General features: G+C 55.5%; 41 protein-coding genes, 2 tRNA genes, 1 other RNA gene and 4 pseudogenes. 19 read left to right on the top strand and 29 right to left on the bottom strand.

Annotation, left to right across the window (positions count from 1 at the left end):
* Positions 1–482: 482 nt before the first annotated feature.
* The 8 genes from APY94_RS13240 to ffs form a co-directional block, all read right to left on the bottom strand.
* A complete protein-coding gene (locus APY94_RS13240) occupies positions 483–629 on the bottom strand; it encodes a hypothetical protein (RefSeq protein ID WP_157065514.1) in 147 nt (48 codons plus the stop codon).
* 265 nt (positions 630–894) lie between these two features.
* Positions 895–972 (bottom strand) — tRNA-Gly (locus tag APY94_RS08950).
* 10 nt (positions 973–982) lie between these two features.
* Positions 983–1,059: transfer RNA gene (locus tag APY94_RS08955), tRNA-Phe, on the bottom strand.
* A gap of 89 nt (positions 1,060–1,148) precedes the next feature.
* Positions 1,149–1,868 carry a 7-cyano-7-deazaguanine synthase QueC gene (gene queC / locus APY94_RS08960; protein WP_058939307.1) on the bottom strand — a complete coding sequence of 240 codons (720 nt, stop codon included), beginning with the start codon at positions 1,866–1,868 and terminating at the stop codon, positions 1,149–1,151.
* Entirely contained in the window at positions 1,865–2,275 is a 411-nt protein-coding gene (locus APY94_RS08965; RefSeq protein ID WP_058939308.1) for a PIN domain-containing protein, read from the bottom strand. The genes queC and APY94_RS08965 overlap by 4 nt, the downstream gene beginning before the upstream one ends.
* On the bottom strand, positions 2,263–2,499 hold the full coding sequence (locus APY94_RS08970) for an AbrB/MazE/SpoVT family DNA-binding domain-containing protein (RefSeq protein WP_058939309.1): 237 nt from the start codon (positions 2,497–2,499) through the stop codon (positions 2,263–2,265). The genes APY94_RS08965 and APY94_RS08970 overlap by 13 nt, the downstream gene beginning before the upstream one ends.
* A gap of 49 nt (positions 2,500–2,548) precedes the next feature.
* Positions 2,549–3,451, bottom strand: a complete 903-nt coding sequence (locus tag APY94_RS08975) for a dihydroorotate dehydrogenase (RefSeq protein WP_058939310.1) — start codon at positions 3,449–3,451, stop codon at positions 2,549–2,551.
* 90 nt (positions 3,452–3,541) lie between these two features.
* Positions 3,542–3,855: signal recognition particle sRNA (ffs, locus tag APY94_RS12960), an RNA gene on the bottom strand.
* A 124-nt stretch (positions 3,856–3,979) separates the two neighbouring features.
* Here ffs and APY94_RS08980 point away from each other — a divergent pair.
* The 5 genes and pseudogenes from APY94_RS08980 (at position 3,980) to pyrH (ending at position 8,316) form a co-directional block, all read left to right on the top strand.
* Positions 3,980–5,424, top strand: a pseudogene (locus APY94_RS08980) (FAD-dependent oxidoreductase).
* The gene (locus APY94_RS08985) at positions 5,417–5,923 is read left to right on the top strand and encodes a 4Fe-4S dicluster domain-containing protein (RefSeq protein WP_058939311.1); all 507 of its coding nucleotides are present in this window, start codon (positions 5,417–5,419) and stop codon (positions 5,921–5,923) included. The pseudogene APY94_RS08980 and the gene APY94_RS08985 overlap by 8 nt, the downstream one beginning before the upstream one ends.
* A gap of 210 nt (positions 5,924–6,133) precedes the next feature.
* Positions 6,134–6,406, top strand: a complete 273-nt coding sequence (locus APY94_RS08995) for a (2Fe-2S)-binding protein (RefSeq protein ID WP_058939313.1) — start codon at positions 6,134–6,136, stop codon at positions 6,404–6,406.
* Positions 6,399–7,565, top strand: coding sequence for an NAD(P)/FAD-dependent oxidoreductase (locus APY94_RS09000; protein ID WP_058939314.1), 1,167 nt, complete (start codon positions 6,399–6,401; stop codon positions 7,563–7,565). The genes APY94_RS08995 and APY94_RS09000 overlap by 8 nt, the downstream gene beginning before the upstream one ends.
* A gap of 73 nt (positions 7,566–7,638) precedes the next feature.
* Complete coding sequence (gene pyrH, locus APY94_RS09005) at positions 7,639–8,316, top strand: UMP kinase (protein ID WP_058939315.1); 678 nt, start codon at positions 7,639–7,641, stop codon at positions 8,314–8,316.
* Between the two features lie 26 nt (positions 8,317–8,342).
* On the opposite strand, the gene APY94_RS09010 is transcribed toward pyrH, so the two are convergent.
* Positions 8,343–9,374, bottom strand: a complete 1,032-nt coding sequence (locus tag APY94_RS09010; protein WP_058939316.1) for a HEPN domain-containing protein — start codon at positions 9,372–9,374, stop codon at positions 8,343–8,345.
* 255 nt (positions 9,375–9,629) lie between these two features.
* On the opposite strand from APY94_RS09010, the gene APY94_RS09015 reads away from it, so the two are divergent.
* From APY94_RS09015 to APY94_RS09035, 5 genes and pseudogenes are all read left to right on the top strand, one after another.
* Entirely contained in the window at positions 9,630–10,949 is a 1,320-nt protein-coding gene (locus APY94_RS09015; protein ID WP_058939317.1) for an NAD(P)/FAD-dependent oxidoreductase, read from the top strand.
* 358 nt (positions 10,950–11,307) lie between these two features.
* Positions 11,308–13,053, top strand: a complete 1,746-nt coding sequence (locus APY94_RS09020) for an endonuclease/exonuclease/phosphatase family protein (protein WP_058939318.1) — start codon at positions 11,308–11,310, stop codon at positions 13,051–13,053.
* Positions 13,054–13,089: 36 nt separating this feature from the next.
* Positions 13,090–13,356: pseudogene (locus APY94_RS09025) on the top strand (RNA 2'-phosphotransferase); the annotation flags it as partial.
* Positions 13,357–13,358: 2 nt separating this feature from the next.
* The gene (locus tag APY94_RS09030) at positions 13,359–14,681 is read left to right on the top strand and encodes a C69 family dipeptidase (protein WP_245610450.1); all 1,323 of its coding nucleotides are present in this window, start codon (positions 13,359–13,361) and stop codon (positions 14,679–14,681) included.
* Positions 14,682–14,683: 2 nt separating this feature from the next.
* The gene (locus APY94_RS09035; protein ID WP_058939319.1) at positions 14,684–15,946 is read left to right on the top strand and encodes a glycoside hydrolase family 1 protein; all 1,263 of its coding nucleotides are present in this window, start codon (positions 14,684–14,686) and stop codon (positions 15,944–15,946) included.
* A gap of 48 nt (positions 15,947–15,994) precedes the next feature.
* Here the strand turns inward: APY94_RS09035 and APY94_RS09040 are convergent, their stop codons facing one another.
* The 11 genes and pseudogenes from APY94_RS09040 to APY94_RS09090 all read right to left on the bottom strand — a co-directional run bounded on the left by APY94_RS09040 (position 15,995) and on the right by APY94_RS09090 (position 28,480).
* Complete coding sequence (locus APY94_RS09040) at positions 15,995–17,386, bottom strand: hypothetical protein (RefSeq protein ID WP_058939320.1); 1,392 nt, start codon at positions 17,384–17,386, stop codon at positions 15,995–15,997.
* Positions 17,387–17,484: 98 nt separating this feature from the next.
* Positions 17,485–18,792, bottom strand: a complete 1,308-nt coding sequence (locus APY94_RS09045; RefSeq protein WP_058939321.1) for a family 4 glycosyl hydrolase — start codon at positions 18,790–18,792, stop codon at positions 17,485–17,487.
* Positions 18,793–19,590 carry a PIG-L deacetylase family protein gene (locus tag APY94_RS09050; protein ID WP_342667083.1) on the bottom strand — a complete coding sequence of 266 codons (798 nt, stop codon included), beginning with the start codon at positions 19,588–19,590 and terminating at the stop codon, positions 18,793–18,795.
* Positions 19,587–20,921: an MFS transporter gene (locus APY94_RS09055; protein ID WP_058939322.1), complete on the bottom strand. Its 1,335-nt coding sequence runs from the start codon at positions 20,919–20,921 to the stop codon at positions 19,587–19,589. Before APY94_RS09055 ends, APY94_RS09050 begins: the two co-directional genes overlap by 4 nt.
* Positions 20,918–22,003: a polysaccharide deacetylase family protein gene (locus APY94_RS09060; RefSeq protein WP_058939323.1), complete on the bottom strand. Its 1,086-nt coding sequence runs from the start codon at positions 22,001–22,003 to the stop codon at positions 20,918–20,920. Before APY94_RS09060 ends, APY94_RS09055 begins: the two co-directional genes overlap by 4 nt.
* Before the next feature lies 1 nt (position 22,004).
* Complete coding sequence (locus APY94_RS09065; RefSeq protein WP_058939324.1) at positions 22,005–23,066, bottom strand: galactokinase; 1,062 nt, start codon at positions 23,064–23,066, stop codon at positions 22,005–22,007.
* Between the two features lie 78 nt (positions 23,067–23,144).
* Positions 23,145–23,744: pseudogene (locus tag APY94_RS09070) on the bottom strand (RNA-guided endonuclease InsQ/TnpB family protein); the annotation flags it as partial.
* A gap of 138 nt (positions 23,745–23,882) precedes the next feature.
* Complete coding sequence (locus APY94_RS09075) at positions 23,883–25,043, bottom strand: NAD(P)/FAD-dependent oxidoreductase (RefSeq protein WP_058939325.1); 1,161 nt, start codon at positions 25,041–25,043, stop codon at positions 23,883–23,885.
* Between the two features lies 1 nt (position 25,044).
* Positions 25,045–26,535: an FAD-dependent oxidoreductase gene (locus tag APY94_RS09080; protein WP_058939326.1), complete on the bottom strand. Its 1,491-nt coding sequence runs from the start codon at positions 26,533–26,535 to the stop codon at positions 25,045–25,047.
* Positions 26,536–26,684: 149 nt separating this feature from the next.
* Positions 26,685–28,304, bottom strand: coding sequence for a sodium/proline symporter (locus APY94_RS09085; RefSeq protein ID WP_058939327.1), 1,620 nt, complete (start codon positions 28,302–28,304; stop codon positions 26,685–26,687).
* Positions 28,301–28,480, bottom strand: a complete 180-nt coding sequence (locus tag APY94_RS09090) for a hypothetical protein (RefSeq protein WP_058939328.1) — start codon at positions 28,478–28,480, stop codon at positions 28,301–28,303. The genes APY94_RS09085 and APY94_RS09090 overlap by 4 nt, the downstream gene beginning before the upstream one ends.
* Positions 28,481–28,660: 180 nt before the next feature.
* Between APY94_RS09090 and APY94_RS09095 the strand changes: the two genes are divergently transcribed.
* Positions 28,661–29,146 carry a hypothetical protein gene (locus APY94_RS09095; RefSeq protein ID WP_058939329.1) on the top strand — a complete coding sequence of 162 codons (486 nt, stop codon included), beginning with the start codon at positions 28,661–28,663 and terminating at the stop codon, positions 29,144–29,146.
* Here the strand turns inward: APY94_RS09095 and APY94_RS09100 are convergent.
* Complete coding sequence (locus APY94_RS09100; RefSeq protein WP_058939330.1) at positions 29,143–30,309, bottom strand: OBG GTPase family GTP-binding protein; 1,167 nt, start codon at positions 30,307–30,309, stop codon at positions 29,143–29,145. The two genes, APY94_RS09095 and APY94_RS09100, sit on opposite strands and share 4 nt — an antisense overlap.
* Before the next feature lie 119 nt (positions 30,310–30,428).
* Between APY94_RS09100 and APY94_RS09105 the strand changes: the two genes are divergently transcribed.
* The 6 genes from APY94_RS09105 to APY94_RS09130 all read left to right on the top strand — a co-directional run bounded on the left by APY94_RS09105 (position 30,429) and on the right by APY94_RS09130 (position 33,881).
* Positions 30,429–30,881: an Lrp/AsnC family transcriptional regulator gene (locus APY94_RS09105; RefSeq protein WP_058939331.1), complete on the top strand. Its 453-nt coding sequence runs from the start codon at positions 30,429–30,431 to the stop codon at positions 30,879–30,881.
* 74 nt (positions 30,882–30,955) lie between these two features.
* Positions 30,956–31,456 carry a deglycase PfpI gene (gene pfpI, locus APY94_RS09110; protein WP_058939332.1) on the top strand — a complete coding sequence of 167 codons (501 nt, stop codon included), beginning with the start codon at positions 30,956–30,958 and terminating at the stop codon, positions 31,454–31,456.
* A 77-nt stretch (positions 31,457–31,533) separates the two neighbouring features.
* Positions 31,534–32,253 carry a DUF4097 family beta strand repeat-containing protein gene (locus tag APY94_RS09115; RefSeq protein WP_058939333.1) on the top strand — a complete coding sequence of 240 codons (720 nt, stop codon included), beginning with the start codon at positions 31,534–31,536 and terminating at the stop codon, positions 32,251–32,253.
* Between the two features lie 34 nt (positions 32,254–32,287).
* Entirely contained in the window at positions 32,288–32,725 is a 438-nt protein-coding gene (locus APY94_RS09120; protein ID WP_342667084.1) for a PspC domain-containing protein, read from the top strand.
* 1 nt (position 32,726) lies between these two features.
* A complete protein-coding gene (locus tag APY94_RS09125) occupies positions 32,727–32,954 on the top strand; it encodes a hypothetical protein (protein ID WP_058939335.1) in 228 nt (75 codons plus the stop codon).
* Positions 32,955–33,881, top strand: coding sequence for a triphosphoribosyl-dephospho-CoA synthase (locus APY94_RS09130; RefSeq protein WP_058939336.1), 927 nt, complete (start codon positions 32,955–32,957; stop codon positions 33,879–33,881).
* Here APY94_RS09130 and APY94_RS09135 read toward each other — a convergent pair.
* From APY94_RS09135 to APY94_RS09150, 4 genes are all read right to left on the bottom strand, one after another.
* Positions 33,865–34,146: a family 4A encapsulin nanocompartment shell protein gene (locus APY94_RS09135; RefSeq protein ID WP_058939337.1), complete on the bottom strand. Its 282-nt coding sequence runs from the start codon at positions 34,144–34,146 to the stop codon at positions 33,865–33,867. The two genes, APY94_RS09130 and APY94_RS09135, sit on opposite strands and share 17 nt — an antisense overlap.
* Before the next feature lie 48 nt (positions 34,147–34,194).
* On the bottom strand, positions 34,195–35,049 hold the full coding sequence (locus tag APY94_RS09140) for a hypothetical protein (RefSeq protein ID WP_157065516.1): 855 nt from the start codon (positions 35,047–35,049) through the stop codon (positions 34,195–34,197).
* A gap of 172 nt (positions 35,050–35,221) precedes the next feature.
* Positions 35,222–35,863, bottom strand: coding sequence for a neutral amino acid NAAT transporter SnatA (gene snatA / locus APY94_RS09145; protein ID WP_058939339.1), 642 nt, complete (start codon positions 35,861–35,863; stop codon positions 35,222–35,224).
* Between the two features lie 40 nt (positions 35,864–35,903).
* Positions 35,904–36,320 carry an OsmC family protein gene (locus tag APY94_RS09150; RefSeq protein ID WP_058939340.1) on the bottom strand — a complete coding sequence of 139 codons (417 nt, stop codon included), beginning with the start codon at positions 36,318–36,320 and terminating at the stop codon, positions 35,904–35,906.
* 59 nt (positions 36,321–36,379) lie between these two features.
* Here APY94_RS09150 and APY94_RS09155 point away from each other — a divergent pair, with 59 nt between their 5' ends.
* A complete protein-coding gene (locus APY94_RS09155) occupies positions 36,380–37,222 on the top strand; it encodes an SPL family radical SAM protein (protein ID WP_058939341.1) in 843 nt (280 codons plus the stop codon).
* Here APY94_RS09155 and APY94_RS09160 read toward each other — a convergent pair.
* Complete coding sequence (locus APY94_RS09160) at positions 37,149–38,036, bottom strand: gamma-glutamyl-gamma-aminobutyrate hydrolase family protein (RefSeq protein WP_058939342.1); 888 nt, start codon at positions 38,034–38,036, stop codon at positions 37,149–37,151. The two genes, APY94_RS09155 and APY94_RS09160, sit on opposite strands and share 74 nt — an antisense overlap.
* 66 nt (positions 38,037–38,102) lie before the next feature.
* Positions 38,103–39,359 carry an aminotransferase-like domain-containing protein gene (locus tag APY94_RS09165; RefSeq protein WP_058939347.1) on the bottom strand — a complete coding sequence of 419 codons (1,257 nt, stop codon included), beginning with the start codon at positions 39,357–39,359 and terminating at the stop codon, positions 38,103–38,105.
* Positions 39,360–39,597: 238 nt separating this feature from the next.
* Between APY94_RS09165 and APY94_RS09170 the strand changes: the two genes are divergently transcribed.
* Positions 39,598–40,566: a ribose 1,5-bisphosphate isomerase gene (locus APY94_RS09170; RefSeq protein WP_058939343.1), complete on the top strand. Its 969-nt coding sequence runs from the start codon at positions 39,598–39,600 to the stop codon at positions 40,564–40,566.
* Positions 40,567–40,625: 59 nt separating this feature from the next.
* On the opposite strand, the gene APY94_RS09175 is transcribed toward APY94_RS09170, so the two are convergent.
* Together APY94_RS09175 and APY94_RS13390 are read right to left on the bottom strand one after the other, a co-directional pair.
* Complete coding sequence (locus APY94_RS09175; RefSeq protein WP_058939344.1) at positions 40,626–41,468, bottom strand: hypothetical protein; 843 nt, start codon at positions 41,466–41,468, stop codon at positions 40,626–40,628.
* A pseudogene (locus APY94_RS13390) lies at positions 41,468–42,160 on the bottom strand (hypothetical protein); the annotation flags it as partial. The gene APY94_RS09175 and the pseudogene APY94_RS13390, both read right to left, overlap by 1 nt.

Below are 42,160 nucleotides of genomic sequence, written 5' to 3' on the forward strand. Positions count from 1 at the left end.
CCGTGGTCTAGCCTGGTTATGACGCCGCCCTCACACGGCGGAGGTCCGGGGTTCGAACCCCCGCGGGCCCACCATAAGAAACTTTGCCTGCGCAAAGTTTCATCAAAGTTGGTAGCTCTTCTTGAAGTGCAAGTTCTCTAGAGGTGTTCTACTTGAAATCAATTGTTTTGAGTGAGAACTCCTTTAGGGACTCCTTGTAAAGGGGTTTACCCCTAAAAATACGCCCGTAGGGCGTCAAAAGAAAGCAAACCCATTCCAAGGGACTCCTTGCAATTTGTTCTCGCTCAAAAAGGAAGGCCTTAATTTGAAAAACTGGCTTGTAATGACGCCTTTAGCGATGAGCTACGAACTTTTGGTGAAGCTTTTTCCAACTTTTTCCAAAAGCTTGTTTGCCTGCGCGGGGTTTGACCAAGTTCGCGTGTTTCTTTGGCAGTACTTCACAAAAATGAAATGGGTTGGGGCGTTATGGTGGGAGCACTGCCCTAACTGAGCATTGACCATCCCATTACCCCAATCAGAACCAGCGTCAATATCAGTACCAGGAGATAAAATATCAGCGCGGCCGTAAAAAATCCAAGTCCGAACTTGAATCCGTCTCCAAACGACAGCCCCTTCTTCTCTTCTCCCATGGTGCACCTCCCCATTTCTCTGTGTGGCTACCCAGACACACATGCGTTTATTTCTTTTGAAGGATTACTTTAATGGCTAATAAATCTTCCGCTTCAGGTTTAACGCGGAGAACGGTACCAATGGAAGTTAGATTGGATATCTTTGGGCTGACCCCAGAAGAGGCTGTAGAGCCAAACCTGAAACTTCATGATGTGCTCCAGAGTCCGATCGCCCGAAAAGGATATTCTGGGTGAGGAAGTTCCAGAAATCATCGTAAACCCGGAATGGTGCGGTGGCCGGGATTTGAACCCGGGTCACCGGCTTGGAAGGCCGGTGTCCTAGACCAGGCTAGACTACCACCGCACGCGAGAAGTGGTGGGGCGAGGGGGATTTGAACCCCCGACACCCGGATCTTCAGTCCGGCGCTCTCCCAGGCTGAGCTACCGCCCCACGCCCAAAGATAAGGGGCAGGCAGAGATTTATAAATCTTGCGGTGGGCCGGGGCGACACTGCACTGCTGTGGGGATTTTGAGCGGACGTCATATCTTGGGCTTAACCGCGTAAACAGTCCTGTCCTCGCCGATGGCCTCAATCAGACCACGATGGCGCCGCACACAGCTCTCACACTCGCCGCAGTGTATCGGCTTTCCGTCCTCGGTGAAGCCCTTCGGCATGTAGCAGGAGTTGGAGTACTCGTACTTCGCGTCTAGCTCCTTCAAAAGCCTCGCTATTCCCTTCTTGTCGAGGTCTATGAGCGGTGCAACGACCCTCACATCGGCCATTGTGCCGTACTTCAGCATCTCGTTCATCCTCTCCACGAACTCAGGGGTGTTGTCCGGGAAGGTGGCTCCCTCCTCGGCGTTGAATCCGACTATTATGTCCCCGCCGCCGAGCGCATCTAGGAGCGAGGCGGCAGCGCTTATGAGGACAACGTTTCTCGCCGGAACCCAGACGCTCTTGGCCGTCTCCTGCGCAACGCTCATGTCCTCAAGCTCCTCGGCGGTAACCTTCGGCGTTTCCCCTCCAACGAGGGTTGTTCCCCTCAGCTTCGAAAACTCCTCAAGGAAGTTGAGCCGTACCACCTTCAGCGGAACGTCCAGTTCCTTCGAGAAGAACTCTGCCACCCTGTTCGTGACCCTCTCCTCGTTGCTTCCGTAGTTCACGGTGAGCATTATGACCTCATCGTAGTTCCTCTTCGCCCAGTACAGGCAGGCGGTGCTATCAAGTCCGCCGCTGAAAAGAACTACCGCGCGCTTCATTCTATCACCTCTGGAAGAACTTTAACACCCAGCTTTCTACCCCTCTTTCTAAGCTTTTTGTCGTAGGTCGCAAGGGCCCCAGTTTCTTTTGCTATTGCCAGTATCACGGAGTCATTATAATGTTTCAGGCTAAGGTTTCCGAAGAGGTCAAAAGCCCGGAGGAGGTACTGTCTGTCATCGACAAGGGTGACCCTCTCATTTAAGAGGATTCTCGAGACGGTTTTCTTTGCTTCTTTAGGCGGAACTCCAGTCACTGCTAAGTTCCAGATGAGCTCGTATACGACGATTATTGGCAACACGACTTTGTCGAGGGAGTTTATTAGCCCTCTTGCCTCTTCGTATCTCCTAGAGCTAGGATTAATTGAGTAGAGGACAACGTTCGTGTCGATGACGGCTATTCTTCCCATTTGGAAGCCTCCATGAGCGCTTTTCTAGTGTTCTCCTCTATCTCCTTTGGGGTGAAGTCCCTTCCAAGGTCGAGAGTTGGCCACTCAAGCTGGGCCTTTCTAATCACTATCTCGTCCCCTCTGAGCTCGACGTCGAGGTACTCCCCTTCCTTTATCCCAATGGCCTTTCTTATCTCAGCCGGAATCGTTATCTGGTAGTTACGGGTAACCTTCGTCAAGGGCATAGTAGTTCACCATAGTATAGTAGACTTTTCTACTAGATAACTCTTTCGCTCACTCTAGGGCCATCCCCACTATCTCCTCCACGCTCGAAAACCCTTCTTCCTCTAGGTATCTCTCAATGCCCACACTTATCTCTCTGAAAACCTTCCAGCCGCGGATGGAGACTGTGGTCCCTATCTGAAGGGCTGAAGCCCCAGCTAGGAGGAACTCAACGGCGTCCTGCCATGTAGTTATTCCTCCGATACCAATCACCGGAATGTCAAGCGTCCTTGCGAGGTCGTACACAGCTCTTAACGCCACGGGCTTCACCCCAGGCCCCGAATAGCCGCCGACACGGTTGCTGAGGATGGGCCTCCTCGCGTATACGTCAATCGCCACAGCCTTCAGCGTGTTTATCGCCGAAACCGCATCCGCCTCAGCTTTTTCCGCCGCTGCACCGAGCTTCGTTATGTCGTCTATGTTCGGGGTCAGCTTTGCTATGACTGGTTTGTCCGTTGCGTCTTTCACGGCTTTAACGACTTCATAGACGTTCTCCGGCTTCTGGCCGATCTCCATGCCGTAGCCCTTCGCGTGGGGACAGCTGAGGTTCAGCTCGAAGGCATCAGCAACCTCGCTCAGCTTCTCCGCGAGAAAGGCGAACTCCTCCGGCGTTCCTCCGAAGATGGAAACTATGAGCGGAAAGTCGAAGGTGTAACCCTCGACCATCTCGAGGAAACCCCTCCAGCCTGGGTTCGGTAGGCCCATCGCGTTTACCAGGCCATAGGGAAGCTCTACGATTGTGGGGTTGTCGTAGCCCTTCCTCGGTTCGATTCCGATTGATTTGGTGACCACCCCTCCGGCGCCCTCCTCGTGCGCTCTAATCCATTGTTCGGGGACCTTGTCGTTTATTCCGGATGCGAGAATGAGCGGGTTCTCAAATCTGATTCCGAAAAGCTCGACCTCAAGGCTCGCCATATAAACACCTCAAATGCAAAAAGAGCGATCTGGCTAATAAGGTTTTGCTTTCCAAGCATCAGGCTCTGTCAGAAAAGTTTCCTTTAGTGGCGGCGGGCGCGCCCGGGGGTGGGAACCCTCCACCGCCCGTTTCCACCGGGGCTCGCTCACCCCCGCTACCCCACGAGCGCCGAACGTCCCGCCTACCGCTGCTCCCTTCCGGGCCTGGCGGGGTTCGGCGGGCAAAGGGCGTTAGTCCGGCCCTCCAGCCGGACCCCGCCCACCGCCGGCCCCGTGGGACGAGGGATCACCGTTGTGCCCCGGCTTCCGCGGGCGGCTTTGGGAACCGCCCCCCGGGCTTCGGCCCCGGCATATCGACGGTTTCCGGTTGCAGGGGACGCCGAACCCCCCGGCCTAGCCCGCCGCCAGCTAACTTATCCTCCACCTGATATATAAAGCTTTGGTAATCCCTGAAACCAAAGGTGAAGAACCTTCGGATTGAAAAATTTTCATAAATGCATGAACGAATAGGTGCATGGGTGATACACCATGCGCTTAACTGAGCATCCTGTTCTGCGTTTTGAGCGTGGCAGGGAGGTTACAATATACTTTGAAGGACGGCCGATCAAGGCATACGGGGGGGAAACGATAGCGACGGCCCTTCACGCCGCTGGAATCAGGGTTCTAAACTACTCCGCCAACGAGAGACGCCCAAGGGGTCTCTTCTGCGCCATCGGCAAATGCTCCTCGTGTCTGATGGTCGTGAACGGAATCCCGAACGTCAGAACCTGCATAACCCTCGTCGAGGACGGCATGAGGATCGAACCCCAGCGCGGAAAGGCCAAGTTGCCGAAGGAAGCAAAGCCGCCTGAGTTCAAGGACGCAAAGGTCGTCAGGGCGGACGTCGTTATAGTGGGCGGCGGTCCAGCCGGCCTAATGGCAGCTATCCACGCGGCTGACGCAGGAGCGAGCGTCGTTCTTCTTGATGAGAACCCCATGCTCGGCGGCCAGCTCGTCAAGCAGACCCACAAGTTCTTCGGCAAGCGCGAGCAGTTCGCGGGAGTCAGGGGCGTGGAGATAGCCAAAATTCTTGAGGATGAAGCCAGGAAGAGGGAGAACGTTGAAATCTTCCTTGAAACGTCCGCCGTTGGCATCTTTCAGGAGGGCGACGAGAAGCTCGTCCTGGCCGTCAAGAACAACCGCGAGCTGATAGAGTTCCGCGGAAGGGCGGTTATCGTGGCAACCGGCGCGATGGAGAAGATGATACCATTCGAGAACAACGATTTACCGGGGATCTACGGTGCCGGCGCGATTCAGACGCTCATGAACACTTACGGCGTCAAGCCCGGTGATAAGGTTCTAATCGTTGGAGCCGGAAACGTGGGACTTATTCTGGCGTATCAGCTCATTCAGGCCGGCGTTGAGGTGAAGGCGATAGTCGAGGCCATGCCGAAGGTCGGCGGCTACTTCGTCCACGCGGCCAAGGTTAGGCGCCTGGGCGTTCCGATACTCACGAGACACACCATCTGCGCGCCGAGGGCAGGGAGAAGGTCGAAAGGGCAATCGTTGCCCAGCTCGATGAGAACTGGCGGGTCATCCCCGGAACGGAGAGAACCTTTGAGGTTGACGTCATAGCACTCGCAGTCGGTCTGAGGCCCAGCATCGAGCTCCTCCACCAGGCCGGCTGTCAGATAATGTACGTCCGCGAGCTCAGCGGGCACGTGGCTGTCCGCGACGAGTGGATGGAGACTACCGTTAGGGGAATCTTTGTTGCCGGAGACTCGGCCGGGATAGAGGAGGCAACGACCGCAATGCTCGAGGGCAAGGTGGCCGGAATTGCAGCCGCGCTGCGGCTGGGCATAGCGGACGAGGGCTGGCTCAGGGAGATGGAGAAGGCCCAGAAAGACCTCCTGGAGTTCCGCTCCGGGCCCTTTGGCAGGCATGTGCTCGAGGGCATAAAGAAGGCCCTTATTGGAGGTGTCGCCAGTGAGTGAAATCCCTGCCTACCTCAGAAACGGTTACATCACCCCTGAGGAGCTTGAAAAGTTCATCCCCCTGCCGAGCGAGGAGAGGCTCAGAAAAAGGCCCGTCGCCGTTCCGGAGTGCCCGCAGGAGATACCCTGCGCCCCGTGCAGGGAGATATGTCCTACGGGAGCTATAAGCATGCCCACCCCGAACGATCTGCCGATAGTCGATTACGACAAGTGCATTGGCTGCTCCCTCTGCGTCCAGATCTGCCCCGGTTTGGCCTTCTTCATGGTGCACTACGTCGGCGGCAAGGCGAGGATAACGATGCCCCACGAACTCCTTCCGGTTCCCGAGAAGGGCGAAGAAGTCGTTCTTCTCAACAGGGTCGGCGAGCCTGTTGGAAAGGGGAAGGTGCTCACGATCGTGCCGAGGGAGAAGAGCAAGGGAGACACGCCGATAATCATCGTAGAGGTGCCGATAGAGCTGGCCTGGGACGTCAGGGCGGTTAGGGTGGTGAGAGAATGAAAATCCAGCGTATTTGGACCGGAGAGCCATTGGAAAGCGGAGATTTCAGAGAGGTTCGCAGTCTTACCGCGCCCGAAGGGCGCATTCCAAGTGCGAACACTCAAAGAAAGGCATTGAGTCACGCTCTCACACCTACCGGAGCGAGTTGTAGAGTAAAAACTTTTCCGCCAGCGCTTGCGCAAGCAAGGGCTGTGGTGAGAGGTGATTGAAATGGGGGAAAAGAAAATCGTCTGTCGCTGTAACGACGTCACCGTTGAGGAAATTGAGGCGCTCATCGATTCCGGCGTCACTGACATCGAGGAGCTCAAGAGGCTTCTCCGCATAGGAATGGGCCCCTGTCAGGGAAGGACTTGTATTCCTATAGTGCTGTCGATCCTCGCGAGGAAAACTGGAAAGAGGCAGGAGGAGATACCGCTTCCAAAGGCGAGGGTCCCCACGAGGCCCGTTCGCGTAGAGGTCATAGTGGGTGGTGCCGATGAGTAAAATAGCCATCATAGGCGGCGGAATAATAGGGGTCGCCACCGCCTACGAGCTGGCGAAGCTGGGGGAGGAGGTAATCCTCTTCGAGAAGAACTACTTCGGCTCGGGCTCCACCTTCCGCTGTGCAACGGGAATCCGCGCCCAGTTCACGGACGAAGCGAACATCAGGCTGATGAAGCACTCCGTGGAGAGATGGGAGAAGCTTGAGGAGGAGCTGGAGAGTGACATCGTCTTCAGGCAGACCGGCTACCTGTTCCTCGCCGCGAGCGAGGAGGAGGTTGAGGCGTTTAAGGCGAACATAAAGCTCCAGAACAAATTCGGTGTCCCAACGAGGCTCATCGATATGGACGAGGCCAAGGATATAGTGCCGATCCTCAACACCGAGCCTTTCTTAGCTGGAGCGTGGAACCCGAAGGACGGCAAGGCGAACCCCTTCAAGACGCTCTTTGCATACCTCTTCCGGGCTAGGGAGCTCGGCGTTGATGCGAGGGAGCATACGGAAGTGGTTGGCTTCGAGCGCGAGGGAGATGCCATAACCGCCGTGAAGTTCAGGAGCAACGGGAGGATCGAGAGCGTTAAGGTCGATGCCGTTTTGAACGCGGCCAACGCCTGGGCGCCGCTCATCAACGAGATGGCTGGCTTAAAGCGGGACCTCGTTCCCATCACCGCCTACAAGCACCAGCTCGTCAAAACCGAACCGCTGGAGCCCGGACAGGCCGAACCGCTGGTCTGCCCGCCGAGCTGGAACGACGCCTACATAATCCAGGACGGCGAGGACGGCGGAATAATCTGCGGTGCCGGGATAGAGCACAAAGCTAAGAGCCTCGACGACTACGAGCCGACCTACGACTTCCTGCGCGGCGTTTTGGAGTATGCCGTCAGAATCGCCCCGCCGCTGCGCTACGCTCACATAGTCCGCCAGTGGGCCGGTTTCTACGCAAAGACACCCGACAGCAACCCAGCCATTGGAAAGCTCCTTGACAACTTCTACATAGCGGCAGGCTTCAGCGGGCACGGCTTTATGATGGCACCGGCCGTTGGGGAGGCCATGGCCGAGTTGATGAGCAAGGGAAGGAGCAGCGTGCCGCTCGACTGGGAGTGGTACGACCCCTACCGCTTCGAGAGGGGAGAGCTGAGGAGTTCGGCCTTCCAGATAGGCTGACCCCTTTTCTTTATCATCTTCCCGGCAAGAAAAAGGTTATAAAGGGGCCCCGATTAGCATCGTGAGGGTCATCATGAGGATAGTCTTCGATATAGGCGGTTCGGTTCTCGTTCCTGACGACCCGGACGTTGATTTTATCGGGAAGGTGGCTTACGAGCTCATCAAGATAAGCGAGGATCACGAGGTTGCCGTGGTAGTCGGCGGCGGAAAGGTGGCGCGCAAGTACATCAAGGCCGCGAAGACCTTCACTCCCAACGAGACCTTCAAGGACTACATCGGCATACACATCACCCGTGCCAATGCCATGCTCCTGATAGCGGCGCTCGGCGAGAAGGCCTATCCCTTCGTAATCCAGGACTTCCGTAAGGCCTGGGAGGTCATCCAGCTCAAGAAGATACCAATAATGGGCGGAACTCACCCCGGCCACACGACCGATGCGGTTTCGGCTCTCCTCGCGGAGTACCTTCAGGCCGACCTTCTCGTCGTGGTGACAAACGTTGACGGCGTCTACGACAGTGACCCGAGGAAGAACCCGAACGCGAAGAAGCTCGACGGGATAACCTTCGACCAGCTCGTCGAGATAGCGATGCAGGCCGAGAGCAAAGCGGGAGGAAGCGGAGTTGTGGATGCCCTCGCCGCCAAGTTCATCCAGCGCGGCAAGATAAGGACATACATCGTGGGCAAGAAGGACGCCTACAGCCTCTTCGATGTGATAAAGGGTAAGCACAGCGGGACGGTTGTGGAGCCGTGAGGTTTCTTTTTATCATCCCCTTCTCATTAGGCGTCCTCTTCAGAAGATAGGGGCAATAATCGTGATGTCGATTTTAACAAATCTTCCACCGCGTTTACTGCGGTATTTAAATTACCCAGTTCCAAATCTTCTTCGGGTATACCCCATTCATCAGGGTATCTACTGCTAGCTTCATATTTGGACAAACATATATGCAAAGGAATCGCTAGTATTGGTTTGACAGAATCTATTACTGCCTGAAAAACTATATCAACATCCAGCTTAGAGAAGCTCTCAGGAAACACTACCCCTGCCAAATTCTCGATATTTTCTGGGGTTAGATTAACGTCAGTCTTTAGTCTCTCAAACTCCCCCTCTAATTGTTTTGACAACCCAAGATACTCTTTTGATGTTGCTTTCAAACAGGGATACTTAGGGCTCCTTAAGTGTCTATTCTTCTCCTTTTTATCCTTCGTTATGTGGACTTGTTGCACATTACTTTCCGTTTCTGGAAGGTCAGAGGAGGGGTTATCTGATACGTCCTCGAATAATGAGATTATGATTTTAAAAGAGTCTTGGACAAATGCTTTCTCATTGTCGCTTAAATGTACATTTCCATTTTCAATGGCATAATTAATATCCTCAGCCATTCGTTTAAACAAAAGTATCATGTATTCCTTCATTCGTCCATATGTATATTCTCTTGAGAGTTCTGCTATGTAATTAAAAAATCCCCCAAAGCCATGTCCAAATGCCTTGGGGCGGGTATAATTCCTAGAGCGCTTTAAAAGGGAAACACATTTTCCATATCCTGCCTTTCTGTCTTCTTGTTCCCTAATAAATGATGACAATCCGATCATTCCACTTATGAATGTTGAAAGGAAATAAGCTTTTAGTGTCTTCTCGCATGCCTGTTGCAGAGAGTAAATTACTCTAGCTCTCATCTCACTTTCCAATTCGGACGGCACATGTTCTAGGGTATTTAAGATAATCTTAGCCAGCTCTAGATCCGCATTCGCCTTATCAAGTAGCTTACTGGAGATTTCAATAGTGCTATATACAGATGGATTCTTACTCATAGTGGGGTAATATGTTGCAAATTATATATTTAAATGTTCTGTTGCACTATCAGTAGTTTCATTAGATGAGGATTTCTTGTACATAGTTGTATATACCCACCGGCTGGCTCAAAGCCCTCAGTGCAATCGAAGCCCTAACCGGAGCCGTCTTCATGGCGCTCATCGTCGCGGTGATTGCCCGTAAATGGATGCGCTGAACCTAAGGTTAAAGCCAACTTTTTATACCTCCTCGCCCTTCTCCCTCCGGTGGTGCTCATGAAAATCGTGGTCGTCGGTTCTGGAACTGCCGGAAGCAACTTCGCGCTGTTCATGCGCAAGCTCGACAGGAAGGCCGAGATAACCGTCATCGGAAAGGAGGAAACCATGCAGTACTCCCCCTGCGCCCTGCCGCACGTCATCAGCGGCACAATAGAGAAGCCGGAGGACGTAATCGTCTTCCCAAACGAGTTCTACGAGAAGCAGAAAATCCAGCTCATGCTCGGAACGGAGGTCAAATCCATAGACCGCGAGAGGAAGGTCGTGATCACCGACAAGGGTGAGGTTCCCTACGACAAGCTCGTTCTGGCTGTGGGCTCAAAGGCCTTCGTCCCGCCGGTAAAGGGCGTTGAGAACGAGGGAGTCTTCACCCTCAAGAGTCTCGACGACTTGAGGAGGATAAAGGCCTACATCGCCGAGAGGAAGCCGAAGAAGGCCGTCGTCATCGGTGCCGGTTTAATCGGCCTCGAAGGGGCTGAAGCCTTCGCGAAGCTCGGCATGGAGGTTCTTGTGGTAGAGCTCATGGACAGGCTTATGCCGACCATGCTCGACAAAGACACCGCCAAGCTCGTACAGGCCGAGATGGAGAAGCACGGCGTTTCCTTCCGCTTCGGAGTTGGGGTCAGCGAGATAATCGGCAGTCCGGTTGAGGCCGTCAAAATCGGCGACGAGGAAGTTCCGGCCGAGCTGGTTCTCGTCGCTACTGGAGTTAGGGCAAACGTCGACCTCGCAAAGGCGGCAGGCCTCGACGTGCACTGGGGCATCGTTGTAAACGAGCACCTCCAGACGAGCGACCCGGACATCTATGCGATAGGCGACTGCGCCGAGGTGATCGACGCCGTTACTGGTCAGAGAACCCTTAGCCAGCTCGGAACGAGCGCGGTGAGGATGGCAAAGATAGCAGCGGAGCACATAGCCGGAAAGGACATCTCCTTCAGGCCGGTCTTCAACACCGCAATAACCGAACTCTTCGGCCTTGAGATAGGCACCTTCGGAATAACCGAGGAGAGGGCAAAGAAGGAGGGCATTGAGATAGCCGTCGGCAAGTTCAAGGGAAGCACAAAACCCGAATACTACCCCGGTGGAAAGCCGATAACGGTTAAGGTAATCTTCAGGAAGTCCGACAGAAAGCTCATCGGCGCCCAGATAGTCGGCGGCGAGCGCGTCTGGGGCAGGATAATGACGCTCTCCGCCCTGGCTCAGAAGGATGCAACGGTTGATGACGTCGTTTACCTCGAAACGGCTTACGCCCCGCCGATAAGCCCGACGATAGACCCGATAAGCGTTGCCGCCGAGATGGCCCTCAGGAGATTCCGCTGAGTGGAGCCCCGGGCTCTTTTCTCCCTTCTTCGCCCCAAGTTTGCCCTCCCTTCAATCTTTCCCGGGTTAGTGGCCTTGCGATGCTCGTGGTGTTTCTCGTTCTCCTCCCCGCCGGCCACATGCTCCTGGCCATTCCCACGATAGAGAAGACCTTTCGCTCGGTGCAAGGACTTCGGCGGCTTTACTTGGGCGGGAGATGGGGATAAAGACCGGAATGCTTCTCTTCGCGGTTCATGAAGATGGAAATTGCCCTTCTCCTTGGCGCGCTGGCGTTCCTGCTACCCTTCTTCCTTTGAGCCGTTGGAACATCAACAAAGTTTAAGTGCTCTCCCAACAACTTGGGTTTTAGGTGATTGATATGAAGGTGGACGAGAGGGATAAAATACTGCTCGGTCTTGGAACGGGGGTGCTGTTGGCATCGTCCCTCAGGGTCTTTGTGGCCGGAGCGTACTCGAGTCTGGAGAAGACCTTCTTTTATGGAATGAACTTTCCATCCGGGCTGGGAATTCTCCTGCTCCTCCTGGCGGCCTTCCTCGTGGGGAGAATTGGTCGGAAGGTCGGGGCGGCAATAATGGTCGCCTACGCCCTCGCACTCCTCGCCACCGATGCCACAGAGTACGTCCACCTCGTAGCGGCCTTTGCCCTGCCGGTGGCCCTTGCGCTCGTCAAGGAGCTTGACGTCAAGTACCTTGCCATGGGACTCGTTGCCGACCTTTCACTCCGTGTCCTGGCCGTTGGCGGCGAGCCTGCTGACTTCCCCCACACGAGGGTTGTCCTGGCGCTCTTCCTGCTCCTGGGGGCCTATGCTCTCTGGAAGGAACCGGGAACGCTCAAAAAGCCTGGTTTTGGCCTCTACGCCTTCGCGGCCCTGCTCGAGCTGGGGCTGATTTACCCCAACGTGGTGATGCGCTACTCCGGAATGACGGTCTATTATCTTCCGGAGTTTATCGGCTTCTCCCTGCTCCTTGCCCTTGCCCTGCTCCTTGGCCCGCACCTGGCGAGGAAGCCAACGGTCGCGATGGCGCTCCTGATAGTCGGCTCGGCGACGCTCTTCCTCAAGCCCCTCTCGCTGGTTGGTCTTCCCCTCGCCCTGGCATCGACCATTGCCCTCGTTGAAAGCGCGAAGGGCAGCAGAGGGGGAGTCATCGGGGCTGTTTACCTGTTCATTGTAGCCACGCTCGCCCTCGGGGCCTACGTCGGCAGGGATATAGGCCTGCCCTTCATGGAGGATCGGCTTGAGGCCCTTATCCTGGCCGCCTCGGTGGTCTACGCCCTCAGCGCCTACGGGAAGAGCGCCGAGGTAAGCCTTCCAAGCGCGAAGGAGATCGCCGGCCCGCTCATCGGTCTCGTCCTGGCCTCGGTCATCGTCCTGGCCATCTTCAACGCGGGTCCCACCTACGACGAGGCCAAGAGAGACGTCCTAATCTGGACATACAACGTCCACCAGGGGTTCGGGCCGTACGACGGAACGTTCAACGGCTACGAGCTTGTGAACCTTCTCGCCGAGCAGAAGCCCGACGTGTGGCTCGCCCAGGAAGTTGTTGGCGGAATGATAGGCAACGGCTACCAGGACGTCCCCCTCTTCATCTCCGCCCACCTCGGCTATGCCTACGAGTACAAGCCGGCCGTTGAGGGGACCTACGGAATAGCGGTCTTCTCCCACTGGCACATGAAGACCGAGGCCGAGCTGAACCTCGAGAGCGTGGGCCAGGCGAGACCGGCTCAGAAGGTCTCCATCGAGGAGCTGGGCATAACGGTGGTGAACGTCCACATGGGCCTCAGCGAGGAGGAGAGAGCCATGCAGGCGGAGGAGCTCTTGAAGTTTGCCGAGAACTCGCCGGTGGCCCAGATAATAGCGGGCGACACCAACGCCGAGCCGGATGAGAGGGCGATAGGGATACTCACGCGCGACTACCGCGACGCCTTCCCCGAGAGGCCGCCCTACACGTTCCTCTGGGAGCGCAACGGTGTCAGGGACGAGGAGAACATCGACTACATCCTGCTCAAGAAGGACTGGCCGGCCGAGGTTAAGGACCACGGCTGCCTCTGCGACGTGGAGGTTTCGGACCACAGGCCGGTGTGGGCGGTCATCGAGCTGCCGTGAGGTTTGGTTTTTAACTCCTTTCCCCAACTTTTCTCCATGCCGTCGAGGGTGAGGGTCAGCAAGCTGATGGCATACATCCTGCGCCACTCGCCCGAGGAGTTCGGACTCAGGCCGAACGTTGAGGGCTTCGTCCCGCTCAACGAGCTTGTGAATGCACTCCGAACGGTTTATCCGGACGTGACTGAGGGGCTCGTGAGGGAGATAGTCGAGAGGGACGCGAAGGGGTGCTACGAAATACTGGGAGACAAAATCCGCGCCCGCTACGGCCACAGCTTCCCCGTCTCCTTAAACCACGAGGAGGATTAGTGGGAAGGCTCATATACTTCCCACCCCTATTCTGGAAGGGTGGAACCATGTGTGATATTCTCGTGGCCACTCCCGAGGCCACCAAGGAAGGAATAACTCTCTTCGCCAAGAACAGCGACCGCGAGCCGAACGAAGCTCAGATCCTTGAGTTGATACCGAGAACCAAGCACGAGGAAGGGAAGGTCAGGCTGACCTACGTGGACTTTCCCCAGGTCAAGGAAACCTACGCGGTAATCCTCTCCCGCCCCTGGTGGATGTGGGGGGCGGAGATGGGCGTGAACGAGTTCGAGCTGGCGATAGGCAACACCGCCGTCTTCACGAAGGTCAAGGTGCCAGAGAAGGGAATAACCGGAATGGACATGATACGCCTCGCCCTTGAGAGGACCAAGAGTGCGAAAGAGGCTTTGGAGTTCATAACCGGCATCGTTGAGCAGGGTTTGCAGGGTGGAAACGGGAGCAAAAGCCACAAGCTCTACTACTTCAGCTCCTTCATGATATCCGACCCCAAGGAGGCGTGGGTTCTTGAGACGGTTGGGAAGGAGTGGGTTGCCAAGAGAATCGAGGGTGTTTATTCCATCTCCAATGCGCTGACGATTGAGAATGACTGGGACATGGCATCGGAGGGCGTCGAGAGGCTCGCGAGAAAGGGTTCTTTCAGCTTTGCGGGGCACTTCTCGGACCGCTTTTACACCCACTTCGCCCGCGGCAGGGAGAGGAGGGCCTTCACGCTGGCGAAGCTGAAGGAACGTGAGGGCGAGATAACGCTCGAATACATGATGTTCCTTCTGCGCTCCCACTCCTTTGAGCCCTACCGCCAGGAGAAGGGCTCGATGAGGGACATCTGCATGCACTACGGCGGCTTAACGAGACCCTCTCAGACGGCTTCATCTCAAGTTTCCGAGCTTGGAAAGGGCCTCCACTGGTTCACAGGTACATCAAACCCCTGCCTGAGCATCTTCAAGCCGGTGACCTTCGAGGGCGGCCTTCCGGACCTTGGGAGAACTCCAATGGACAAATACGACCCCGAGACCTATTGGTGGCGCTTTGAGGCATTTCACAGGAAGTTTCTGACGAACTACCTGAACTACATCGAGGACTTCGCCCGCGAGAGGGATAGACTGCAGGCCGAGATAATCGAGAAGGCGAGAGAGATTGAGAAGACGCCGGAGGATCTAAAGGCGCTGACGGAGTGGGCCTTCAGGGAAGAAGCCAAGCTCCTCGAAAGGTGGGAAAAGCTGGTGAAGCCCGGAAGGCTTCCCTTCCTCTTCGGGCGGAGCTGGAGAAAGGTCAACGAAGAGGCAGGACTCAAGCTGGAGGGTTGAAGATGCTCAGGTTTCCGGATGGATTTCTCCTCGGAACGGCAACCTCGTCCTACCAGATAGAGGGCGGCAACGTCTGGAGCGACTGGTGGTACTGGGCGGAGAAAGGGAAACTTCCCCCAGCTGGAAAGGCCTGCAACTCCTGGGAGCTGTACGAGAGGGACATCGAGCTTATGGCCGAGTTGGGCTACAGGGCCTACCGCTTCTCCATCGAATGGGGCCGGGTCTTTCCGGAGGAGGGAAGGCCGAACGAAGAGGCCTTAATGCGGTACCAGGGGATAATAGACCTACTCAACGAGAACGGCATTGTCCCGATGCTCACGCTCCACCACTTCACCCTGCCCACGTGGTTCGCCCTCAAGGGGGGCTTCGAAAGGGAGGAGAACCTGGAGCACTGGAGGAGCTACGTTGAGCTGATAGCTGACAACATCGAGGGCGTTGAGCTGGTGGCGACCTTCAACGAGCCGATGGTCTACGTCGTGGCTTCATACGTGGAAGGCATGTGGCCGCCCTTCAGAAGGAACCCGCTGAAGGCTGAGAAAGTCGCGGCAAACCTGATCAAAGCCCATGCCATCGCCTACGAGATCCTCCGCGGGAAGTTCAGGGTCGGAATAGTGAAGAACCGCCCGCACTTCATCCCGGCGAGCGATTCAGAGAGGGACAGAAAGGCGGCGGAGGAGATAGACTACACCTTCAACCGCTCGCTCCTGGACGGAATCCTGACCGGGAAATTCAGAGGTTTTATGAGAACCTTCGACGTCCCCCCGAGCGGCCTCGACTGGCTCGGGATGAACTACTACAACATCATAAAGGTCAAAGCTGTGAGGAACCCGCTCAAACGCTTCGCCGTCGAGGACGCCAACGTGAGCAGGAAAACAGACATGGGCTGGAGCGTCTACCCGAGGGGCATCTACGAGGGGCTGAAGGCGTTCTCGGGGTATAACCTTCCGCTCTACGTCACCGAGAACGGGATAGCGACGCTCGACGACGAGTGGCGCATCGAGTTCATAGTCCAACACCTCCAGTATGTCCACAGAGCTTTGGAAGAGGGCATCGACGTGAGGGGCTACTTCTACTGGTCGCTCATAGACAACTACGAGTGGGCTGAGGGTTTTAGACCGCGCTTTGGACTCATAGAGGTCGACTACGATACGTTCGAGAGGAAGCCGAGGAGGAGCGCCCACGTCTACGGCGAAATCGCAAAGAAGGGAGAGATAAGCGACGAGCTGCTTGGGCGGTACTCTATAAAATTCCTCCGACGTTTTTAGTCTCCCCATATTTATATTTCTTATACAATGCAAAAAGAGAAAAGGAAGTCATCTCTCAGTGTTTGGATCAAGTGAGTTAGGACAGAAGTTTCCAATGCATGGTGGGGATGAATCCTGGCCGTCATCTATTGTGGTAAAGTACATTGCCACTTCTACGTTGTTGTTATCCGCGAGTTCAAGAGTCCTATTTAGTATGGAGGCGTAATAGAGCTGATTAGGGGCTCCCCGTTCTATGTCAACGTTGTAAGTGGTAACGGATTGTGAAGTTGATGAGTAGCTGAACGTTATTGACAATGCCCCAATCACCGGAAGCTTGCTCCAGAGCCAGTTAACGGCGGAACCTCCCAGGGGGGTTGAATAAAACTTATATCCCGAACTTCCCTGGAAATCGAAAATTATATTGTCGTAGATCCCTTCTTCTGAAGTCCTCACAGCCTCAAATTTCGTCCCAATGTTAATTGTGGGAAAGTGAGAACTCGAAAGGTAATCTGTCAGTAAGTGACCCCTGTTCAAATCGCTTTCCCTGACAGTACGATATCCGCTCATCATGATTTCCAGGGGATAAACTCCAGCAATGGGGATACTAGCGTACTCCTTCCTCCACTTATCGTACACTGGAACGTTGTAAATAACGACCACGTACTTCAGCGGGAGATTCAAGTACCTATCAAGGTACCCATCCCCTGTTCTTACGTATGGCTTTGGCGCGTAGCTAACCTTCAGCGTTGAGCCTGAGTACGAAGTTCCAAAGTCTAGGACTGGTATCCCGTCCACACTCAAGCTCCACATTGATTTTGTGCTTGTTGTCAGCTGGATGCCCCATGCAATCCCAAGAATGGTAATTTTCTTAGATCCTCCGGTCCTGACTTTTAATCCCATGAAGGGGATCCATTCCGTGAAGGTTTTTGAGTCCGCATAATATGAGTCCTGGAGGTACTCCCAGTTTTCAATTATGCAGTATCTGGCATTAAGCTCTTCATAGCCCTGAGGACAGGACGACGTTCCAAAAACCGAACGCAGTTTGTACTTCAACCTTGCCGTTACTGGGAGTCTCATCCTTGGTTTGGTGGAGGGTTCAGCAACTTCCGCTATTGAGAACATGCCCTTCAGTTCAAGAGGTTTCCCTGGCTGGATGCTTTTTACGCCAATCTTCCCGTCTTTTGTGAAGTATATTGCCAGTGGAGTGGGTACAGTGTGCAGGTTTTCAGTAGCCCCTGCTTCACGCCACTTTTTGCTCTCTGTTCTCAGAGTCACGAGACCGCTGAGGCGTCCCTGCTTGAGGAGCTTTACCCCTCCCTCTGGGGAAGGCTGGAATATGAAGACTTTAGCACCTCCCTGGAGGTAAGTTCTTTCGACACTCAGAAAGTCCGTCGCTGCCATGCCAATGGCAGAGGTTAACAATATAGTTAGCAACAAAACTCCAACAATCTTAAGTTTCATAATCTCACCTTATAGAGTTCTCAATCATTTTTCTGAATTTATTTCTTATAAACTTTACTGCATAAAGTTGTTCAAATACCTGTCGACATAAGGATAATTCACGAGAATGCCATTAGACGTAGTATCTCTATGTCACCCTCATCGAACTGGGGTAGGGCATCGAGGTGGGCCCTCATGAGCTCGGCCATCGCCCTCAGCCCTGCCTCAGCGTCGTGAACAACCGGGTCGAGGAGCACCGCCTTTATCACCTTCTCAACGTTTCCTTCGACTGCCCCCTCGCTTGAAAGCCTCTGTATCTCTGCCTGGACCCTGAGGGGAACCAGGGCTTCCCTCGGGAGCTCGACGTGGAGCGGTTTTATCCCCTTCGGCGAGACTTCGGCTGGAACCTCGACTATCGTGCCTTTCGGCAGGTCTATGTAGCCTCTGTTGGGAACGTTTATGGCCTCCTGAAGCTTCTCGACCCCCTCAAGCCCTTCCACAACGTTCATAGCAACGTCCGGGAACTTAACGAAGCGGTTGAAGGCGAACTTCGGGACGAGACCCCTGAGGAACAACCTCAGCAGCCTTCTTACTTCTTCTCCCTCCTTCTTCGTCCGCTCTATCCATTTGAGCCCTTTCTTCTCCTCTGGAATTAGCGGCCAAGCAAAGCTCAGGTACTCCCCTATGTGGTTGTCGTCCGGTGAGGGGAAGAGGCCGTATGTTCGGTAGAGTAGCTGACTCAGCGGCTCGAAGTCTGGCCTTTTCTTTAAGGCCTCGTCAAGCCGTGGATAGGCGTCTTCGCCCTTCACGTGAAGCTCTCGTATCCAGGTGAAGTGGTTCAAGCCCCCCGCGATGAGACTTATCTCCCTCTCGTCGGCTTTTAGGATGGGAGCCAGCATCTCCTTCCTCTCAAGGTAGCCGGTGCAGAGGCCGTAGACGTTTTTGAGCCCCGTGTAGTTGAGGACCGCGTAGGTCACCCTCGGCTCGGGGTTGGAGTAGATGAAAACCCCCGCATCTCTGTTGATGTCCTCTATCCTTCTCGCGATTTCAAGAACCAGCGGGACGACGCGTAGGGTGTGCGCCAGGCCGCCTAAGCCCCCGTTCTCCCCGAGAACCTGTCTGATGCCGTGCCGATGGGGAATTTTGAAATCCAGCTTCCAGCGTTCATATCGCTCCTTCTCGACCGAGATAACGGCGTAATCGAGGCCATGGCCTTCGAGCCCCTCGACGCTCTCAAGTGGAGTGACCCCGAACCCCGCCTTGAAGGTTTTCCTCATCTTTTCAGCCAGAGCGGTTATGAACTTCCTCCGCTCGTCGTCTATCTCGACGAGATAAACCTCAGCGTTCCTAAGAACCTCGCTCGTGGCTATCGTGTAGATGCCCAGGGGAGTGAATATGCTTCCGGCTCCAATAAAGGCTATCCTCACTCACAACACCCCCGCGAGCGGGTTGGCGTGGAAGAGAACCGTGGGGAGTATCCTCAGCCCCTCGCCGTATTTGAAGCCCGCCATCTCGCCGTAGAACCTGGCAACGCTCTTCACGAAGACCTCCCACGAGCTCCAATCCCCTCCGAACTGGCTTTCGTGGGCTTTCAGCGCCTTCAGCTTGAGCTTGAGGAAACCAGTAACATCCTCAATGTAGTTCGAGTTGTCCGTGTAGTAGAAGCCGAGGAGCCTTACCTCCCACGGCTCTCCTTCCCCGACGCTCGGAAGGGCGGAGAAGAAAGCCGCCTCTCCGGCCAAGAGCCCCGCGTTCCTGTGGTCTGGATGAACGTCGTAGGGGAGCCAGGGGTCCGGGGCGAGGACGAGGTCAGGCTTTTCGGAGCGGATTATCCTCAGCAGTTCCCCCCGGACCTCTTCGCTGTAGGGGAGCCTTGTGTCCCGGTAGTCAAGCCAGAGGAGTTTTTTGACGCCTATTATCTCCGCCGCCCTCTCCTGCTCCCTCCGCCGGATTTTCTTCAGCTCATCGGGCGGAAGCTCCCTGCTCCCTGCTGAACCGTCCGTCAGTGTGAGGTAGGTTATCTCCTTCCCCTCCCGCGAGAGCTTCGCCAGCATCCCCCCGATGGCGAGCTCGCAATCATCCGGATGGGGCTGGACGCAGAGAATCCTTTCAACGCCCTCGAAGGGCCTCTCCACGTCGAAGCCCAGCGTTTCCTTCAAAAGCGCCCTGAACTCATCGGGGGAAACTCCTCTGAGCTTGGCTTTGGCTAAAAGAATCGGCTTCAAGGCACTTCACCTCCCAGCAGTTCCTGGGCGCGCCTCCTGAGTATCTCCCTGACCTCCTCCCTGTCCCGTGGATACTGATGCCTTATCCAGAACCATACGAGGGCACAGAGCGTCCAGAAGAGCGAGCCTATTATGAGGGTGTACTCGTAGGCCTGGGCGTTGGTGTAGCCGGCAGCTCTAAGGGCCTCGATGAGGAATCCGCCGAAGAGCGGGCCGAGGGCCTTCCCGACGTTGTCTATGATGTTGAACACCCCGAAGACAGTCCCCCTGTCCTCGGGCAGGTTCACCTGGGAGATTATGGCCGTAACGTTCGGCCCCGCGAAGCTGACGAGCTGGAGGAAGAGTATCGAGTAAATCGTCAGTGCGAGCCAGCCCTCGAAGGAGAGCCTGGGCGGGAGCGGGTAAACTATGACCCCAATCGCCGCTATCATTCCGAGAAAGACGGCTATTCCTGTTATCAGCGCCCTGCCGCCGGGGCTTCTCCTCTCGAAGTAGTCTCCGACGTAGCCTCCGACTAAGGTTCCTATGACCGTCGCTATTCCGAGGATCAGCAGAACGAAGGTTGCGGTGTCCTTCTCCATTCCCCTCGTCACTATGAGGAACGAGACCAGCCAGTACATGAGGACGCCCCAGGGAACCGTTCCGGCCAAGCCCTGGAGGAATATTAGAAGGTTCGTCTTGGTTCTGAAGGACTTTCTAACTGCCTCCCAGCTCAGCCTGTAGGTGTACTCCACACCGCGCTCGATGAGCTTTCTGACCTCCTCCTCTCCGGCCCCCCTCTTGGGCTCCTCCGCTATTACGTAGAAGAGGGGCGCGAGGATGAAGTTCGGAACCGAGGCGAGGATGAAGGGAAGCCTCCAGCTCTCTATCAGACCGGCCATTATCATTCCGAAGAGGGTTCCGAAGCCGAAGGCCGTCTGTATGAAAGCGTAGCCCTTTCCGCGCTCCTCGCTCGGGAACATGTCAGCTATCAGGGAGTAGCCTATCGGGATTATCGAACCGACTCCAATCCCTGTGAAGAGCCTCATGAGAAGCAGCTCGTAGTAGCTGTTGACGAAGGCCGTCAGGAAGCAGGGTATCTCACCGAGGAGAACACCGACCACGAGGAGCTTCTTCCTCCCTTTGATATCTGAGAGAAAACCCCAGACTATCGTTATCAGCGCGCTCGTTGCGACGAATATCGTTGAGACGAGCCCCATCTGGGTCTCGCTTATCCCGAACTCGGCCATTATCTGCTGGTAGTTGGGGGGAAGCAGGTTCTGGTCGGCCATCAGGAAGGCCGCCATCAGGACGAGAAGGAGTATGGAGAGCTTATTTCTCAGGTTTCTCATTCACCACCCCTCCAGGCTTCGTAGATGGACCTAAACGCGTCGAGCCTCCTCTCGGGCAGGGGCTCCCAGCCCCTCGCATCGCTGTTCTCGGCAATGAAGGCCTTTTCTCCTCCCAGATCCCGTGAGAGAAAGTTCAGCCTGGCGTTGCCGTCGTCCAGCTTCCAGATGTCGAGGCTCTTATCGGGCGCCCAGCTCGAAGTCCTCAGGTAGAGCCTCCTTCCGGAGTGGGGAAGCTCGCTTGGAGGCCTTACCTCCCTCCCGAGGGCGTTGAAGACTTCGAGGAAAGAATCGACGGTTATCAGGTAGTCCGCCAGGGGACGGTAGCCCAGGAACTCTATGTCCGTGCCGTAGAGGACGATATCCTCGAGGTCTCTCAGCCATTTTGCCCCCTTCTTCGGGTTCATCAGCGGAAACCTCCCCGCTGAAAGCATCACGACGGTGTTCACGTTCACCCATACCGGTATCGCCTCGATTTCCTTAACCGCTTCGAGGGTTACTTTGCCGGAAAAGACCAGCCCCAGCGATTTCCTCAGCTCCCTCAGACCGAGGAGGTAGTTGACGTACCGGTTGCCCTCGCCCCGCTGGGCCTTAATGAGGTGGGGATAGAGTGGCTTCACAGGCTTTATTGCCCTGTTGAGGTGGTCGGAAAGGACGAGGGCTTCACCATCGACGAAAACTGTCTCGTAGCCGTTGTCCCTAAGTATAGCGGGCAGAATCGGGTCGTAGGCCAGCTCCGGTGGGAAGAAGAGCTTTGGAGAGACTTCAAGGAGGCTCTCCTTTACCTCCCTGTCCCTTCGTACCTGGGCCTCAACCCTGTCGAGGCTCAGGAGAGGCAGTATCGCGTGGCTGTAGGCGGTTCCGGTTATCTCTATCAGCCCCGATTCGATTCCCCCACGTATTAACTCTAGGACATCCTCCGGAAGGAGTTCGAGCGTGAAGCCCGTGATGTTGAGGGCGAAGGGGGTTTCCCTTTTGAGGAGCGCCGAGAGAACCGGTACGTAGGCCTTCTCGATGACCTTTTCTATCTCCGCCTTCGGTATCTCCGCGTACTGGAGGTTGCCGTGGAGGAGGAGAGCGATCAACTCAGACCCTCCTCACGCTCACTCCGTCGCTCGGGCTCACGAGGTGGTAGTCAGGCTCCCAGTTGAAGTGCCTGACGTACTCGTCGGTGACCCTCATCGCAACATCCGGGGCCAGCTCCTCGGGCACTATGGCCACCGCTGACCCGCCGAAGCCGGCACCGGTGAGTTTTGCCCCGTAGGCACCGAATTCAACCGCCTTCCTCACGAAGAAGTCTAACTCTTCGCTTGAAACCTCGTAGTTTCTGGCTAAATCCCAGTGCGAGGCAGTCATCAGCTCGCCGAAGGCCCGGACGTCGCCGCTCCGCAGGGCGTCCCTCGCCTCAAGGACGCGCCGGTTCTCCCTCACGATGTAGCCGAAGAAGCGTCTGTACAGGGAGGGAAGATTCCTCAGCTCCTCCTCTTCGACCTCCTTGGAGGTTCTCTTTCCGAGGAACCTGAGGGTCTCCTCGGCGACCGTCCTCCTCTCTGCGTAGGCTGAGCCGGAGAGTTCCCTCTTAACCCCGGTGTAGAACACGAGAACCTGGACATCGTTCGGAAACCTGATGTACTCGTGCTCCAGCGTGTCCGTGTCGAGGAATATGGCGTGGTCTCTCTTTCCGTGAACGACAGCGAACTGGTCGAGTATCCCGCAGGGGACACCCACGAACTCGTTCTCCGCTTTCTGAGCCAGAAGGGCCATCTCTATCGGAAGGAGATTCAGCCTGTAGGCCTCGTTGAGGAAGGCCAAAACTGCCAGCTCAAGGCTTGCTGAAGAGCTTAATCCGGAACCGATCGGCAGATCTCCACCGAGGATTCCCTTCATTCCCCCGACGTCGTAGCCTTCCTCCCTAAGAACCCAGAAGATTCCCCTGACGTAGTCGGCCCAGTCGCTGGCTTTCCTGATTTCATCGAGGCCGAACTCCTTCACCTCCCTGGATATCTGGGAGTAGACCCTCACCCTCTCATCGGTCTGGGCGTGCAGGACCGTGTAGAGGTCTATCGCCATCGGCATGACGTAGCCGAGCGCGTAGTCCGTGTGCTCCCCAATCAGGTTGACCCTTCCCGGAGAATCAACGCGGTACACGATTCCACCCGTGGGAGTTAGGCTCGAAAATATTTAAGGCTGACCCCCTCCCCGCCAATGGCGGGGGGTTAAACCCCATGCGGAGAGGTTTCCCTTTGGAGTTCTCGGGAATTCAATCCACTCCCCGCCTTCGAGTTTTTCCTTCACCGTAACGCTGATGTGAGCGTACCATTTGCGTTTAACCTCGTCATAAGTTATTTCTAAACGCCCTCGCTTGCCTTTCAAATGAATTCTGCCCTTGAACTGGATTTCAAGGCGTTTGAATTTGCCAAGGCCTTTGAGAACCAGCTTGTTCCCCTCAATCCTGTACTGGTCGTTTCTGAGAACGATTAAGGCTTTTCTCCTCCCATCTTCTTTGAGATAGTTTGGTGGTTTTGGTTTGAACCAGTTGGGGAGTTCTCCATTCCGCTTCTTCCGCAGGAGGGAGAAAAACGAACGCCATGCCTCGGCGTTTTTGCGACAGATTTGTTGGACTGTGACTGAACCGATTTCCCGTTTAAACTCCTCATAAACGGTTTTCTGAGTTTTCAGGAAGTCAATGGGGTTTCCCTGAAAGTATTCCTGTCTCCTCAGGTGGTTTGCTCTGTTCCAAGCCTTAGCGCTAATATCTGATAACTCGAAAAGGGCTTTCTCTTGGGTTTTTGAGGGCTGGAGTTTGACTGTTACCGTCCGTTTCATTCTGGTATATAGTATAAATTTTAAGCCTTAAAAAAGTATCGCTTTCCTGCTCAAAGGCTGGTTGAGTGGTTTACTGCATCCTAGCAGTGGACGGCAAGATTTTCAAAAGAGAGATACAACGAGGGAGAAAAGGAAAGCTCAGCCCATCTGAATCGCAGTCGTTCTCAGTTCTCCCCTTTCGAAGCGGTAGGGGTCGTACCACGCTGCCGGGAGGTCGGTTCTTCCCTTCGTCACCAGGTCCGCCACCATCTCGGCAACCGCAGGCGCCATCATGAACCCGTGCCCGCTGAAGCCAGCCGCGATGTAGTAGTCGCTCAGCTCCTCTATCTTTCCTATGGCGGCGTTGCTGTCCGGCGTCTTCGCGTAGTAGCCGGCCCACGTCCTCAGTATGAGGAGCTCCCTTAGTGCCGGGATGATCTTGGTGAAGTAGTAGCTCACCTCGCGGAGGAACTCGTAGGTCGGGCTCAGGTCGTAGGTCGGGCCCAGCTCGTAGCCGACTCCTCCAACGACACCGCCGTGGGCGGTCTGGGTGAGGTAGGCGTGGCCGTACTTGAAGGAGATGACCATCGGGTTTATCGAGCCCTTCTTTATGGGCTGGGTGATGACAGCCTGGTGCTTGTAGGGCTCTATGGGTATCTTGGTCTTTATCCCTGCCATCGCGTTTATGAGCTTGGCCCAAGCGTTGGTGGCGTTGATGACGGTGCCGGTCCTAATGACTCCCCTGTTCGTTTTCAGTCCCTTTATCTCGCCGTTCTCAATGAGGAAGTCCTTGACCTCTGTGTATTCGACGAGTTTGGCCCCAAAGCGTTCGGCGTTGAGGGCGAACTTGGCCGTGGAGTGGAAGGGGTCCGCCTTTCCGTCGGTCGGGTTCCAGGAGGCGGCTATGACCTCGCTGATGTCGAGGAGTGGGACTATATCCTTTGCCTCCTCCGGTGTTATGAGTCTCGTCGGGACGCCGAAGCGGTTCTGAATCGCTATGTTGCGCTTGAACTCCTCGACCTCATCGTCGTCGTAGAGCAGGAAGAGGTAGCCGGTCTGCTCGAAGGAGAAGCCGTATTCCTCGCTGTATTTCTTCCAGAGCTCCACGGAGCGCTTCATGACCTGGACGTTCGATTCATCGTTGAACTGCTGTCTTATGCCCGTTCCACAGCGGAAGGTGGAACCGGAACCTATGAAGCGCTTCTCTATGACGGTGACCTCCTCCCCACGTTTGGCGAGCTCGTGCGCTATGGTGACTCCGATTATTCCCCCACCGATGATGACGATTTCACTCCTCTCGGGAAGCTCTTTGCTCGGCATTTCAATCCCTCCCCGCGGTGACCTTCATCCTGACGTTCTTCAGCGGCGGTCTCGCGACGGGTATGTCGAGCCTGTCCATCGGCGTTCCGGTTCTCTGGGAGACGACCACCGCGCCGTTGAACAGGCAGAAGCGGCCCTGACAGAAGCCCATCGCGAGGTGGGTCAGGCGCTTGATTATCTGCAGGTCGGTTATTCCACTCCTCACGACGTCGTCTACCTTCCTCAGGGAGACGTCGCAGCCGCATATCTGGACGTCCTCAAGGTTGAGGCTTCCGAAGTCTATACTCTGAACCTGCACCGCCTCCGGTTCGTACTCCTTCAGCCTCTCCGCGTGGATGCACGGCTCGGCGTCGAAGCCGAACTCCCGGAGGATGTAGGCCCCGACGAGCCTGCCCTCCAGGTAGTTTGCGTAGTGCGGCTTTATTGAAACGGCGCTACCGGCGACGTAGATTCCGTCGCGGATCCTGTGCTGGGAGTCGAGAACCGGGGTGTAGTAGCCGTGCTTGAAGACCAGCTTTCCACCTGCCTGGGTCGGCGGGTTGATGTCGGGTCTCCTTCCCTCGGCCATGATGACGGCATCAACCTCGTAGACGTTGCCGTTCGTGTCGATGAGCCTCTCGACCTTCTCATCTCCCTCAACGCGCTTGGGATTCGGGACGACGATGTATTCGATGCTCCAGCGGTCGAGCTCCGCCGTTATCTCTTCCGGCTTGCTACCCACGACTGCGACCTTCCTTCCAGGCGCAACTCCCCAGACGTTGAGAACCTCCAGGAGGTCGGAGCGCCTGAACACACCCGGCATGTCGTTGTTCTCGAAGAGATGGATGTTGTCAACGGCTCCAACGGCCAGAACGACGCGCTTGGCCATTATCTCGATGAGCTGGTTTTCCCCGGTAACTATTGGCACGAGGAAGTACTCGCCCTTGTCGAAGACGCCGAGGGCTATCGTGCCCTTGAAAACACTGACGTTCTCGTTGAACTTTCCGGTGAGCTCCCTAACGACTTCCTGGGGGGACTTCTCCCCAAAGCCCTTCTGGGGAAGGCCCTTGAGCCAGAGGTCGCCTCCGAGCCAGCCCTTCTCCTCCACCAGGGCGACAGTCAGGTGATCCTGAACCTTGAGAACGGTTCCGATTCCAGCCGGGCCGCCTCCGATGACGGCCACATCAACTACCAGCCTTTCAACCGGCTTGCCCTCGTCGATCTCCACGGTCTCCTGGAAGTCCCCGTACCCCTGTCTCTCCAGCCTCATACCGTCACGAACCTTGGTCTTCCTGGCGTTGACGTTCCTTGTTCCGTTCACCACCATGGGGACCGGGCCGAAGGTGAAGGCGCCGCGCTTTCTGCCCTCGGTACTGGTTGTGAGCCAGTAAATCCCGTTTGCAAGAAGGGCGACGGTTATTTTTTCACCTTCATAGGCTTCGTAAGCCTTGCCTTCAAAATAAACTGTGACCTTCCTGGAAGGCTCCTTTTCGGTCAGGTCGAGCGGTCTCATGCTCCCACCTCTAGGATTTCACAATTGGCGCCCTTCTTTATACATTGATGCTTATAAACGTTAGGTTGACCAAAAATGGTGTAAAACCACTAGTTAAATACTCCTGCGGACTGGGACGATAAGTACATGCAGAAAAGGAAAAAGGAAACTCAGGCGGTCCCTTTGGTGAGAATGAAATCAACAACGTTCTCGACCTGGCTCTTGGCCCTGGCCTCGGTGATGCTCTTCTTGCCGGTTCTCTCGATGGAAACCTTCTTGAAGATGTCCTCGTGGAGCTTGACCACGTCCTCCGGCGGCCTGGTGAACATGCTGACTATCGCGATCACTATCAGGGTCACGAAGAAGTTGATGAAGAACACCGGTATGCCGTTGAACCAGCCGCCGATGGTGCCGAAGAAGCCCGGAGCGTCCGGGTTGAAGGCCCAGCCGTATATCTTCGCCTCGAAGATGACCTCGCTGATGAGACCGTAGGCCATTCCGACTATCGCTCCCTCCTTGGTCGTCCTCTTCCACCAGAGGCTCAGGACAAGGATCGGGCCGAAGCCGACCGCGAGACCGCCCCATGCGGTGGCGACCATCTGGTAGATGACCTTCGGGCCGCTTATGGCGAACCAGAGGCCGACGAGGGCAACCGCAGCGACGACGAGCCTCGATATGTTGACCATCTGCTTCTTGCCGAGCTCCCTTCCGAGGACCTTGTGGTAGAAGTCCCTGGCTATGGCCGAGGACGCGACGAGGAGCTGGGAGTCCGCGGTGCTCATGACTGCTGAGATTATACCCGCGATGACGAAGCCCGCGAGCCAGCTGGGCATGAGTTCAACCGCCATGGCGGGGATGACCTTCTCGGGGTCGCTGACTTGGAGCATTCCGGCGTGGTACATCGCGAAGCCCAGGAATCCTGCAAAGAACGCGCCCCAGAGGACGAGTATGGTCCAGGTACCGCTGATGAAGATACCCGGTCTCCTGAGCTTCCTCGGGTCCTCAACGCTCATGTAGCGGGTAACGATGTGGGGCTGGCCGAGGTAGCCGACTATCCAGGAGGCGTAGCCTATTGCGAAAACTATTGCCGCCATTCCGGTGGCGCCGCCGAATGGGTGCAGCAGATTGGGATCCGCGCTGGCTATTATCGCCGTGGCCTTATCGAAGCCGCCTATCTCCGAGAGCGCAAGGAACGGCACTATAATGAGCGTCAGCAGCATGAACATTGCCTGAACGACGTCAGTCCAGACGACCGCGAAGAATCCACCGGTGATAACGTATGCCGTCAGGATGATGACGGTTATGATGATTCCGGTGTTGTCGCTTATGCCGAAGCCCTCAGCGAAGGTCTTTCCTCCGGCCGTGAACTGAGCGGCAACGTAGGCGGTCATGAAGATGACGATTATCAGTGCGCTCAGAATTCTTATCAGCTTGGTGTCGTCCTTGAGCCTTGCCTCGAGGTAGTCGGGGACGGTTATTGCCCTAAATTTACCTGCGTATATCCTCAATCTGGGCCCGATAAGGACGTAATCGGCGAGGGTACCAAAGAGACAGCCGATTCCGGCCCAGAAAGCACCGAGACCGCTGGAAAAGGCAGCACCCGGATAACCGAGCATCAGCCAGCCGGAGAAGTCGCTGGCCTTGTCCGAGAGGGTTGCGGCGAGGACGTGCACCTTCCTCCCGCCAACGAAGTACTGGTCCTCCGTTTTGGTGTAGCGGTTGGCCCACCAGCCTATGTAGGCTAGGAGGGCGAGGTACACCAGGAATCCGAGGAGAATTCCGCTGTTCATGCCTTACCCTCCTCCTTGAGCTGTTCTATAAGGTCCTCGTCGTAGGCCAGAATATCGTCGTCCACGTAGTACTCCTTGCCGGTTATTCTGTCCCAGTAGCCGTAGAGCAGCATTGTCAAAATTCCAAGAAACGTTGGCACAAGCAGCGTTGCCCAGGCTTCACCACTCAATCCCATTCTAACCCACCTCAATACACCGATGTCGATTAAAGGACATCAGCTCACTAATATGTGATTGACGAATATAAATTTATTGGTTTAATTATTCCGAATCATAGATGTGGCGTTCTGAAATTGTGACAAAAACCGGCGCAACTGTTAATAATATATCCAATGTATATTGAACGGTGCTGGAATATGAGGGTCAGCATAATGAGACCTATATTCAGGCCGGAGGATGTCTTGAATCCCGGCTTTGTGCTGTATCCGTACCACATCTTCCACCTAAAGCTCTTCTACAAGCGTCTGGGCAGAAGCGACCGCGTTCTCGATTACTTTGCCTACGTGGACCTCTACCGTCTCGGGGCGGAGAGGGGGGACGGATTCATAGACCTCTACGAGTGGGACGTGGAGGAGAGGAGCGTCATGGAGCCGCTCGTTGATTACGGGGAGGCGAGGATGAAAGCCTTTGAAAGCGCGATAGCCTGGGGGAACTCGAGGATCGTCTCCTGGTGGCTTCCCAGAATAGAGATAGTGCGGGAGGCGCGGGCCTACAAGGTGTTCTGGCTCTACGAAAAGGAGGGGGAAAAGCTCATCATGGACAGCCTCGACGGAAAGGAGTTCAGCCTCGACGCGGTAACCGGAAAGGGCGGGAGGAAGTGCAGGGGGCCATTCTGCCGCTAACGGGCGTGAATCTCCACTATGTCCCCGTCCTCGAGCACGTGGTCGGCCCCAACGCGCTGGCCAGGGAACTTCACGCTCTTGCCCCAGACGCGGGCGTAGCGGAAGTTCTTGGCGAAGTCCTTGTGAATCCTCTCTGCCAGATCCATAACCGTTGAGCCCTTCTTCAGCGGCACCGGTGGATAGGCAGGCTCCTCGCCGGGACTCTTGGTGAAGACGCGAATAATCCCGGCCAGCTCGTAGAGTTCGTCCTTGAGTTTGTCCAGCTGTATCTTCCTCTTCGCCGAGACGGGGATTATTTTGAACCTGTCCCCGTAGGCTTCAACGAGTTTCTCGTAGTTCTCCTTACTCCCCGGGGCGTCGCCCTTGTTGGCGATGATTATAGCCCTCCTCCAGACGAGGCTCTCGTCGAGTGCGTCTGCGAAGTCCTCGAGCGTCACGGGTTCTTTCACCGTTATCTCCGCGGAGTGAATCCTCTCCTCGCGGAGCATCTTCATGACTTCGCTTATATCGCCCTTGATGTTCTCCTGGCCGTTGATGACGATTCCGCCCATTGCGGTCCTCTTTATCTCAACCCTCGGGCGGCGTTTGTTGAGCTTTATTCCCGCCCTCTCAAACTCCTTGAGGAGGGTTTCCAGCTGCTTTACCGGATCCTGGGATAGGTCAACGACTATGGCCACGGCGTCGGCGTTTCGGATAACGCTGAGAAGCTGCGGCCCCATTCCCTTTCCGAGGGCGGCGCCCTCAACAAGGCCCGGGACCTCGACGAGCTGTATCTGAACGTCTTTGTGGTGCATCATTCCAGGGATGGGCTCGACGGTGGTGAAGGCGTAGTCTGCGACGTCGGCGTCGACGTTTGTGAGTGCCTTCATAAGGGAGCTCTTTCCAACGTTCGGGAGGCCAGCGAGGACTATCTGTGCCGCGCCCTCCTTCCTGACGCTCAGCGACGGGCCGCCACCGCCCTTCTTCATCTGACGCTGCTTCTCCAGCTCCTTCCTCAGCTCGGCGAGCTTTCGCTTTATCTGGAGTCTGAGCTTTTCCGTTCCCTTGTGCTTGGGGACGGTGGCGTACATCTTCTCAAGGGCGCGTATCTTTTCGGGAATCGTCCTGGCGTTCCTGTACTCCTCCTCCGCCGCCAGATACTCCGCTGTGACGTTCGTTGGCATCGCTGACCCTCCCAGAACTTCTAGAGGTAAAAGGTGAGCGGCGTTTTATAAAAGTATGGTTCTCCAGAATCGGCAAGTTTATATAACCTTTCGAAAATTTTTTACCGGCGGTGATGCTCATGCGAATGGGTTTGGACGATACTGACAAGAAAATCCTCTCCATCCTCCAGAAGAACAGCAGAACGCCCCTGAGGGAGATTTCCAAGGAGGTCGGGCTGGCGGAGTCAACGGTCTATGAGAGGATCAAGAAACTGAAGGATCGGGGCATAATAAAGAAGTTCACGGTCATGCTTGACCCCGACTCCCTCGGTTTCCAGATCCTGGCGTTCATCCTCATAAAATCCAAGGCCGGCATGTACGCTCACGTCGCCAACGAGCTCAAGCAACACCCCCAGATCGTCGAGATATATGAGACCACCGGCGACTACGACATGCTGGTCAAAATCAGAACCGGAGGGAGCGACGAGCTCAACGAGTTCCTTGACACCATAGGGGAAATAAACGGCGTTGAGGCCACCCACACCATGGTCGTCCTTAAGATACACAAGGAGACCACGGAGCTTCCTCTCTGACTATTTCTGTCCAGAAAGGATTATAAATATCCCCTTTCTATTTCCCTCTAAGCGTTTGGATGGAGGTGTTCTGAATGAGGGTACTGTTTCTGAGCGCCGACGGCTTCGAGGATCTTGAGCTTATATACCCCCTTCACAGGCTCAAGGAGGAGGGGCACGAGGTCTATGTGGCGAGCTTCGAGAGGGGCAAGATAACGGGTAAGCACGGCTATTCCGTCGAGGTTCAGCTGGCATTTGAGGAGGTCGATCCGGACGAGTTCGACGCTCTCGTCCTGCCCGGGGGAAAGGCGCCTGAGATAGTCCGGCTCAACGAGAAGGCAGTTGAGATAACCAGGAAGATGTTCGAGGCTGGTAAACCGGTCGCCAGCATCTGCCACGGCCCGCAGATACTCATCTCAGCCGGCGTACTGAGGGGCAGGAAGGGAACGAGCACGATAACCATCAGGGACGACGTGAGGAACGCCGGAGCCGAGTGGGTGAACGAGGAGGTAGTCGTTGACGGCAACTGGGTTAGCTCAAGGCACCCCGGCGACCTCTACGCCTGGATGAGGGAGTTCGTTAAGCTCCTTCGCTGACCTTCAACTTTTCTTTGTAACTCTTGCCGGGCGTAAGCTTTATACGGAAAATGAGGATATTTTCATTGGTGTGATGCATGAGGCGAAAAGGTGGTGCCCTGGGTGTAGTGCTCGGCGTGGCCCTCGCGGTTCTCCTGATCGGTGCGGTTCTCACCGTCTTGGCCATCAGGGGAGACATCAGCATAGACGGGATAACCCCAAAGAAAGTGGCGGGAAAGGTCGTTGAGTTTGGGGAGTTCAATGCCCCCGCGCTAGAGGTCAGAGAGGTGGTCGGCGACGTCTCGATCGTCGGCGCCAACGTGAGCAAAATCACTGTTAAGAGCAACCTGCCGATAAACGTCAGCCTTGAGAACGGTGTTCTGACTGTTTATTGTCCAACGAAAAAGGTCGGTATCAGCCACAGAAACGTCTGCAACGATTACCGGAACGGTACCGTGGTAGTGGAGGTGCCGGAAAAACTGCTTGGCCTGAGAATTGATAACGTCGTCGGGGACGTTCTCGTGGCTGCGGAGTCCACCGGAGTGGACGTTACGGACGTTGTGGGTGAGGTTAGGGGCACTTCCCGGAACGATTACCACCTCTCGGACATCGTGGGCGATGTGTATCTCAACGTCGCGGAAGGGGCGACGATAAGCGACGTCGTCGGGGACGTTAAGATAGCCGTTCCGGAGGGCTTTGGTGCGGCGCTAACGGCCAAGGACATCGTTGGGGACGTAACGAACACCGCCGCAGGAAAGAACGGCACCGTTGTGGTGATTGTGACGGACGTTGTTGGGGATGTGGAGATAAAGAGGTGACTTTTTAAGCCCCGGATTTTTCATTCCTCTGGTGATGACCATGGCGAAGGAACTTACGCGCTCTAGGGAAGACAGAATCCTTCTAGGTGTCCTCGGTGGAATAGCCGAGCATCTCAACGTTGACCCCACCCTTGTAAGGCTGATATTCGTGGTTCTCCTGGTGTTCAATCCGGCAGCTATGACGCTGCTCTACTTCCTTGCGGCTCTCGTGATACCCGAGGAGGAAACGGACACGGAAGAATCCTTCTCCGAGAGAATCGACGACCTGATAGACGAGACAGGAGAAAGGCTGGGGGAAGTGTTCTCGGGCAACGAAAACTCCAAGGCAATAGCCCTCCTGCTGATATTACTGGGTGCAATACTGCTGGCGGGGCCGTTCATGCCGTTCTTCCTACCGGCTGTTGACTTCAGAACATTGCTGGCGGTTATATTCCTGATAATCGGCATAATCCTCCTCATGAGGGGTGATTGAGATGAGAACCTTTGGCTGGATTCTCGTTTTCCTAGGCCTCCTTTTACTCCTAAGGGAGTTTCAGCCCGCTTTCCTGGACTGGCTCAGGCCGTACGCGCCGTACATAAAGGACGCCTTCTGGGGAATCACGCTTATGGCCTTCGGACTCTACGCTCTGACTAGGAGAACCGCCCGCAAGCTTGTGCTGCTCCTGTACCTACTCTATCTGCTCCTCTACTTGGTGGTCTGAATGGAGAGATGGAGAATAGTCCGCGCCTTCACCCTCGGTTCGCTCCTCGAGGCCGCGGTTCCGAAACCGGGCAACGTGAGCCGCCTCAGGGACTTCGACGACCTTACCTTCTACCACTTCCTCTTCGCCGACACAGCCGTCACAGGGGTTTACTACGAGGCCGTGAAGACGGCGGAGCTTCTGAGGAAGGGCATCCTCGAGCCCCGGGAAGCGGGACTCGGGGAGCTGATAAAGCGGGCGGTTCAGGCATCGCGCGAGGCCCAGGACGCCAACCCCAACTTCGGGGTCGTGGCCCTCTCGCTTCCCCTCATCATGGGGATGACGATGGGGATGAACATGCTCGATGCAAGGAAAAAGGCGAGGCTGCTGATAGAGGAATCAACCGTCAGGGACACGATGGAGTTCTACCGGGCGATAAGGATAGCCAACCCCAAGGGAATTCCCAGCGGCGTCAAGTACGACGTTTATTCCGACGATTCCTTCAGGGAGCTTTTCCAGGACGGGATCAACCTCGCCAGGCTCGCCGAGATAAGCTGCGGGCGCGAGCTGATATTCTGCGAGTGGCTCAAGGAATACGAGCTGAGCTACTCCACCTTCGGAAGGCTCTACGAGCTGATAAAAGAGCTTCCGCTGGATGAGGCTGTGCTCAGGGCTTTTCTTGAGCTTTTGGCTGCCAATATGGACACGCTGATAGCCAGAAAGGCCGGCCTTGAGGAGGCTAAGCTCGTTCGGGAAAACGCCGGGAAAGTTCTCGCCGGGGAACTCAGCGTTGAGGAGTTCGATGCCTTTATGCGCGAGAGGGGCGACCTGAGAAACCCGGGCAGCCTGGCGGACGTCATGGCAGTATCGCTCAGCCTGCTCGTTCTCAGGGGATTGAGGATAGAATTGAGAAACGGAAGGGTCTGGGGAGTTATAGGACGACCTTGAAGCGCTTTGCCCCGCCCAGACCGAGGCCCAGCGCCTTGCTGTCAATGACGACGGCGTCGCCGCCGAGTTCGTCGAGCATGCGTATCTTTAGACCGGAGAGCTCGAAAACCTCCTCCTCGTCGCCGAACTCCTCGTTTATCTGCGCCTTTATGAACTCGTAGGCCTCTTTTCCTAGAAGGACCACGTCTGGCTCGTATCCGTCGAGCTTCAGCTCGTTTGCCTTCTCCTCCGCGGTGCTCAGAACACGGATCAGGTCGCCTCTCATGGCTTACACCGGAAAGAGTTGTCGTGAGGGACTAAAAATGTGCCGGTTCTAACTTTCACCGGGACCGTTCTCCTCGACGGCGGTGAACGCTTTCACGTAGGCCTTCACGATGTCCTCGTCGCCCATTAGCATTAGAATCCTCGCCAGGTTCATTCTCCTTACCTCGGCGAACTCCACGTACAGGTACTCGTCACCCCTGCGGTAGAGCTTAGCAGAGACGCCCAGCAGAATGTCCCCCTTGAGAGGTTTCATCTCTGAAACCTCCCGAAAGCCCGCGTCCCTTATTCTTTCCTCGGTTGCCCTTATCACGTTCTCCAGACTGCAGTTGCACGTTCCGTTGAACCACTTGGGTACAGGCGGGTGGCCGCAGACCTTTTCGAAGTCCGTCTCGTTGCCGCATAACAGGTACTCCCAGAGGTGCCATCTCCCCTCGCCCGTTGGAATGAGGTAGTAGGCTATTCTGACTTCTCCCGCCGGCACGCTGTCCCGGTGGGAGCTTTGGGATATGATTCCACACCTTGGTTCGCTGGAGTTTTCGCACTTCCAATTTAGCATTCCAGTGTGCCAGGTGCTTCCTCTGCCGTTGAGCGTTACCTGGACCTCGCTTTTCTGTATTGCACACGGGGGGAAGATTCCCCTTTCCGTTGCCCAGGGGACTATCCTCATAGTCCCGTTTCCCTCAGCGGGCCATACCCCGGGCATTTCGGAGAATATCAGGATCGAACCGTTTTCTAGGTACCTCTCAACGTGACCTCCCTGTATTCCGGGAACGTACTTTACCGGGCTCGTGAGCGAGCAGTGATAATCTGAATTGGAGCTTTCGTCCTGCGTTAGCTTCCACGCCACCACTGCCAGGGTGAGCATCAAAAACAAGAGGAGGAACGCCCCCCGACTACCTTTCAATCACATCGCCTCCGATTGATAATGGACATGCGTAATCTTGGCATGTCCCAAGTGGGAATTGCATTACAAAATATGCCACTGGATTATTTAACTCTTTCTACCATCAAAAGTGAAAACCTAGCCAAAATCAAGTTATAAAAATTTAGGTCTCAAACAATAAAATCGTGAAACGTTAAAGCCCGAACGCCCCCTTGATGCCGTTGATTATCATCTGAACGGCCATCGAGGTCAGTATCAGACCCATCATTCTCGTCATGACCTTTATTCCCACCCTTCCGAGCTTCTTTTGTATCCCGTTCGAGGAGCAGAGGATCAGCCAGACGGTCAGGCCTATCGCGAGAATGCTCGCTATCACTGTCGCCTTTTCCGGAACGCCGTGGCTCTTCGCCATGTAGAGCATCACGGTTGTTATCGCACCCGGGCCGGAGATTAGGGGTATGGCGAGCGGGATTATGGCAACCTCCTCCAGCGTAACCACTTCCTCGCTGAACTCTTCCGTCTCCTCTTTGCTTATCTTGACCGTCGAGAGCCGGCCCGAGAGCATGTCCATTGCCATCTTGAAGAGGAGTATGCCGCCCGCTATGGCGAAGGCATCGATGCTCGAGCCGAAGAACTTGAATATCCACTCCCCTATGAGTGCGAAGACGACGAGGGTCACGATAACCGTGGTGGCGGTTTTTTGTGCTATCTCCCGTCTCTGGCTCCAGGAAAGGTCGTGGGTGACCCCGAGGAAGACTGGAACCGCTCCGACCGGGTTCGTTATCGCGAACAGTCCGCCGTAGAGTATGACGAAGTACTTCAGGTACTCGAGCAAGCTACCACCCTTCCGGGCCGGAGAAGAGGGGGTTAAAAAGTTAATCCTTCCCCCCGCGGATAATCTCGAAGGAGTACGTGACCTCAGCACCGCTCAGTTTAACGTGTGCGCTGGCCGAGCAGTATTTGTCCTGGCTCAGCTCTATCGCGCGCCTGGCCTTCTCCTCCTTCACGTCGCCGTATATCCTGTAGTGGAGGTGGATTTTCCGGTATATCTTCGGGTGCTCCTCCCTCCTCTCGCCGCTGATCTCGACCTCCAGCCCTTCGATCGGCTCGCGCATCTTCTGGAGAATCATGACGACGTCGTAGGCGGTGCAGCCGGCAACGCTCAGAAGGAGGAGCTTCATGGGGCTTATCCCGCCCTCCCCAAGTATGACGGAGCATTTGTCGCTCTCCACCCTGCCGATGAACTGATAGTCCTTGAACCACTCAACCTTTCCCTTCACAGGTTCGGTCATGAGCATCACCGGTTCCACCTCGGGCAAGGCCTTTAAAGGGGTTTCTGAAACTTGAGGTGATGTACATACGTCCCTTTGACCCCTGGAAGGCGAAGCTCTGCACCTGCCCCTTCAAGTACACGCTGAACGTCTATACCGGCTGCGACCACGCGTGCGTTTACTGCTACATAACGGGCTACATCCCCAACGCCTTCCGCGTACGGACAAAGGATGGGCTTCTTCCAAAACTGGAGCGTGAGCTGAGGCGTTTTGACCGGCGCTGCATCATCGCCCTCTCCTACTCCTCGGACCCGTATCCAACGATTGAGCGTGAGCTGGGCATAACCCGGAGCGTTCTCAAGCTCTTCAAACGCTACGACGTCCGCTGCCTGCTCCTCACGAAGTCGGAGGTCTTTGAGCGCGACCTGGACGTTCTGAGAGAGCTTAAGTGTGCCATCGGGATAACGGTAACCACGGTGGATAAACGGAAGGCGAAGCTGCTGGAGCCGAATGCTCCCTCCCCGAGGGCGAGAATCCGGGCGCTTGAGAGGGCCAAGGATGCTGGTATTCCAGTTTACGCCCGCATTGACCCCATAATACCGTTCTACACGTGGGAGGACTTCGAGGAGACGCTCGATGCCCTGAGCTTCGTGAACCATATAACGGTCTCGACCCTCAAGCTGAGGCCAGATTCAAAGGGGAGGATGTTCGCCAAGTTTCCGGAGCTGATGGAGAGGCTCTGGCCCCTCTACGAGAGGGGGGAGAAGATTGGGGGATACCACTACCTGCCTCGCGAGCTGAGGTTTGAGATCCTAAGGGAAGCGGAGAGAAGGATTCTGGAAAGGGGAATCACGTTTGGGTCGTGTCGGGAGGGCTATCGGTCGTTTCCGAGCTGTGATGGCTCTCACCTTGTTCCTCCGTAATGGATGGGGCTTCTTCGATTTCCGCCTTCCCGAGCTTTTCCTTGAGCTCCGCCTCTATCTCGACCCTCTCAAGCTCGAGCCTCTTCGCCCGGTACTCGGCCGCTGCCCTTACGAAGGCCTCGTACAGTCTCTCCATCTCCGGAAGGTATTCGGGCTGCCACTGGACCCCCATGATGAAGCCCTCTGCATCCTCGGCGCCCTCTATTGCCTCGATCAGCCCATCGACTGCATACGCAACCGGCCGGATTCCTTCGCCCACCCTCTTGACGGCCTGGTGGTGGAAGCTGTTCACCCGGAGATAGACCTCGTTGGTGCCCTCTATGTCCAGCTCGTCCTTGAGTATCCCGTAGAGCTTTGAGCTCATCTTTATCCTGACCCCGTGGACGCGCTGGCTTGGCCCTATGAGTTTGAGCTCCCAGTTGTGCTTTATTGCCTTGGGTATCTCGTTGAGGTCTTGGTAGAGGGTTCCGCCCAGGGCCACGTTTATGACCTGCATGCCCCTGCAGATACCGAGTATTGGAACACCCCTCTCAACGGCCTTTTTCACGAGGCTTATCTCAAACTCGTCCCGGTCAACATCGACGTACTTGATGGCACTGGAGGGGTCCTCCCCGTAGAAGTGGGGGTGAACGTCGGGCCCCTCTATGAGGAGTATGCCATCGACGTGCTCCAGAACCTCGTCCGGTGAGGCGGCGGTGTTGAAAACCGCGGGGATTCCGCCGGCCGCCGCGATCTTCTCGATGTGAGTTTTGTCCAGAAACAGTCTGTTCCTCGTGTGGTCAATCTGACCGATTATACCGATCAGCGGTTTCATGACTATCACCTTAACTGCAGTTCTAAGAAGGGGATAAAAAGCTTTGCGAAAGGAAAAGAAGAGTGGTCAGCCCTTGAGGGCCTTCATCTCTTCCTCTATGACCTCGGCGAGCCTCTTGACGCCCTCGCGTATCTTCTCCTCGGGCACGTAGGTGAAGTTCAGGCGCATCGTGTTCTTGACGTCACGGTGAGCGAAGAATGCCTCACCGGGAACGTAGGCGACGCCCTTGGAGACGGCTTTCTCCATCATGAGCTTGGTGTCGATGCCCTCAGGGAGGGTGACCCAGATGAACATTCCTCCCTCGGGCTTGGTCCACCTGACACCCTCGGGCATGTACTCCTCGAGGGCCTCGAGCATCGCGTCCCTGCGCGGCTTGTAGAACTCGATTATCTTCGGTATCTGCTCGTCGAGGTAGCCCTCCTCAACGTACTTCCAGGCGATGAGCTGCGCGAGCGTGTTGGCGCAGAGATCAACGGCCTGTTTGGCTATCTCCATCTTTCTTATGAAGTGCGGGTGGGCGGCTATCCATCCGAGCCTGAATCCTGGCGCGAGTATCTTTGAGAAGGTTCCGAGGTAGATGACCCTTCCCTCGTCGTCGAAGTGCTTGATCGGCGGGATGGGCTCTCCGGAGTAGCGAAGCTCCGCGTAGGGGCTGTCCTCAACGATGAGGAAGTCGTATTCCCTCGCGAGCTCGATGAGCCTCTTCCTTCTGTCGAGGCTCATGGTGACGCCCATTGGGTTCTGGAAAGTTGAGACCGTATAAACGAATTTGATCTTCTTGCCCTCGGCGTTGAGCTTTCTGAGCTTCTCCTCGAGGAGATCGACCATCATTCCGCTGTCGTCCATCGGGATGCTGATGAACTCGGGGTCGTAATACTTGAACGCATTGAGTGCTGCGAGGTAGGTCGGTCCCTCGACGACGACCATGTCTCCGGGGTTGATGAACGTCCTTCCGATGAGGTCGAGGGCCTGCTGGCTGCCGGCGACCATCATTATCTCAACCTTGCTGGTTGGAATGCCGTAGCGCTTCTCCATCCAGTCCGCGAGGGTAAGGCGGAGCGGGGTGAAGCCCTTGGTGGTACCGTACTGGAGCGCCTTGTCGGCGTGGTGGGTGAGAACGTCCTGGGCTATCTCCTTGATCTTCTCAACCGGGAAGGTCTCCGGGGCGGGGAGTCCCCCGGCGAGGGAGATAACGTCCGAGCTCTCGACGAGCTTGAGGAGCTCCCTGATCTCGGATGCCTTCATTGATTTGGCCTTGTCAGAGAAGTACGTTTCAAAGTCCAGTGAACCTGAACCCAGCTTGCGCATGAGTTTTTCCTCCACTTCCGTTCCCCCCATTAAATGCACACTTTTGAGCACGTCACCAATTCTATACACTTAACGATGGCGGCGATTGGTTATAAATCTTTCTGCAATGGTCGTTAGGCCCATTTACAAATGTAAAGGATACCATCCTAGTATTTTTCCTTACATCAAGGAACTAAAATCTTCATCGATGAACATAAAAAGCTCTATAAACCCTCCCGACATAATATAGGGTTACCAGCAAGGGGGGATGGAAATGCCTGTGGTGAATGAAGTGCTCGAGATTGCCCAGGAGATCAGGGATATGAGGATAAGGGGTGCGGGCAAGATAGGGCGATACGCGGCCTACGCCCTTCAGATTCAGGCTGAGAAGAGCGGAGCGACGGACGTTGATGCGTTCTGGGACGAGATGAAGAAGGCCGCCAAGCTTCTCTATGAGACGAGGCCCACCGCCGTCTCACTCCCCAACGCGCTCCGTTACGTCATGCACCGCGGGAAAGTGGCGTACGCCGGCGGGGCGGACCTTGAACAGCTCAAGTTCATCGTCATAAACGCCGCAAAGGAGTTCATTCACAACTCTGAGAAGGCTATCGAAAGGATAGGCGAGATGGGGGCGAAGCGCATAGAGGACGGGGACGTCATAATGACCCACTGCCACAGCAAGGCTGCCATAAGCGTCATGAAGAGGGCCTGGGAGCAGGGCAAGGACATAAAGGTCATCGTCACCGAGACGAGGCCGAAGTGGCAGGGCAAGCTCACCGCGAAGGAGCTGGCGAGCTACGGCATCCCGGTAATCTACGTCGTTGACTCGGCGGCCAGGCACTACATGAAGATGACCGACAAGGTGGTTATGGGCGCGGACAGCATAACGGTCAACGGAGCGGTCATAAACAAGATAGGAACCGCCCTCATAGCCCTCACCGCCAAGGAGCACAGGGTGTGGACGATGATCGCCGCGGAGACCTACAAGTTCCACCCCGAGACGATGCTCGGCCAGCTGGTCGAGATAGAGATGCGCGACCCGACCGAGGTCATTCCCGAGGAGGAACTCAAGACCTGGCCGAAGAACATCGAGGTCTGGAACCCAGCCTTCGACGTCACGCCGCCGGAGTACGTGGACGTCATCATAACCGAGCGCGGCATAATCCCGCCGAGCGCGGCGATAGACATACTCAAGGAGGAGTTCGGCTGGGCCCTCAAATACACCGAGCCCTGGGAGGACTGAGTGTTTTCTCATTGTCCCCCTTATTCTCTGCCCTTTCGACCGTGAAAAATGAAAATGTCTTAACCCTCGATGCTTCCCGCGGTGAAGGCTTCCGCGTAGGCCTTCACGACTTCCTCGTCGCCCATTAGCATTAGAATCCTCGCCAGGTTCATTCTCCTTACCTCGGCGAACTCCACGTACAGGTACTCGTCACCCCTGCGGTAAAGGGTTGCCTTTAACGGTACGAGATGCTCATTGCCACCAGATATATCCCACAAAGAGACGTGTACAAATCCTGCTGACTTTACGGCATCATCGACCTTGGCCATTAGTGTTTCAATTGAACATGTGCACCCCACTTTAACGTCTTCGAACTTCACAGGGCCGCCCCACGCTATTGACTTGTAAACCCTAAATTCCCCTTCTTTGGTTGGAACAACATAGTAAGCGAAGTACACTTTGCCGGCGGGGGCCGGGGAGCTTTTTAGTTCCTGTGGGGTCACTTCACGCGGTTCGTTGCAGTCCACATGGTTGAGTACGGGCCACAGGAGTACGTATCCCGGTTCCATAAGCTCGACAAGCCCGCTTTGTCCCTGGAGCACACAGGGGGGTTTGATGCCCAGTTCCTCGGTCCAGTTGCTCTCTTCCGTGAATATCTGGAGGCCTCCCTGGGGTGGGGTTTCGTTTATCACCATTCCCCTCAGGTACATCTCTGCGAAATGCACGGCCGTTCCGTTTTGGTTGTACTCGACGATGTCCATTCCATCGTCCGCGAACATAACGTGAACTGCCGGACACTCGATTTTTGTCTCTGACTTCTCCAGAAGACAGCTTTTTTGACCCCGTTCCTCTCTTGCAAAATAAAAAAGCAACAAGATGATGAGGAATCCAGTAGAGAAAAGAACCAAGAGTTTAGATCTCATTAAGGCACCTCCGGTACTGATTGCGGAGTTGGGCACTCTTCTCCTGAATCGCACATTTGTATTGGAGTTATGGTGACTACCCATGCAGAGACCATGTTCCCGACATCAAAAAGTATCCACGCGTAATACCCTATTACCATAGAACCTGCAATGGGAGCACAACCGTCCCATTTAGCCCATGGGTCTATTGTTGGTCCTACGTTAGATGGATATTGCCAGGATCCATTACCAAGATCCGTTTCGGTCCACGCAGGGACGTCATAGATTATCTTCTCGGACGTTATGGTTGCCAGTGGGATAATTGGATATCCCGTTTTTGTAATTGTGAATAGTGTGGATTCTGTTGACCTCCATTCGTCTTGGTTTTTATTTACTTTGGCTTCTGGAGGAAGTTCGTATTTTTCTGGTTTTCTGTATTCCCTGCCCTTCATGTCCACAATCTTGTCTCCAGTTAAAATGCCGTAGTTCAGTCCGCTGAAGTATGCGGGGCGGTAGGTTTTTACTCCTTTTCTCGTGGCGAGTTCTTTCATTAGGTCGCTTGGGGTCTTCTCGCCAAAGCCTGCCTCCAGGATTGCCGGTGGTAGGTTCCTGTTGGCTGACACTATTATGTAGCCTATGGTTTTTCCATTCTTGACCATTCTGAATTCGTAAGCTGCTAATCTACCGTCGGGGAAGTAGAGGGGTGTTGGGTT

The organism is Thermococcus celericrescens (assembly GCF_001484195.1).
In the GTDB taxonomy this organism is placed as follows: domain Archaea; phylum Methanobacteriota_B; class Thermococci; order Thermococcales; family Thermococcaceae; genus Thermococcus; species Thermococcus celericrescens.

What these genes read in the sequence shown, in the direction of transcription:
- APY94_RS09055 (WP_058939322.1), bottom strand. Translation starts at nt 20,921, where the DNA reads ATGAGAAACCTGAGAAATAAGCTCTCCATACTCCTTCTCGTCCTGATG.
- APY94_RS09015 (WP_058939317.1), top strand. Translation starts at nt 9,630, where the DNA reads ATGAAAATCGTGGTCGTCGGTTCTGGAACTGCCGGAAGCAACTTCGCG.
- APY94_RS09105 (WP_058939331.1), top strand. Translation starts at nt 30,429, where the DNA reads ATGCGAATGGGTTTGGACGATACTGACAAGAAAATCCTCTCCATCCTC.
- APY94_RS09150 (WP_058939340.1), bottom strand. Translation starts at nt 36,320, where the DNA reads ATGACCGAACCTGTGAAGGGAAAGGTTGAGTGGTTCAAGGACTATCAG.
- APY94_RS09170 (WP_058939343.1), top strand. Translation starts at nt 39,598, where the DNA reads ATGCCTGTGGTGAATGAAGTGCTCGAGATTGCCCAGGAGATCAGGGAT.
- APY94_RS09020 (WP_058939318.1), top strand. Translation starts at nt 11,308, where the DNA reads ATGAAGGTGGACGAGAGGGATAAAATACTGCTCGGTCTTGGAACGGGG.
- APY94_RS08995 (WP_058939313.1), top strand. Translation starts at nt 6,134, where the DNA reads ATGGGGGAAAAGAAAATCGTCTGTCGCTGTAACGACGTCACCGTTGAG.
- APY94_RS08975 (WP_058939310.1), bottom strand. Translation starts at nt 3,451, where the DNA reads ATGGCGAGCCTTGAGGTCGAGCTTTTCGGAATCAGATTTGAGAACCCG.
- APY94_RS08965 (WP_058939308.1), bottom strand. Translation starts at nt 2,275, where the DNA reads ATGGGAAGAATAGCCGTCATCGACACGAACGTTGTCCTCTACTCAATT.
- APY94_RS09090 (WP_058939328.1), bottom strand. Translation starts at nt 28,480, where the DNA reads ATGGGATTGAGTGGTGAAGCCTGGGCAACGCTGCTTGTGCCAACGTTT.
- APY94_RS09175 (WP_058939344.1), bottom strand. Translation starts at nt 41,468, where the DNA reads ATGAGATCTAAACTCTTGGTTCTTTTCTCTACTGGATTCCTCATCATC.
- APY94_RS08970 (WP_058939309.1), bottom strand. Translation starts at nt 2,499, where the DNA reads ATGCCCTTGACGAAGGTTACCCGTAACTACCAGATAACGATTCCGGCT.
- APY94_RS09075 (WP_058939325.1), bottom strand. Translation starts at nt 25,043, where the DNA reads ATGCCGAGCAAAGAGCTTCCCGAGAGGAGTGAAATCGTCATCATCGGT.
- APY94_RS09000 (WP_058939314.1), top strand. Translation starts at nt 6,399, where the DNA reads ATGAGTAAAATAGCCATCATAGGCGGCGGAATAATAGGGGTCGCCACC.
- APY94_RS09115 (WP_058939333.1), top strand. Translation starts at nt 31,534, where the DNA reads ATGAGGCGAAAAGGTGGTGCCCTGGGTGTAGTGCTCGGCGTGGCCCTC.
- APY94_RS09160 (WP_058939342.1), bottom strand. Translation starts at nt 38,036, where the DNA reads ATGAAACCGCTGATCGGTATAATCGGTCAGATTGACCACACGAGGAAC.
- APY94_RS09130 (WP_058939336.1), top strand. Translation starts at nt 32,955, where the DNA reads ATGGAGAGATGGAGAATAGTCCGCGCCTTCACCCTCGGTTCGCTCCTC.
- APY94_RS09125 (WP_058939335.1), top strand. Translation starts at nt 32,727, where the DNA reads ATGAGAACCTTTGGCTGGATTCTCGTTTTCCTAGGCCTCCTTTTACTC.
- APY94_RS09095 (WP_058939329.1), top strand. Translation starts at nt 28,661, where the DNA reads ATGAGGGTCAGCATAATGAGACCTATATTCAGGCCGGAGGATGTCTTG.
- APY94_RS09100 (WP_058939330.1), bottom strand. Translation starts at nt 30,309, where the DNA reads ATGCCAACGAACGTCACAGCGGAGTATCTGGCGGCGGAGGAGGAGTAC.
- APY94_RS09120 (WP_342667084.1), top strand. Translation starts at nt 32,288, where the DNA reads ATGACCATGGCGAAGGAACTTACGCGCTCTAGGGAAGACAGAATCCTT.
- APY94_RS09040 (WP_058939320.1), bottom strand. Translation starts at nt 17,386, where the DNA reads ATGAAACTTAAGATTGTTGGAGTTTTGTTGCTAACTATATTGTTAACC.
- APY94_RS09010 (WP_058939316.1), bottom strand. Translation starts at nt 9,374, where the DNA reads ATGAGTAAGAATCCATCTGTATATAGCACTATTGAAATCTCCAGTAAG.
- pfpI (WP_058939332.1), top strand. Translation starts at nt 30,956, where the DNA reads ATGAGGGTACTGTTTCTGAGCGCCGACGGCTTCGAGGATCTTGAGCTT.
- APY94_RS09085 (WP_058939327.1), bottom strand. Translation starts at nt 28,304, where the DNA reads ATGAACAGCGGAATTCTCCTCGGATTCCTGGTGTACCTCGCCCTCCTA.
- APY94_RS09080 (WP_058939326.1), bottom strand. Translation starts at nt 26,535, where the DNA reads ATGAGACCGCTCGACCTGACCGAAAAGGAGCCTTCCAGGAAGGTCACA.
- APY94_RS09135 (WP_058939337.1), bottom strand. Translation starts at nt 34,146, where the DNA reads ATGAGAGGCGACCTGATCCGTGTTCTGAGCACCGCGGAGGAGAAGGCA.
- queC (WP_058939307.1), bottom strand. Translation starts at nt 1,868, where the DNA reads ATGAAGCGCGCGGTAGTTCTTTTCAGCGGCGGACTTGATAGCACCGCC.
- APY94_RS13240 (WP_157065514.1), bottom strand. Translation starts at nt 629, where the DNA reads ATGGGAGAAGAGAAGAAGGGGCTGTCGTTTGGAGACGGATTCAAGTTC.
- APY94_RS09035 (WP_058939319.1), top strand. Translation starts at nt 14,684, where the DNA reads ATGCTCAGGTTTCCGGATGGATTTCTCCTCGGAACGGCAACCTCGTCC.
- pyrH (WP_058939315.1), top strand. Translation starts at nt 7,639, where the DNA reads ATGAGGATAGTCTTCGATATAGGCGGTTCGGTTCTCGTTCCTGACGAC.
- APY94_RS09155 (WP_058939341.1), top strand. Translation starts at nt 36,380, where the DNA reads ATGTACATACGTCCCTTTGACCCCTGGAAGGCGAAGCTCTGCACCTGC.